Origin of the sequence: Janthinobacterium sp. NKUCC06_STL, assembly GCF_019345455.1 — a bacterium.
Taxonomy (GTDB): domain Bacteria; phylum Pseudomonadota; class Gammaproteobacteria; order Burkholderiales; family Burkholderiaceae_D; genus Janthinobacterium; species Janthinobacterium rivuli.
This window is the reverse complement of record NZ_JAHKQY010000005.1, coordinates 1-57671: the sequence shown is the minus strand read 5'-3', so window position 1 is coordinate 57671 and position 57671 is coordinate 1. Positions and strand designations below refer to the sequence as shown.

Here is a 57671-nt window from a genome sequence, read left to right as displayed (position 1 = left end):
TGTCCGCCGCGCAAGCCGCATCTCCGCTGGTGCTGATGACGGACTTCGGCACGGCCGATGGCGCCGTGTCGGCCATGCATGGCGTGGCCTATGGCGTCGATCCCCAGCTGACCATCTCGGACCTGACGCACCAGATTCCCGACTACGACATCTGGCTGGGCGCCTACCGTTTATACCAGACGGCCAATTACTGGCCGCAAGGCACGGTGTTTGTGTCCGTTATCGACCCGGGCGTGGGGACCAATCGCAAGTCGGTGGTGCTGAAAACCAAGGGAGGGCGCTACTTCGTGGGACCGGACAATGGCCTGTTCACCCTGATCGCCGAACGCGACGGCGTAGCCGAACTGCGCGAAATCGATGAAAAGGTCAACCGCCTGGCCGGCTCCGCCGAGTCGTACACCTTCCATGGCCGCGACGTGTACGCGTATGTCGGTGCGCGCCTGGCGTCGGGCGCCATCACGTATGAACAGGTGGGCCCGCAATTGCCGAGCGAATCAGTGGTCAAGATTGCGTATCAAAAGCCTGTGCGCGACGGCAATACCATCCGCGGCATCGTGCCCGTACTCGACGTCAAGTATGGCAATGTGTGGACGAATATCCCGAAATCCCTGCTCGACGAATTGCAAGTAAAACTGCACGATCCGCTGCAAGTACGCATCTTGCACAAGGGTAAGCAAGTGGCCAAGGTGACGGCGCCATTCGAGCACACGTTTGGCGGCGTCGCCAAAGGCAAGCCGCTGGTCTACCTGAACAGCCTGCTCGACATGGCCGTCGCCATCAGCCAGGGTGACTTTGCTGCCAAGCATCACATCGAATCGGGCGTGGATTGGGAAGTGGAAGTGAGCAAGGCCCCTGCCGCCAAATAAACCACCCGAAAACGGCCAGGGCATCCTGCCCTGGCCGTTTTCGTATCCCATTCGGGTTTGCGCTACATCAAACGCAGCGCTCTCCCCGCCGCCACCAGCACCAAGCACGGGCAACTCCGGTGAACCTGTGCCATCCCACCTACTCTAATTCTTGCAAGCGATGCCAGCCTTGTTCCAGATACGCAATCTGGCGAGGCATGCGTTTCCACGACAGTCTTTCACTGAAAAGGAATCATCATGACGGCTACACTCCTGACCACCAGCAAGCTCGTCCTCGGCAGCGCCATCGTCTGTGCGCTGCTGGGCGGTTGCAACAAACGCAACGACACCAACACCACCGCTACGCCCGCCGCCACCGCGCCGGCGACACCGCCCGCCACCAGCGGCACATCCGGCACCACGGGCACGACCAATCCGGACACCACCACGCCGGCCACACCAGGCACCACGCCGGGCATGACACCGGGCACCACCACCAATCCCGATGGCACGACCACGCCCAATAACGGCACAGGAACTGGCACCGGCACAGGAACGACCCCCGGCACGGGAACTGGGACTGGTACGGGAACTGGCACGGGGACCGGAACCGGGACCGGAACCGCGCCGCCACCGCGCAACAGCTAGCGCGTCCTGGCCGGCCAGTCAGGCAAAAAAAAGAGCCTTCCGAGGAAGGCTCTTGAAATACCACGGCACAGCGCAAGCTGCACCTTGGCCCGGTATTACTTTTGCAGGCTGACCGCTGTCGCCTTCGGCGTGCGGCGTCCCATCAGGAACAGCACGGCCTTTTTCAGCATGCGGTAGACGAAGCGCACCAGCAGCAAGGTCAGCACGCATTCGAGCAAGGTCAATATCATGGCCACGGCGACCGGCATGCGCGCGGCGCGGCGGTGGAACTTGGCCACGGCGCCATCGCGGGCGATCTCGATGCTGTCGTAAAAGGTCGGCACGACCAGCAAGGTCAGAATCGTCGACGTGATGGTGCCGCCGATGATGGCGATCGCCAATGGACGATAGAACTCGCCGCCCTCGCCCAGGCCCAGCGCCACGGGGAACATGCCGGCGATCAGCGCAAACGTCGTCATCAGGATGGGGCGCAGACGCATGCGGCCCGCATACATCAGCGCGTCTTCGCGGCCATGGCCCTCTTCCTCGCGCTTGCGCGCCGCGTCCAGCAGCAAGATGGCGTTCTTGGCGACCAGGCCCATCAGCATGATGATGCCGATAAAGCTCATCAGGTTAAGGGTGTTGTTCGTGATCACCAGCGCCACTACCACGCCGATCAGACTGAGCGGCAAGGACATCATCACGGCCACCGGCGCCGTGAAGGAACCGAACTGCATCACCAGGATCAAATACATCAGGCCGATACCCATCACCAGCGCGATCAGCATTTCCGTGAACAGCTCTTGCTGGTCCTGGCCGGCGCCGCCCAGCGCCAGGCCGTAGCCAGGCGGGAAGTCGATGGAGTTGGCCAGCTTCATGGCGTCGCTCGTCACTTCGCCATTCGAGCGGCCTTGCGCATTGGCCGATACGGTAATCGTGCGCTTGCCATTCTTGTGCTCGATGCCGGACGGCCCCTTGCCCATGGTGATGGTGGCGATCTGGTCGAGCGGCACCATTTGCGACGTGCCCGTCACACTGATCGGCAGGCGCTCGATGTTTTCCGACGCCACGCGGTCATCGGGATGCAGGCGCACGGCCACGTCGCGCGTCTCGCCCGTCGGATCGACCCAGTCGCCCACTTCCACGCCAGCAAACGCCACGCGCAACGATTGCGCCGCGTCATTGACGGAAATGCCCATCGAGTTGGCCAGGCCACGGTTCAGTTCAATCTGCAGCTCGTTTTTCGGATCCTGCTCGGACAAGCCCACATCGACGGCGCCAGGAATGGCGCGCAGCTTGTCCATGTAGGCATTCGTAATTTCCATGAGCTTACGCGAATCCGGGCCCGTGAATTCCACCTGGATCGGCTTTTGCGAACCATTGCTCAAGTCATCCTGCACCACGTATTCGGCGCCCACCAGGCGCGACATCTTCTCGCGCAGCTCGACCGCGATTTCCTTGGCCGAACGCTTGCGGGTGTTGCGCTTGCCGATGTCGACATACACGCGTCCGCCGCCCGCATTGATGGAGCTGTTGGTATCCTTGGTTTCAGGCAAAGTGCGCGCCAGTACAGCCGCCGCTTCCAGTTTCAGACGCGAATACTCGATGCTGCTTGACGATGGCGTGCGCACATTAATCATCAAGTTGCCCGAATCGGATGCCGGCAAGAAACTCGTGCCGCCATGCGTGGAGTGCAGGACGATGGCGCCCACCAGGCTGCCGAAGGCGATGACGGCCATCCAGCGGCGGTGATGCAGGGCCCAGGCGATCACGCGGCCATAGCGGTCGGCTTGATGGTCGAACCAGTGGTTGAATTTTTCCAGCACGCGGCCAATACCCTTTTTCGGCGCCGAGTGTTCCTCGACCGGGTCGCCCCAGTAGGCCGACAGCATCGGGTCGAGCGTAAACGAGATGCCCAGGCTGACGAGCACCGAGCACGTCACCGTCAAGGCAAACGGACGGAACCATTCGCCGGAGATACCAGGCATGAAGGCCACGGGAATGAAGACGGCGATGATGGAAAACGTCGTGGCGGCCACGGCCATGCCGATCTCGGCCGTGCCTTCCAGCGCGGCCGTGCGGCGATCCTTGCCCATCTGCATGTGGCGCACGATGTTTTCGCGCACCACGATGGCGTCATCGATCAGCACGCCAATGGCCAGCGACAGGCCCAGCAGAGTCATGAAGTTCAGGGTGAAGCCGCACAGCCACACGGCAATGAAGGCGGCAATCACGGAAGTCGGCAGGCTCAGCGCCGTGATCAGGGTCGAACGCCACGAGTTCAGGAAGGCGTAGACGACGAAAATCGTCAGCACGGCGCCCAGCACCAGCGATTCGATCACGTTGTTCAAGCTATGCTGGGCGTTTTCGCCGCCGTCGCGCGTCACTTGCAGGATCGTGCCTTTCGGCAAGGTCTTGTTGATTTCCGCCACCATGTCGCGAATCTTGTTGGCCACGCTGACGGTGGACGCGTCGCGCACGCGGGTGATGGAAATGCCCACGTTCGGCTTGCCGCTGCGCATGCTCAGGCTGTTGACTTCGGCAAAGCCATCTTCGATGGTGGCCACTTGCGCCAGGCGCACGATTTCCTCGCCGCGCCGCTTGATCACTACTTTCTCGAAGTCGCTTGGCGATTCGATGCGGCCCACCAGACGGATGCTTTTCTCGTCCAGGATGCCGCGCACCTTGCCCACGGGCGCATTCGTGTTCTGGTTACGCAAGGCGGTGACGACATCGCTGACGGACACATTGTATTCACGCAATTTCTCCGCCCGCAGCAGCACGGACAGTTCGCGCTTGAGCGAACCGCCCACGTTGACCAGCGCCACGCCATCGACGGTGCGGAAGCGGTCCGACAGCACGTCTTCGGCCAGGCGCGAAATTTCCGCATGGCTTTGCGTATTCGACGACAGCGCCAGTTGCATGATCGGTTCGGCAGCCGGGTCAATGCGTTGCAAGATAGGCTCGCGCATTTCCGTCGGCAACTTGTAGCGCACGGCGGCAATCGCATTGCGGATATTGTCGGACGCTTCGATCAGGTTGGTATTGAAGGAAAACTTCAGGAAGATGCTGGCCGAACCTTCATTCGAATCGCTATTGACTTCGGTCACGCCGGAAATGCTTTGCAAGGACTTTTCCAGGCGGTTCACCACTTCGCGCTCGACCGTGTCGGGCGACGCGCCAGGGTAAGGGATGCTGACGACGATGAAGGGCACTTCGACGTCCGGATTCTGGTTGACGCGCAGTTTCTTGAGCGCCAGCAAGCCGACGCACATCATGGCCAGGATCAGGACGATGGTGGCGGTGGGCCGCTTGATACTGAAATCGGAAAGGAACATGGCTTAGTTTCCTTTACCGGCAACGGCGGTGCTGCTGCTGGCCACGGCGGCCGCTGGCACGGCTTTGGCGGCCGTCAATTCCACTTTCTGTCCATCCTTGAAGGTCGAGCCCGGCGTGCGCAGCACGGTGTCGCCGCTGGCCAGACCGCTTTGCACTTCCCACTGGCCCGTGCGTACATCGCGCGCACCGATGCGCAAGTTGACTTTATGCAAAGCCTTGTCCTTGACTTTCCACGTGTACGTGACGTCGCCCGCCTTCACCAGGGCCGAGTCGGGTATCATCAGCGCGCTGACGGTTTCCGTCTCGATGCGCCCTTCCGCATACAGGCCCGCCACTCTCGGCTGTTCCTTGTCATTGAAATCGACCAGCACGGCCACCTGGCGCGTGACGGTATTGGCGGCAGGATCGACTCGGCGCACCTTGCCCGCGAAATCCTGGCCTGGATAACCATTGATGCGGAACAGCACGGGCTGGCCCACCTTGACGACGCCGATCTTGTCGGCCGACACCAGGCCTTCGAGGCGCATGCTGGTCGGATCGATGACCTTGATCAATTCCTTGCCGATTTGCGCCGTATCGCCATTCGATACCTTGCGCTCGCTCACGATGCCGTCGAACGGCGCGCGCACAAGGGTGCGCTGCAGCTGCTGACGGGCTTGCACGGCGCGGCTTTTCGCGGCGGACAGATCGCTTTGCGCATTATTGCGGCGAATTTCCGCGTCTTCCAGCGCCTGCGTCGACGTCATGCCCGAGGCGCGCAGGGTTTTCATGCGCTGGAACATGCGTTCGGACTGCTCCAGCACCTGGCTGGCGGCGCGGCTGGCTTCCTCGGCCGAGTTGAGGCTGTCGCGGATCGACGTTTCATCCAGGCGCACCAGCACGTCGCCCCGTTTGACGACTTCACCGTTTTCCTTCAGGACCTGGAGCACCACGGCCGACACTTCAGCGCGCAAGTCCGCGTTGCGCTCAGGCTGCACGGAACCGGTGATGACGGGGCCCGACGCCAGCGCATTGCTCTGGATGGTCAGCAAGTCTTCCGGGGATACCAGCAAATTGACGGCAACGCTCGCCTGTTCCTTGGCATTCTTGCCGCCCTTGCCGGGGTCTTTGGACTCTTTGCCGCAGGCGGCCAGGGCAGAAGCGATTGCCAGAACAAACAGGGTTTTGCGCAACATGGGTAATTCTCCGGATAGATAGCACCACTACCGTCCGCGCGGCCCGGATAGGGCTGCAAGCGATAGCAAGCATAATATTTTTATTAAAACCACAAGCGCCAAAGTATCCATGAGCGTGTCCGGGCATGTCAATCGGCGGCTTCCTGTAATGCTTTAATGAATGGATGAAACGTAGTTTTTACGCCCTGAAACGCAAAACCCCGCCTTCAGGCGGGGTTTTGCGTTTCAGGGAAAGCGAACTTAGCGGGCAAAAACGGTATTGATCAGGAAACCGATCGCCACGCCCGTGCACAGGCCGCCGGCGATTTCCACCAGAGTATGCCCCATGCGCTCGCGCAACCAGGTGTGCGCCGGGCTGGCCGCTTCCTTGGCCAGGCGGTTGATGGCCGCCGCCTGCTTGCCCACGTGCTGGCGCAGGCTGTTGGCGTCGATGATGACGATGAAGGCCAAGGTCACTGCCACGCCGAAGGCGGGATGGGCTATGCCTTCGCGCAAGGCGATCAGGGTGGCCATGCTGGAAACAACGGCGCTATGGTTGCTGGGAAAGCCGCCATTGCCGACCAGACCGAACGCCCATTGCCGCGTGCGGACACTGTTGATCAGGAATTTGATCGGTCCGACCAGGATCCAGGTGATCAGGGGCGTGACGAGGTAAGCGATATCCACGGGGTATTCCTTCTTATATATGTCTGTCAAGTGTGCGAGGGGCTGCGGCAGCCCGACGGGCGCGCCGCAATTATCGCAGATCATCCGCGCCAGCAGAACTGTCCATCGTCAGCCTATAAAACGCCGCCCCCGGCGGCAACTAATATAAAATCATGGCATATACAACAATTGACGTATATCAACACTGAGTGCGGCGCGCACAGCGGCGCGGATAATCAAACGTCTTTCATACTTGCAACGGGGTCCTCATGCGGCATTTCAGAATTTCCTTTTTAGTCACTTTTATCCTGATGGCGGTCTCGGGCTGGTGGGGTTACAGCCATGGCGGCATGGCCGGCATGATCCAGGCGCTGTGGATCACGGGCGTACTGGGCATCATGGAAGTGTCGCTGTCGTTCGACAATGCCGTGGTGAATGCCTCGGTCTTGCGCCACTGGAATGAATTCTGGCAAAAACTGTTCCTGACGGTCGGTATCCTCGTGGCCGTCTTCGGCATGCGGCTGCTGTTCCCGCTGGTCATCGTTTCCGTCGCCACGGGCCTGGGCCTGGTCGATGTGTGGACCATGGCCACCACGACGCCGGATGTGTATGCCAAGCACCTGACGGACAACCATGCGCAAGTGGCGGCCTTCGGCGGCGCCTTTTTGCTGCTGGTGTTCCTGAACTTCCTGTTTGACGACGAGAAGGAATTGCACTGGCTGGGCTGGGCCGAGGAAAAAGTCAACGCGCTGGGCACCGAAAGCCTGGCCGTGCTGATCACCATGGGCGCCGTGGCCGCCTGCGTGGCGATGGGCCCTGCGGATGAAAAATACAGCGTGCTCGCTTCGGGCATCGTCGGCATCGCCGTCTACATCGGCGTGAACTGGATCAGCGGCTTGCTGGAAGAAGGCGAACCGGACTTGCAGGATGAGGCGGAAGAAGGCGCCGCGCCAGCCAGAAACGGCAATGGCGACCTCGTGAAAACGGTGGCGCGTGGCAGTATCGGCGGCTTCCTGTACCTGGAAGTACTGGACGCCTCGTTCAGCTTTGACGGCGTGATCGGCGCGTTCGCCATCACCAACGACGTCGTCATCATCATGCTGGGCCTGGCCATCGGCGCCATGTTCGTGCGCTCGATGACGGTGTTCCTGGTGCACAAGGGCACCCTCGACGAATTCGTCTACCTGGAACACGGCGCCCACTATGCGATCGGCATCCTTGCCTTGATCATGCTGGCATCCGTCAAGTACCATATTCCGGAGTGGTTCACGGGCCTGTCGGGCGTGGCCTTCATCCTGGTCTCGCTGTGGTCGTCCCTGCGTTATCGCAAACGGCACGCGGCACAAGCTTGAAATCGGGGGTTCCGCCCCCAATTGAAAGAGTAATGGCACGAGCGCCTGGCGCTCATCCCATGAAGGAATGTTTGCACTTAATTACTAAAGGAGCACCACATGGCAATCAGTTTGCAAAAAGGCGGCAACGTCAACCTGAGCAAGGAAGCACCGAACCTGAAGAAGATCATCGTCGGCCTCGGCTGGGATCCTCGTTCGACGGACGGCGCCACCTTCGACCTTGACGGTAGTGCTTTCCTCCTGAAAAGCGACGGCAAAGTCCGTGGCGACTCTGACTTCATCTTCTACAACAACCTGAAGTCGACCGACGGTTCCGTCGTCCACACGGGCGACAACACCACGGGCGAAGGCGAAGGCGACGATGAGCGCATCGAAATCGACCTGTCGCGCGTGCCGGCAGACATCGACCGCATCAGCATCACCGTCACCATTCACGACGCCGACGCGCGCCGCCAGAACTTCGGCATGGTCTCGAAAGCCTTCATCCGCTGCCTGAACGCGGAAGGCGAAAAAGAAATCGCCCGCTACGACCTGTCCGAAGACAGCTCGACGGAAACGGCGATGATCTTTGGCGAAATCTACCGCTACAACGGCGAATGGAAGTTCAAGGCGATTGGCCAGGGCTTCAACGGTGGCCTGGGCCCTCTGGCCCGCTCGTTCGGCGTGAACGCTTAAATTCACGCGCAGGAAGCCCGCCTGGCTTTCTGCGGTGAATTGCACTTTTGTCATATCATTGCTGCCGCCTGCACAGATCAGGCGGCTTTTTTTTGGAGATTTATCATGCCAGTATTTAGTGTCACGGGCGACGTCGATCCTTTCCTCCACGTCAGCATGAAGCAGGGCGAAACCATCTATTGCGAATCCGATGCGATGGTGATGATGGAAACGGCGCTGGACTTGAAAGGCAAGATGACGGGCGGCCTGGGTAGCGCCATCATGCGCCGCTTCGCCAATGGCGAATCGTTCTTCCAGCAGCACATCGAAGCGGTGCGCGGCAGCGGCGACTGCCTGCTCTCGCCCACCCTGCCGGGCGCCATCGAAGTGGTCGACGTGGGCGCGCGCCAGTACCTGCTCAACGACGGCGCCTTTGTCGCCGCCACCTCGGGCACGGAAATGAAGGTGCGCACGCAAAGCATCGGCAACGCCTTGTTCGCCCAGTCGGGCGGCTTCTTCGTCATGGAGACGGCCGGCACGGGACAAGTGGTGGTGTCGGGCTTCGGCTCCATGTTCCAGCTCGACGTCGAGCCGGGCAAGGATGTCGTGATCGACAATTCCCACGTGGTCTGCTGGGACAATAGCCTGAAATACGAGATTTCCGTGACCACGGGCGGCGGCGCCAGCGGCGGCGGCATCGGCGGCTTCCTCGGCAATATCGTCAATAGCGTCACCAGCGGCGAAGGCATCGTGCTGCGCTTTTCCGGCTCGGGCAAAGTGTTCATCTGCTCGCGCAACCGCGACGCGTTCCTGAAGTGGACGGCGTCGGGCAAAGCCGGCTGATTTCCTCCTTCTAAGGCCAGGTTAAGTCTGGTCGCTTAGACTCCCCGCGCGCGCACCTGCGCGCGGCTTCCCCTATTTCCACCCGGTCCCCGTACATGCAAAGAGTCTGGTTCAACAAAACATTTTCCTCGGTCGGCACGGCCATGCGTTTGATCCGCGAGGCCGATAGCGCCGCCACCGGCGGCAAGCCGCGCTACCACATCGTGTGCAGCAATACGAACGCGCACGCGGCCGCCTTCCTGTCGGCGCACGAATACGCGGTCGAACCGTCGGGCCTCACGGGCCTCAATTATGTCGAGTGGTGCCTGGAATTTTGCCGCGAGCGCAACATCACGATTTTCTGGCCCGGCAAGGAAGCGGGCCTGATCGGCAGCGCCAGCGCGCGCTTCGCCGCCATCGGCACGCGCGTGCTCAGCGTGGCCAGCGAAGAGACCCTGAATTTGATGCACGACAAGGCGCGCTTCTGTGCCGGCCTCGATCTGCCCATGGCACGCCCGGCCGACTACCGCGCCGTGACCACCATCGAAGAATACGACGCCGCCTACGCCGAGCTGCGGCCGCTGCATCGCAAACTGTGCATCAAGCCGTCCGAATCCGTGTATGCTTTGGGCTTTGCCATTCTCGATGAAGAGCGCAGCAGCGCGCAGCTGCTGCTGGCCGGCGCCGCCTACCAGATCAATGCGCAGGAACTGCGCACGGGCCTGGCGCAAATGGCATCGTTCAAGACCCTGCTGCTGATGGAATACCTCGATGGCCACGAATACAGCGCCGACTGCGTGGCCGATCAAGGCACGCTCATTTGCGCCGTGCCGCGCAAGAAGCTAAACGGGGGCGGCAGCGGCCAGCTGATCGAGCTGCGCGCCGACTTGCTGGCGGCCTGCGACAAACTGGCGCGCGACTACCGCCTGAATGGCGTCTTCAACATCCAGTTCCGTGTAGGCGCGCATGGCCTGGCGCTGCTGGAGATCAATCCGCGCATGTCGGGTGGCATCGGCATGGCGTGCGCGGCCGGCCCCAACCTGCCCTACCTGGCGCTGGCCGGTTTCGACCAGGGCTTTGACAAGCTCACCGTACCCGCCATCCACGAAGGCATGCGCGTGGGCGAAGCCGCCTACGCCGTGGAGCTGCCATGAACATCGTCAAGCAGCAGATGCCCACGGGCGAGCTGACCCTCAAAGTGGACGAGGCGCGCTTTCCGCTGGACTGGCTGATCGGCTTTGCCGCGCGCGCCAACGCCAAACGGGGCTTCCTGTTCCTGTCCAAGGTGCTGGGCAAGCACTGGCCCGTCACGCCGCGCGCCATGCAAACCATCCACGACGACCTGGCCGCGCAGATCCCCCCCAGCCTGCCCGGCCCCGTCGTCTTCATCGCCATGGCGGAAACGGCCGTCGGCCTGGGCCAGGGCGTGTTCGAAGCGTGGCTGCGCGCCAATCCCAGCTCTTCCTGCAAAGCGCTGTTTTTGCACAGCTCGCGCTACCGCGTGGGCACGGTGCCTTTCTTCGAATTCGAGGAATCGCACAGCCACGCGCCGCGCCAGTTTCTGCATTTATCCGACGCTGCCAGCGCGCTGTTTTCCACGGCCCGCAGCCTGGTGCTGATCGACGATGAAGCGTCGACCGGCAACACCTTCGCCAACCTGGTGCAAGTGTGCCGCGCGCGCTATCCGCAGCTGGAAAAGCTGCACCTGGGCGTGATCACCAATTTCATGGGCCAGGCCGCCAACGCGGGCTTGAGTGAGCGTTTCGGCCTGCCCACCAGCATCGGCGCAGCCTTGTCCGGCCAATACGCCTTCCAGGCCGGCGCTGCGCCAGCTCCCGTGGCGGCCAGCGCGCAGCGCTTCGAGGCGAATGCGGAACGGGGCGCCAGCCCGGCGTTCGGCCGCATCGGCGTGGGCCGCGCCTTGACGCCGCCGCAAGGCCTGGCCGTGCAACTGGCGCAGGAAATCGGCGCCGGCGACTCCGTACTGGTATTGGGCACGGGCGAATTCATGCACCCATCGTTCCTGCTCGCGCGCGAACTTGAAGCGCTGGGCAAGAACGTCGTGGTGCAGTCGACCACGCGCTCGCCGATCCTGTCATGGGGCTCCGTCGGCCATATCGTCCACTGCGACGACAATTACGGCGAAGGCATCGCCAATTACCTGTACAACGTGGCGCCTGGCCAGTACCAGCACGTTTTCATCTGCCATGAAACTCCGGCCAGCCCGGCCCTCATGCAACTCGCCGGCCAGTTGAATGGCCGCCTGTTCCACTTTCAGTCAGAGACCAAAATTGAAGAAATTCCTGTTTGTTGACCTGGACGACACACTGTTCCAGACCCCGAAAAAATGCCCCGGCGAGACCGATTTGCAGCCGGCCGCCTATTTGAAAAATGGCGACGCCTGTTCGTTTACGACGGCGCGCCAGCGTGCCTTCTTTGAATTCGCGCAAAGCGGCATGACCCTGATCCCCGCCACGGCGAGAAATGGCGATGCCTTCCGCAGAGTCGACCTGCCGTTTACCAGCTACAGCGTGCTCGATTACGGCGGCATCGTGCTGCAGCCGGGCGGCGCGCTCGACTCTGGCTGGCTGTCCCTGATGCAGAACGACATGCAGACGGCGCTGCCCGGCCTGCAGGACGCCATGCGCATCATCGACGATTTCCAGGTCAAGGCGGGCATGCCCTCGCGCGCGCGCCTGATCGAAGACTACAACACGCCGTTCTACATCGTCGTCAAGGACCATGAAGCGCGCGGCGAACGCCTGGCCGACATCGAAGAGCAAGTGCTGCAGCAGTGGATCGCCACCGAAGGCGCCGACTACTTCATCCACCGCAACGGCAACAACCTTGCCGTGCTGCCGAAGACCTTGAACAAGGCGCGCGCCGTCGCCTACCTGCGCGCGGAACTGGAAGCAGAACACGGCCCCATCGTCAGCTTCGGCATGGGCGACAGCCGTTCGGACGCGCGCTTCATGGCCGCCTGCGACTACGCCATCATCCCCAACGGCACCCAGCTGGCGGCACTCACGGTGGCGGCGCTATGACCGACGGCAAGCAGCATTTCAGCGGCAGCTACCGCCAGGAAGACGTGGAGTTTCTGCTCACGCCCATGGCGCTGGAACCCATCCTCGACCTGGCCGAAAAAGAGCGTTTGATCCAGTCGGGCCAGCGCCACTACAGCGAAATGCTGTCGCCAGAGTCCCTGCCTTCGCCCGCCTACCTGGCCCTGTTCCAGAGCGCATTTGCGGCCAACCGGCTGCAGATGGCGCGCGACTGTCTGCGCCTGGCAGCCCTGATCGCGGCGCGCCGCACTGGCGCCATCACGCTGGTGTCGCTGGCGCGCGCGGGCACGCCCGTGGGCGTCATCCTGGGGCACTTGCTGCGCCAGGTATTCCAGCGCGAGTGCAGCCATTATTCCGTCTCCATCATCCGCGACCGCGGCATCGATGCCAATGCCCTCAAGTACATCCTGGCGCAGGGCCACAGTGACGCCTCCATCGTCTTCGTCGATGGCTGGACGGGCAAGGGCGTGATTTCACGCGAATTGCACCAGACCGTCAATGATTTCAATGCCGCCAATGGCACGGCGATCGACGGCGGCCTGTTCGTGCTGTCCGACCTGGCCGGCACGGCCGCCTGCGCCGCCTCGGCCAGCGACTATCTGATCCCGTCGAGCATTCTGAACGCCACCGTCTCGGGGCTGGTGAGCCGCTCCGTGTTGAATGATGCCATCGGCCCGGACGACTTCCATGGCTGCGTGTACTACGCGCAGTTCGAAGCGCACGATCAGTCGCGCGCTTTCGCCGACGGCCTGGTGGCCGACGCCGTGGCGATTGCCGCCAGCAGCGGCATCCCGCTGGCCGAAGCGAGCGATGCGCCAGCCATGGCGGCCCGCTCGCAAGCCTACATGGCCGCCGCGCAGCAGGAATACGGCATCAGCGACATCAATCTGATCAAGCCAGGCATCGGAGAAGCGACGCGCGTGCTGCTGCGCCGCGTGCCCGAGCGCCTGATCGTGCGCGACACGAATGCGCCGGACGTGGCACATTTGCTGCTTCTGGCGCAGGAAAAAGCCATACCCGTCACAGTAGAACCGGCGCTGCCTTACCAGGCGGTCGCCCTTATCAGGAGCGCAGTCGATGGATAACAACTCCCTACACCCACAAAGTGAGCATAAAGCGGCGCTGGGCGCCTCCATGTATGTGCCGACCACGCACAAGGACTTGCTGGCGATCGCCAATGGCGACAAATTCAGCCATTTGCGTTCGGTGATCCTTTGCACCGAAGACGCCATCGCGGAACGCGACCTCAGTTACGCGCTGTTCAATTTATCGCTGGCGCTGCAAAACATGTGCGACGAATCGGATACCTTGCGCTTCGTGCGCGTGCGCAATCTCGACGTGCTGGCGCGCGTGCTGGCCATGCCCGGCGCCGACAAATTGAGCGGCTTCGTGCTGCCGAAATCCACGCGCCACAACTTCAGCGCGTATTTCGAGCTGGTGCGCCACACGCACCACTTGCTGATGCCGACGCTGGAAACGGCGGAAGTGTTCGACGACGAGGAAATGAAGCAGTTCCGCATCATTTTGTCGGCGCCGGAAGTGCGGCGCCGCATCCTGGCCCTGCGCATTGGCGGCAACGATCTGTTGGCCCTGCTGGGACTGCGCCGCCCTACCAGCGGCACCATCTATCAAACGCCGCTGGGCCAGGTCATCGGCCGCCTGGTGACGATCTTCAAGCCGCACGGCTTCCAGCTGACGGCGCCCGTCTTCGAGCACCTGTCGCAGGGCAGCTGGCTCGATGCCGAAGTGGCGCAGGACATGGCGCACGGCATGATCGCCAAGACAGCCATCCACCCGGACCAGGTGCCGCAGATCGAGCGCCACTACCAAGTGGCGCAGTCGGACATCGAACTGGCGCTGCGCATCATCGACCCGGACAGCCCGGCCGTGTTCCGCATGCAGGAATCGATGTGCGAAGTGGCGACCCATTCCAGCTGGGCGCAGCGCATCATCGAGCAGGCGCGCCTGTTCGGCATCCGCCATGCGACCGACACGGCTCCGGCGCACGTACCGACTACCTCATTGACTCAACTCTCAAGCGACGAAGGGATTGCACGACCATGACCAATTTCACACGCGGACAAAAAGGCAAACTGGCGGACCTGGGCTTGAATGGCCCGTTTGCCGTCACGCTCGATATCGTTTCGGGTTCGATGGAAGTGGATGTCAGTTGCTTCGGCGTCGATGCGGCCGGCAAGCTGTCGGACGACCGCTACATGGTCTTCTTCAACCAGAAAAGCTCGCCGGACAACACCATCACGGTGGACTTGAACGGTCCCCGCTCCACCTTCCAGGTCGACCTGGCCCGCCTGCCCGCCTCGATCGACAAGCTGGTGTTCACGGCGGCGACGGAACAGGGCAGCATGCGCGCACTGGGCAACTCCAGCATGGCGCTGGGCCAGGCAGCCACGTTCGCCTTCACGGGCAACGACTTCCAGGACGAAAAAGCCGTCATCATCGGCGAACTGTATCGCCGCGACGGCAGCTGGCGCTTCGGCGCCGTGGGCCAGGGCTTCGCCGGCGGCCTGGCGGCGCTGCTGAAGCACTTCGGCGGCAGCGAGGCGCCGCAATCGGCTCCTGCCCCTGCACCGATTCCCGTCCCCACGCCAGCGGCCCCGCCACCGGCGAATAAAATCTCGCTGTCGAAAATCCGCCTGGAAAAGCGCGGCGACAAGATTTCGCTCGACAAGCGCGACAGCGGCGGCTATGGCCGCATCCGGGTCAACCTGAACTGGAACCAGAACGCGTCGCAAGGCCAGGCGCCCGCCTCGAAACTGGACACGGGCTTCCTCGGCAAGCTGTTCAACAAACCGGCCGGCCGATCGGGCGGCATCGACCTCGATATCGGCTGCCTGTTCGAAATGAGCGGCGGCGCCAAGAGCGCCGTGCAGGCGCTGGGCAACAGCTGGGGCGCCTACGACCGTCCCCCGTACATCCACCTGGAAGGCGACGACCGCACGGGCAGCATCAGCAGCGGCGAAAACATCTTCATCAACGGCACCCATTTCGACCAGATCAAGCGCGTGCTCGTCTACGCTTTCATCTACGAAGGCGTGCCGAACTGGGCCGCCACGGACGGCGTCGTGACGATCGAAATTCCCGGCCAGCCGACCGTCGAAGTGCGCCTCGACAGCGACAGCCAGCACGCCATGTGCGCCATCGCCATGCTGGAAAACCACGGCGGCAACCTGCAGGTGACAAAATTGGTGGAATACTTCGGCGGCCAAGGTAAAATCACGGCGCACCAGGCCATGGACGAAAGATATAACTTTGGTCTGAACTGGAAAGCCGGCCGCAAGGACTGATCCTTTTACCTAAACAACCCTACCATGACCCCTACGACCAAAAAAGTCACCTTCGCCTTCGCCATCTTCCTCGTGGCCGGCTTCCTGCTGCTGGCAGCCTACACGTGGATGGCCCTCAGCTTCTCGTACTCGGAAGGCGAACGGGCGGGCTACCTGCAAAAGTTCTCCAAGCGGGGCTGGATCTGCAAGACATGGGAAGGTGAATTGCTGCTGACGGCGCTGCCGGGCACCATCCCGGAAAAATTCCAGTTCAGCGTGCGCGATGAAGAGGTGGCCAAGCAATTGTCGGCCGCCGCCGGCAAGCGCATTCTCGTCACCTACAGCCAGCACAAGGGCGTGCCCACGCAATGCTTCGGCGAGACGGAATATTTTGCCGATAAAGTCGTATTGAGCCAGTAATACCGCAAGTCCAGCCATTCAAGCAGTGCTGCGCCGGCCAGCCTTTCCAGGCCGGCGCCTCCCCTCCCGCCTCATCATTGGCGCGCCTCACACATTCTCACTTTCTTATACACTTATGCTGAGTTCTGGCCAATACAGTCCATAAATGTAGCCAATGTGCAAGATTCTTGCGCAATCGCATGATGCACCGCCAGACGACCTTTAGCGTGTATTCACCTCTGTCACTGGAAACGTCATGCGCCTGCCATACACCGTCCTGGCCCTGCTGTCCGCCGCCCTTCCCCTGTCCGCCCAGGCACAGGACTTGTCCGGCATGGCCGGCGCCCTGAAAGTCAATTCGACCAATGAGCGCACCTTTGTGGCCGCCGTCAGCTACACGCAGCCGGTGGGCAACTACAGCGCCGTCAGCCTATCGTATATCAACGAAGGGCACCCGGAAGACCATCATCGCGACGGCATGGCGGGCCAGGTCTGGCTGCGCACGAAAAACGTGGAGCAGGGACTGATGCTGGGCGCCGGCGTGGGCCGCTACTTCTTCTTCGACACGGCCAGGACGGACGACGGCCTCCACAACTTCGACAATGACCACGGCTGGGGTTCCATCGTCAGCCTGCAGGCGCGCTGGCAGTTCGACAACCGCTGGTATGCGCAAGCGCAGCTCAACCGTATCAAGCCCGATGGCAAGGACAACACCACGCACCTGCTGATCGGCGCCGGCTACCGCTATGATGGGGTGCCGGGCGCCAAGCTGCACTTGCAGAACTGGGCCTACGACGACACCTTGACCTTATCGACCGGCCACACCATCGTCAACAGCTTGCGCTCCGAGTCCTCGCGCCCGTTCACCCTCGAATACCGGCGCGCCGCGGGAAAATACGTGGACTGGAGCGCCACCCTCATCGACGAAGGCGGCACGGCGCTGGCGCACCGGCGCGGCATGGCCGCCCAGCTGTGGCTGATCCGCTCGCTCAATGAAAAGGTGGAATTCGGCATGGGCGCCGGCCCGTACGTGGCCTGGGACGGCCGCGACACCCAGGGCCACGACACGCGCCTGACAGGCTTGCTGTCCGCCGTGGCCCGCTACCACGTCAACCGCCACTGGCTGGCGCAAGTGGCGTGGAACCGGGTGGTAACGGATTACCACCGCGATGCGGATGTGTTGCTGGTGGGCGTGGGCAGGAAGTTTTGAGGAAGATACAGACGTAAGCCAAACCCAGGACTGGGGTCGGACCCTCAGGGTCCGACCCCGGCTGTTATCGGGTTCTCAGACTCTCAGCGCGAACGCCATACGGCGCCGGCTGACTCATTCGGCTGCGTCAATCTCTCGATCACTTCGCGCGTCAAACTGGCCGAACTGACTTGTTCGGCTTTCGCGCGGGCGGCGGTCAGGGAGTTGGAAAAGACGGTTTGCGGTTGCTCCAGGCTGGCGCGCAGGGCGGCCAGTTCACGCTCTTGCTGCTGCGCGCGCGCCGTTTCCATCTCCAGCAATTGCTGCTTGGCCTCGGCCATCGCGCGCGTCGTCTCGGCTGCCTTGCGCTGCAGGGCGGCATGGGCCTGGGCGCTGGCCAGCAAGGCTTGCTGCGCGTCGAGCTTTTCGCTGGCGGCCCGCTGCGCGGCCAGCTCCAGCTGCTCGCGCTGGCGCATGGCGTCGAGTGCCTGCTGTTCCATGGCGGCGCGCGTTTCTGCTGCCGCCGTCGCCTGCTTTTCCGCTTCCAGGCGGCCGGCGATGGCTTGCGAGGCGCGTTCTTCGGCGCTGCTGGTCTGGCGCTGCTGCACCAGCTTTTGCGCAATCAGGGCCAGCGACTCGCGTTCGGCCGCGACGAAATCGCGCTCGGACGCCAGCAGCGCATCGGCCGCTTGCGCCTTGTCTTCTTCCACGCGGGCGCGCTCGCTATGCACTTGTCCCAGTTCCACGGCCAGGCGCGCCTGCGCCTGCACGGCTTGCGCGGCAGCGGCCTTTTTTTCACCTTCGACCAGGGCCTGGTCCATCAGGATGCGGATGGCGTCCGCTTCCTTTTGCGCCGCTTCCCGCAAAGCCTGTTCGGCCGCGTGCTGGCCGCGCAGCAGTTCCGCTTGCGCGCCTTCGGCGGCGATGCGTTCCTGCGCCGCGTTGCACGCCAGCGCTTCCGCTTCCAGTTTTTCTTTCAGGGCGGCGATGGCGGCTTGTTCGGCGACCAGGCGCTCCTGCTCCGCCTGCAGCAGCTGCTCTGCCTGACGGGCTTTTTCCTGCGCCAGTTGCGATGCCTGTTCTTGCGCGGCCAAGGTCGCCTTGTCGGCATCGACTTCGGCCTGCTCGGCTGCGTTCTGGCTGGCGGCCAGTTCCGCCGCCTGGCGCGCCAGCTCGGCGCGCTCGTGCGCCAGGCTGGCGGCGCGCTGCTGCTCTTCCAGTTCGCGGGCTGCCGCCACGGCGGCTGCCTGTTCGGCCGCTTCGCGTGCCTTGGTCTGTTCGAGTGCGGCCGTTTCCGCTTCCAGCTTGGCGTGGCCGGCGATTTCCGCATCCTGTTCGGCCGTCACGCGGGCCAGCGCTACGGCGCGCAGCTGGCGGTCTACCTCGATGCGCGCTTCGGTGGCGGCAAGGATGCGCACGTCGGCATCGCGGCGCGCTTGCGCACTGGCTACGGCGACCATTTCCAGGCGCTCGCGGTGGATGGCCGCATCGCGCAATTCCTTTTCCGTCTGCAGGCGCAAACGCAGCGATTGCGCCGCATGGCGTTCCGATTCCGCCTGCGCCAGCGCGATGGCTTCGCGTTCCTGTTCCAGATGCGCCAGCGCGCGCGCTTCTTCCAGGGCGCGCACTTCGGCGGCGGCGCGATTAAACGCCGATTCCAGCGCGATCTGGTCGGCGCGCTCGCGCTGCACCGTCAAGTCCAGCGCTTCGCTTTCCGCTTCGGCCAGCATCTGCGCCGTCTGGCGCGCACCGTGGGCATGGCGCTCGCGTTCGCGCGCCAGCACGGCGACTCTGGCGTCGGCCGAGGCGATGCCCACCATTTCTTCCTTGGCCGCCTGCACGGCGGCGACGCGCTCGACGGCTTGCAGGCGCGCCTGCTCCGTCTGCACCTGCAATTCCTCGGCGGCGCGGGCGGCTTGTTCGGCCAGTTCCGACTGCACGGCCACTTGCTCGCTGGCGCGCAAGCGGCTTTCCTGCTCGGCGCGCGAACGCTGTTCGGCGGCCAGGCGGATTTCATTGTCGGATTCCACGCGTGCGCGCAGTTCGGCCGTCTCCTGCTTGACTGCTTCCAGGCGGGCCACGCTGGCTTGCGCGGCGGCGCGCATGGTGTCGAGTCGTTCGCGGTTGGCGGCAATCGCTTCTTCGGCGGCCTGCGCATTTTGCTGTGCGGCGGCGGCGGCGGCCGCGTCGATGGCGGCGCGGTCCTCGGCCAGCGAGCGCACGCGCGCTTCGGCCAGCGCGCGGCTTTCGGCGGCGCAGGTGGCCTTCGCTTCCGCTTCCACGCGGGCAATCGCTTCGTGGATGGCTTTCAATTCCATTTTCTGGCGTTCCGCGGCGGGCGCCTTGGCATCGGCTTCGGCTGCCGGCTCGGCTTGCGGCTGGGGTGTGGCGATGGCGACCGGGGCCGGCGCTTCCGCCTTGCTTTCCAGGTCTTTGAAATCATGCAGCGAGACCATGCTGTCCTGGTCGAACTCGTCGTCGGCGCAATACGCGACGGTAAGGGAGGCGGCCTGGCGCTGATTTTGCTGTGCTTGCATGATTTCTCGCTTGTTCGGGTGAATTCCGTTGCTTCTAGGAATTTATTACCACCATTATCGAACAAGCATGCACAAATCAGCGCGGCAAGAAGAGCACCTTTTACCGCCCTTTTCGGGCGTTTAGATCAAATAGGCCAGAGCGGCGCTTCATCCATCAACGCCACCTGCTCGCGCAATTCCAGGATGCGGTCCTGCCAGTAGCGCTGCGTGTTGAACCACGGGAAGGCGACGGGGAAGGCGGGATCGTCCCAGCGGCGCGCCAGCCAGGCCGAATAATGGATCAGGCGCAGGGTGCGCAGCGCTTCGACCAGGTAGAGCTGGCGCGGGTCGAAATCGCAAAAGTCCTCGTAGCCGGCCAGGATGTCGCTCATCTGGCGAACCTGGTCGCTGCGCTCGCCCGACAGCATCATCCACAGGTCCTGGATGGCCGGTCCCATGCGGCTATCGTCGAAATCGACGAAATGGGGGCCGGCGTCCGTCCACAGCACGTTGCCGCCATGGCAATCGCCGTGCGTGCGCAACATGGCCACGTCGCCCGCGCGGTCATAGCAGCGCTTGACGCCGTCGAGCGCCTGCTGCGCCACGCTGGAATACGCGGCCAGCAGTTCAGGCGGCAGGAAATTGCCTTCCAATAGAAACTCGCGCGGCTCGACGCCGAACGTCTGATGGTCGAGCGCCGGCCGCTCCTTGTAGGTCGACAGCGCGCCGACGGCGTGGATGCGGCCGATGAAGCGCCCTATCCATTCCAGCGTGGCCGGGTCGTCCAGCTCGGGCGCGCGGCCGCCGTGGCGGGGGAAGACGGCAAAGCGGAAGCCCTGGTACTGGTGCAGGGTGCTGCCGTTGATGGACAGCGCCGGCACCACCTGGATTTCGCGCTCGACCAGCTCGGACACGAACGCGTGCTCTTCCAGGATGGCCGTATCGGTCCAGCGCGCGGGGCGGTAAAACTTGGCCACCAGCGGCGCGCTGTCTTCAATGCCGACCTGGTAGACGCGGTTTTCATAGCTGTTCAGGGCCAGCAGACGGCCATCGCCGCGCAGCCCCACGCTGTCGAGGGCGTCGAGCACGCAATCTGGGCTCAGGGCGGAAAAGGGGTGGACGGGCCGGTCGTCCTCGTGCGGCTGGTTTTCATTGTGCATAAGCGACATTGTAAGGCGCGCGCGGGCCGCCGGTGCAAACACTTCGGCGGCAAGCCGCAGCAAGGCGTATACTGGCGCCTTACATTCAATCAAAGAGCAAGCCATGCAACTCGAACAGCCATTATCAGAAAAAGAATTCGACGAATTAGACCAATTCCTGTTGTCGGAGCGCTGCTCCGAGGACGCGATGACCATGGATATGCTGCACGGCTATCTGACGGCCGTCGCCATCGGCCCGGAACCGATCATGCCGGCCGAATGGTTGCCGCGCGTGTGGGGCGAAAACGCCGAAGATGCGCCAAAATTCAAGAACAGCAAGGAAGAAGAGCGCATCGTCAACCTGATCATGCGCTTCATGAACGAAGTGCTGGTGACGTTTGAAGTGGCGCCGAAAGAGTTCGAAGCGCTGTTCGTCGAGCACGACTATGAAGGCCAGACCCTGATCGACGCCGAAGCGTGGTGCTGGGGCTTCTGGGACGGCATGGAACTGCGTCCTGGCTCGTGGAACGAGATCTGGGATTCCGAAGTGGCCGAACTGATGCAGCCGATCTACCTGCTGGGTGCCGACGAAATCAAGGAAGAAGAACTGAAACTGGTGGAAGACCCGGTCAAGGCGCACAAGCTGGCGCAGGAACTGGAAGCGAACCTGCCGGCCATCCACCGTTTCTGGGTACCGCGCCGCAAGGCACCGGTGCAAACCATGAAACGCGAAGAGCCGAAAGTGGGCCGCAACGACGACTGCCCTTGCGGCAGCGGCAAGAAGTTCAAGAAATGCTGCGGCGCCGAGCCGGCAGCAGAGTAATCACACAGTAGCATCCCTGTTGCGCCGGCGTCCTGCCGGCGCAGCGCTGACGCTGGCCTCCGGGCTATAATCGGCGCATGAAACTCCCCGACCTGAACCTGCTCGTCGCCCTCGACATCCTGCTCGAGGAAGGCAGCGCCGTGGCCGCCGCGCGGCGCATGAATTTGAGTGCGCCGGCCATGAGCCGCACCCTGGCGCGCATCCGCGACGCCATCGGCGACCCCGTCTTCGTGCGCTCCGGGCGCGGCCTGGCGCCCACCCCGCGCGCGCTGGAATTGCGCGAGCAGGTGCGCGGCGTGGTGGAGCAGGCGCACGCCATCTTCACGTCGGGCCGTGAAATCGACTTGCGCACCTTGGAACGCACCTTCAGCCTGTGCGCCAACGACGTGTTTGTCGGCGCCTACGGCGGCAAGCTGCGCGACCTGCTGGCCGTGCACGCGCCGCACACGGTGCTGCGCTTCGTGCCCGAAGGCGACGGCGCCACGGAAAACGACGCCCTGCACGCGGGCCGCGTCGACCTGTACATCAGCGCGCGGCGCGCCTTTGCGCCAGACATCAAGCTGCAGCAGCTGTTTAGCAGCGGCTTTGTCGGCATCGCCCGCAGCGATCATCCGATCTTCGACGGCCCCATCAACCTGGACAGCTTTACCGAGTACGAACATATCAGCGTCTCGCGGCGCGGCCTGGCGCGCGGCCCGTTCGACACTGCCCTGGCCGAGCGTGGCTACACGCGCAGGGTTTCGCTGATCAGCCCCAACTTCCAGTCCGCCATCTTCGCCGTGGCCGATTCGCGCCTGCTGCTGCCGCTGATGCCCACGCCGCTGCTGGCTATCGTCGAGCGCCTGGGCCTGAAGCTGCGCACCTTCGAACTGCCGATTCCCGTCGACAGCGTGGAAGTGTTCCAGGCCTGGCACCCGCGCCTCGACCACGACCATGCGCACCGCTGGCTGCGCCGCATGATCAAGGGCTTGTGCATGGGGTCAGACCCTTGCGGGTCTGACCCCGGCATTTGATTGGGGTTGATCTGAACTCACACGCCAGACGCCAAACCCAACGATAAAGACCGGGGTCAGGCCCACAGGGTCCGACCCCACCCATCATTGCGCCAGACGCAATTCAAACTTCCTTAATTATCAATTTTCACAAGATTAACGGCTACCTATACTGCGTGGACTGATCCTCATCCACGGAGTTCCCTGTGTCTGCTGTACCGCTTCCTGGCGCCGCCCCTGCGGCCGCGCCTCCCGTCCCACCTGCTTTCGGCCTGCGCCTGGCCACGGGCCTGGCCGGCGTGCTGCTGGCCGTGCTGGTGTCCGGCCTGAATGAAAACATCACCAAGATCGCGCTGGCCGACATCCGCGGCGCCATGGGCATCGCGCGCGACGACGCCAGCTGGCTCGTGGCCCTGTATGCGGCCGCCTCGGTGTCGGCCATGGCGTTCGCGCCGTGGTGCTCCGTCACCTTTTCGCTGCGCCGCCTGACGGCCGCCGCCATCATCGTCTGCATGGCCGCCGGCCTGCTATGCCCGTTCGCGCCGAACCTGTCCGTGCTGATGATCCTGCGCGTGGTGCAGGGCGCGGCCGGCGGCGCCCTGCCGCCCATGCTGATGACGGTGGCGCTGCGCTTCCTGCCGCCGAACATCAAGCTGTATGGCCTGGGCGGCTATGCGCTGAGCGCCACTTTCGGCCCCAGCCTGGGCACGCCGCTGGCCGCCTTCTGGACCGAATACCTGGGCTGGCAATGGGCCTTCTGGCAAGTCGTCCCGGGCAGCATCGTCGCCTTGCTGATGGTGTCCTGGGGCTTGCCGCAAGACCCGCTGCGCCTCGAACGCTTCCGCCAGTTCGACTGGCGCGGCCTGCTGCTTGGCCTGCCCGCCATCAGCATGCTGGTGGTGGGCATGCTGCAGGGCGAGCGCCTGAACTGGTTCCATTCGCCCCTGATCTGCGTGCTGCTGGGCGGCGGCGCCGTGCTGCTGGTGCTGTTCTTTATCAACGAGTGGTCGCATCCGCTGCCATTCTTCAAGCTGCAGCTGCTGTCGCGGCGTAACCTCAGCCACGCCCTGCTGACCCTGGGCGGCGTGCTGTTCGTGCTGCTGGCCGTGATCCTGATTCCCTCATCCTACCTGGCGCAGGTGCACGCCTACCGCCCGCTGCAAACGGCGCCCGTGATGCTGATGGTGGCGCTGCCGCAGCTGATCGCGCTGCCGCTGGTGGCCGCCCTGTGCAATCTGCGCGCTGTCGACTGCCGCTGGGTGCTGGCCATCGGCCTGGGCATGCTGGCCCTGTCGTGCGTGCTCGGCGCGCGCATGTCGCCGGACTGGATCCGCACGCACTTCTACCTGCTGCAAGCGGTGCAGATCTTTGCGCAACCGATGGCCGTGATTCCCTTGCTGCTGCTGGCCACCACGGGCCTGGCGCCGCAGGATGGCCCGTTCGCCTCGGCCTGGTTCAACACCATCAAGGGCATGTCGGCCGTCGTCGCCACCGGCGTGCTCGATGCGCTGATCACGCGCCGCAACCATTTTCATTCGACGGTGCTCAGCGAACGCCTGGGCAACCTGCCGGGCGCCATGGACATGCCAGGGCTGGGGGCTGGCCTGAGTGCGCGCATGCATGCGCAAGTCGTCACCCTGACCTCGTCCGACCTGTACCTCACCGTGGCCGCCATCGCGCTGGCCATGATGGTGATCATTCCCATCCTGCCGACGCGCGTCTATCCACCGCGCGCCGCCTGATTTCTATTGTTACGAAAGAGCTTCACCATGCAAAAACCCATACTGCGCTCGCGCGCATTTCTTCTCGGCCTGGCCCTGCTGGCCTGCGCCCTCGCCTTTTCCGCCTGGCAACTGCTGTTTTCCCGTGCCGACGAACAGAGCACCGACGACGCCTTCGTCAGCGCCGACTACACCGTGCTTTCCCCCGAGGTGGGCGGCATCGTGCGGGAAGTGCTGGTGGAAGACAACCAGGCTGTCAAGGCGGGTCAGCTGCTGGCGCGCATCGACGACCGCGACTACCAGGCCGCCGCCGCCTCTGCCCGCGCCGAAGTGGCCGGCGCCGAGGCGCAGCTGGCCACTGCCCGCGCCACGGTGCAGCGCCAGCAATCGGTGATCGAGCAAGCCAGCACCCTGGTCGACGCCAACCAGGCGGAAGACAAACTGGCGCAGCAGGAACTGGCCCGCTCAACGCACCTGGCCGGCCAGGGCGCGGGCAGCGTGCAGAATGCGCAGCAGGCGCAATCGCGCTTCGACGTGAGCCGCGCGCGCCTGGCGCAAAACCGCGCCGCCCTCGTTTCCACGCGCAAGCAGACGGAAATTTTGCAAGCGCAGCAAGGCGCGGCCGAAGCGGCCTTGCTGCGCGCCAGCGCCAGCCTGCAACGGGCCGAACTGGATCTGTCGCATACACAGCTGCGCGCCCCCATCGACGGCATCGTCGGACGCCGCATCGTGCGCGTCGGCGCCCTGGTGGCTCCCGGCGCCGGCCTGATGGCCGTGGTGCCCCTGAACCGCAGCTTTGTCGTCGCCAACCTGCAGGAAACCCAGCTGACCCACGTGCGCCAGGGCCAGCGCGCCAGCATCGCCGTCGACGCCTATCCGGGCGTGCTCCTGCACGGCACCGTGCACAGTATCGCGCCCGCCACGGGCGTGACGTTTGCCGCCATCGCGCCGGAAAACGCCACCGGCAACTTCACCAAGGTGGTGCAGCGCATCCCTGTGCGGATCGCGCTCGATCCGGGCCAGGATGGCGAACGTCGCCTGCGCGTGGGCATGTCGGCCGAAGTGCGCATCGATACGGCCGCGCGCCGTCAACAGCTGCAACAGGTGAGCGTGCGATGAAAGCACTGATACTCTTTACGGCCGTGGGCCTGGCCGGCTGCGGCAGCGTCGGCAGCGACTTCCAGCGCCCGCACCATGATCTGGGACAGCAATGGCGCCAGGCGCAGGATGCCCGGTTCGCCGCAAGCCAGGAAGGCGTCATCGAGCAGCGCTGGTGGGACAGCTTTGGCGACGCGACTTTGTCGTCCCTGCTGCAGCGCGCCGCCGGCGCCAACCTCGACGTGCTGGCGGCCGCCAGCCGGCTGGAACAGAGCCGTGCCGCACGGGGCGTGGCCGGCGCCGCGCAAAGCCCGTCGCTGGGCGCGAATGGCAGCTATGGCCGCGCGCGCAACAGCGAGCAGGGCTTGAGCGACCCGTCGCGCAACAACGGCCAGGCCGCCTACAGCCTGTGGCAAGGCAATCTCGATGCGGCCTGGGAGCTGGATCTGTGGGGCCGCGTACGGCGCGAAGTGGAGGCGGCTGACGCGCGCGTCGACGCGGCCCAGGAAACGCAGCGCGGCGTGCTGCTGGCCGTGCTGGCCGAGACGGCGCGCGACTACATCGAGCTGCGTGGCGCGCAGCAGACCCTGGCCATCACGCAGCAGTTGCTCGATATCGCCCGCCATACCTTGAACCTGACCCGCATCCGCCTGCGCGAAGGCGCGGCGACACAGCTCGACGAAGCCGAGGCGGCAGCCCACGTGGCCACCATCGAAGCGCGTTTGCCGCCGCTGCAGCAGCGCGAAGCGCGCCTCGGCAATGCCCTCGCCCTGTTGCTGGCGCTGCCGCCGCAGTCGCTGCGGGCGGAACTGGCGGCCAGCAAGGAGATCCCTGTTGTGGCCATGCAGGTGCAGCTGGGCGTACCCAGCAGCCTGGCCGAGCGGCGGCCCGACATCCGCCGTGCCGAAGCGCAGCTGCACGCGGCCACGGCCGCCATCGGCGTGGCGCAAGGCGATTTTTATCCGCGCATCACGCTCTCGGGCAGCATCGGCCTGCAAGCGATGCAGCTGTCCGACATCGGCTGGGACGCCAAACGCTTTGCCTTCGGTCCCGGCTTCAGCGTGCCCCTGTTCGATGGCGGCCGCCTGCGCGGCAATCTGCAATTGCGCGAGGCGCAGCAACAGGAAGCGGCCATCGCCTACCGCCAGACCGTGCTGGCCGCCTGGCACGAAGTGGAAGACGCGCTGTCTGGCTACCAGGCCAACGCCCGCCGCCAGGCCAGCCTCGATGAAGCCGTCAAGCAGGGACGGCGCGCGCTGGGCAGCGCGGAGCTGCAATACCGCCAGGGCGGCACGGACCTGATCAATGTGCTGCACGTGCAAAACACTTTATTGAACAACGAAGCGGCGCTGGTCGACAGCCGCGCCACCGCGTCGCTGTCGCTGGTCCAGGTCTACAAGGCGCTGGGCGGCGGCTGGCAAGCCTTTTCAAGCACCTCGCAAGAAAGCACGCCATGAAACCGAATCCAGCACATTTTTCCATCCACGACGTCAGCGACTTTCCCATCGTGCGCTTTCGCCCTGAAACGGCCGTCACCGGCTATGCCCCGCTATGGGAAAACGACATGGACGCCTTGCTGCGTCATGGCGAACCGTTCGTCATGCTGTTCGAAGAGGAGCGTGGCGACGAAGCGCACGTCGACCGCAAGCGGCGCGGCCTGTGGCTCAAGCATAACAAGGTGGCGCTGGCCACCCTTTGCCGGGGCCTCGTGTCCATCGAGGCGGATGCGGAACGGCGCGCGCGCCTGCAGGCGATGGCGGCCGGCGCCATGAAAGCCTTCGGCATCCTGCAGGAAGTGGCGGCCACGCGCGAACAGGCCGAGGCCCTGATGGTGTGGCTGCTGGCCAGCGGCCAGATGGCGCGGCCGCGCGCGGTGGACGTCTGGTGAGCGAGGGAACAAGCGAGTCAGGCGGCCCTGCGCACAGCGCTCCTGGCAGGGATGACGCACACGTGGCCATCGCTGCTGGTGGCCGTCGTCAGGGCGATGCCGTACAGCGCGGCCAGCACCGGTACGGCGTCGGCGTTGGCGGGAATGTCAGCCGTCAGCTGGCCCGAACGCACCAGCAGCAGGCGCTCGAAGCCCAGCAAGGCGTGATTGATGTCGTGCAGGATGGCGATGACGGCGTGGCCGCGCGCGGCGCAGAACTGCTGCAGGCTGTCGAGCAGATCGAACTGCAGGCCGGGATCGAGCGCCGCCAGCGGTTCGTCGACGAGTATCAAGCCATCGCGCACATCCCACATCTGCGCGAAGATACGCGCCAGCTGCACCCTGGCCTGCTCGCCGCCGGACAGGGTGTCCAGGCGCCGGCCCAGCAAATGGGCGGCGTGCGCCAGGGCGGCGGCGTCCTGCACGATGCGCTCCAGCTGAGGGTCGACCAGGCGCGCCACTCTTCCCAGGCCGATCACCAGTTCGCACTGCAGTCCGAAGGCCACGTGCGAACCTTGCGGCAGCACGGCGCGGCACCGCGCCAGGTCGGCCAGCGGCCACTGCGCCAGGGGACGGCCGGCGAACGCCACCTGGCCCGCCTGCGGCTGCAGTTCGCGCGCCATCAGTTTCATCAGGGTCGACTTGCCGGCACCGCTGGGGCCGAGGATGGCGATACGCTCGCCGGGCGCCACCCGCACATTGAAGGGGCCGAAATACTGCTGGCCCAGTTGGGTGGTGGCGAAGGAGAGTTCCAGCAGGGGCGTCATGTTCACCTCTAGGCGGTGCCGTGGCGGAAGCGCCGCAACAGCATCAGGAAAAATGGCCCGCCCAGCAAGGCCGTGAAAATACCGACGGGGACTTCCGCGGGAATGGCGACCGTGCGCGCCAGGGTGTCGGCCAACAGCAGCAACAAGCCGCCGGCCAGCATGGACAGCGGTAGCACACGGCGCTGGTCGGCGCCCAGCCAGGTGCGCACCAGGTGCGGCGCGATCAGGCCAATAAAACCGATGCCGCCGCACCAGGCGACGGCAAAGCCCGTCAGCACGGCCACCAGCACGATGACCTGCGTGCGCAGCCGGCCCACGTCGATACCCACGTGCAGGGCCTGCGCCTCGCCCAGCGCCAGCGCGTTCAATGAGCGCATCAGGAAGCGCGTGGCCCACAGCGCGCCGGCCGGCACCAGCAGCAAAGCCGCCACCTGGCGCCAGCTGCCGGCCGACAGCGAACCGAGGGTCCAGAAAGTCAGGGTGCGCAGCTGGTCGTCGCTGGCCAGGTAGATGCACAGGCCCATGACGGCCACCGTGATGGCGTTCAGCGCCACGCCCGTCAACAGCAGGCCGACGATGGAACCGGGGGTGGCCCAACGGGCGACCCGGTCGAGCAGCACGCAAATGAGCATGGCGCCGCCAAACGCGGCCCCCGGCAGCAGCCACACGCGCAGCTCGGGCGCCACGTGCAGGCTGGCGGCGAAGACGATGGTGGCCGCGCCCGCGCAGGCGGCGCCGCTGCTCACGCCCAGCAGCCCCGGATCGGCCAGCGGATTGCGAAACAGCCCTTGCGTCAGGCCGCCGGCCAGCGCCAGCGCGGCGCCGATCAGGATGGCGAACAGGGCGCGCGGCAAACGGATATGCCACAGCACATACGCGCCGCCGGACAATGCCTCGTCGCCCGCTTGAAACGGCGCCAGCCAGTCGGCCAGGGTCACGGGCACGGCGCCCGCCTGCACGGCGATGAGCAGACCGGCAAACAACGCCACAGCCAGCATCCCGCCAGCACCCCAGCGTGGCCAGGATACTGCCGGCGTCATCGCGCGCACGTTCATGCAGCCATGGCTTTCGCGAAGGCGGCGTCGAGCTCCATCAGCGCCTGCGGCATGCGCGGACCAAAGCCCAACAGCAGCATGGCTTCCAGCGACACGATGCGGTGCTTGCGCCCGGCCGGCGTCTGCGCCAGCCCTGGCAGTTTCAAGATGCCGTCCACGCCGCCCGAGGCCTTCAAGCCCTGGTCCGTGACCAGTACGATGTCGGGCCGCGCGGCGATCACGGCTTCGGGCGTGAGCGGCTTGTAGCCGGCGAATCCACCCTGCCCGCCCATCACGTTGACGGCGCCCGCATACGCCAGCATGGCGTCCGCGCCCGTCTCGCGCCCGCCCACCATCACCTGGTTGGGCGCATGGGCGAGGATGAACAGCACGCGCACGGGTGCATGCTGGCGCTGGCGCACCTTGCCCAAGGCGCCGTCCCACTGCTGCTGCAAGGCTTGCGCCAGGCGCGCGGCGGGGTCGGCACGGCCCGTGATCTGGCCCACCTGTTTGACCCGTTCAATCAAACCTTCGAACTGGTTATTTGCGTTCAGCACCGCCACCGGCACGCCCGCGTCGCGTACCTGGCGCAGCACCGCTTGCGGCCCCGCTTCCTCGGTGGCGATCAGCTGCGTGGGCGCCAGCGACAGCACGCCCTCGGCCGACAGGGTGCGCGCATAACCGACCTGCGGCAGCTGTTGCGCCACGGCCGGATACAGCGAGGTCGTATCGACGCCCACCAGTTCGCCCTGCGCTTCAAGCGCATAGACGATTTCCGTCAGGGCGCCGCCGACGCTGACGATGCGCCGCGCCTTGATCACCGGCTTGGCCGCGTCGGACACGGCCGCCAGCACCTGCATCGGCGCGGCCAGCGCCAGCGCACCCGCCCCCATTTTTTTCAGCGCGATGCGGCGCGCCACGCTGGCGGCGATCATGCGGCGCATAGTTCGCCCTCCTGCAGCACGCGCTCGACGACGTTGCGCCATTCGCACAGTTCATGCACGCCCGGCTTGCGTTCGCCGAAGAACATGACGATGGTGTCGCCCTTGGCGTCGAACAGTTCCACCGACGTCACCAGGCCATCGACGGTCGGCTTTTTCACCACCCAGGCGCTGGCGATATGGTCTTCGCGCAAATGCAGGTTGAAGCGCGTGTCGAGGACATTGATCCACGGCCCCATCACGGCGATCTTGTGCACGGGTCCCGAATGGATCTGGATCATGCCGGCATTGCCGACGAAGGCCATGATGGCCACCTTTTCGAGGGCGGCGTTATTGAGCAGGTCGAGCACGCAGGATTTGTCGATCTGCTGCACGAAGCGCGGCTCGGCCAGGCGCAGGCCCTGCAGGCGCGAGACCGAATATTTTTTCAGCAAAGTGAAAAATTCATGCGTGTCGCGCAAGTCGGCCCAGGCGGCGCGAAAGCCGGCCACGTCGATCTGCGCGTCGGGCAATTCGGCCGGCGGCGTCGCCGGCGCCGTCACGGCGATGCCGGCCGCCTGGTCCGCGTCAGCGAAGCGCGTTACCAGCGCGTCATAGGCGGCCACGTCGCTTTGCGGCTTGAGAAAAATCTTGTGCACGGCGTGGCCGGCCGCGTCGAAAAATTGCAGGCTGCGCTGCACTTCCTTTTCTCCCATCTCGCGCACGGCAAAGCCATGCGCCCACTGGCGGTAAAACACGCGCAAGTCGATGTCGCCGCCGAGCACCAGGCCCACGTGGTTGGTGTGACTAGCTTTTCGATAGACACCCGTCTTTTCATGCACGCACGAAGCGTTGCGCGTCAGCGCCATGACTTCGCCCAGCGGCTCCAGCGCCTGGACGATGGCGGGCCAGTCGGCCTGCAGGCGCTCAGCGCCCAGCAAGGCGCCATCGGCCAGCGACAAGCCCGCATGCGCGGCGATCAGCTCGCCTTCGGAAATGGCCAGTTCCTCGGCGATGTCGCGGTGGCGGGCTTTCTTTTCGCGGCGCAGGCGGGCAAATTCGCTGGCGACCAGCTCGGTGTTACAAATAGGGGGCATGCTCGTCACGGTGTCTCCTTTCAAGGCGAACACTGGCTGGCATGGGCTGGCTGGTGGTAGGGAATCTTGAAATCAATTATAAATGAGAATCATTCGCAATCAAGAGTTATTTGTGCGCGGCCCAAAAAAAGCGCCGCGACAGGAAACCCGTCGCGGCGCAAAGGAGACCGATCAATACAACCGATCAGTTCGGGAAAAAAAGTTCAGGCGCTCGCTTGCACAGCCGGCATGGAGACCGGCTTGGCAGTGGGACGCTGCGCCAGCAAGACGACGGCGGCCAGCACCATGGCGCCGCCCAGCAATTGCGTGCCGCTCACGGATTCCTTCAGCAAGGTCACGCCGAACGCCATCGTGATGACGGGTTCAAACGTGGAAATGATGGACGCCTTCGCCGCGCCAATTTGCGCCACGCCGGCAAAGAAGGCGGCTATCGCGATGGCCGTCGAGAACAGGGCGATGGCGCTGACGGCCAGCCAGCCCGTTGCCGTGCCCGGCAAGGACACGCCTTGCCACAAGGCAATCGCGCTGTTCGACAGGCCGGCCGTGCCCAGGATCACCACGCAAGCGGCCAATGGGTGAATATTCTCGCGGCTTTTCGACAGGCTGTTGCCAAACAGGATGTACACGGCATACACCCCGGCGGCCATCAATGCCAGCGCGATGCCGATGGGCTGGCCCTGCAGCTTGCCGCCCAGGGTGATGGCCATGCCGGCAATGGCCAGCGCCATCAGCACGAGCATGCGGCGGTCCAGCTTTTCCCAGCCCAAGGCAAGCGCGAGGATGGTGACCAGCACGGGATACACATACAGCAACATGCCGCACAGGCCGCTGCTGGCATACATCAGGGCATTGAAATAGCCTTGCGACTGGGCCGTGTACATCAGGCCCATCAGCATGTAGCCGGCCAGCAGGCGGCCGCGCGGCAAGCGCCAGCCACCCAGCCACACGAGCGGCAGCAAGAGCATGGCGGCGATGACGAAACGCAAGGCCAGCATGGTCGACGGGTTGACCCCGGACGCATATGCCGCCTTGGCAAACACTGCGGAACTGCCGAAACCGGCGGCCGACAGCAACACCAGCGCAACAGCGCGGCGATCAGACATGACTAAACCTCTTTGAGTACGCCAGGGTAAACCTGCTGCGCGTCGCGCTTTGCGGCCGGCGATGCTCACCGTACTGAAGTACGGTTGCGCTTCTCGGCCACAAATCACTGCCGCTCGCGACGGTTTTCCCAGGCGTTGTAAATATTAATGCCAAGCAAGGCTGGAAGGTGATGCGTACGTGAAATACATGCGTGAATCCTATTGCGGGTCACTTCACGCAGTGACGGCATCATATTCGCTTGCGCAAAATGAAACAAACCAATATTCTTCACGGATAGGCCGAATATTACTGAGGCTCAATTCTCTTGAGAGTGCCATGTCACGTCCCTTGCCCCCACTCGCCGCCCTGCACGCCTTCGAGGCGGCCGCCCGCCATGAAGGCTTCCAGCGCGCGGGCGAAGAATTGCACGTGTCGGCCGGCGCCATCGGCCACCATGTAAAGCAGCTGGAAGCGTGGCTCGGCATCGTGCTGTTCCAGCGCCTGCCGCGCGGCGTGGTGCTCACCAATGCAGGGCAGCGCTATGCGGCCTCGCTGGGGCCGATCCTCAACCAGCTGGCCGACGTGTCCGAGCAGGCACGGCGCCAGGGCGACGACAAGGTGGTGACGGTGACGGCCACCAGCTCGCTCGTCTCGCGCTGGCTGATGCCGCGCCTGGGCCGCCTGCGCGACCGCTATCCGCAGATCGAACTGCGTGTGCTGGCCTCGATGCATCCGGTCGACCTGGCGCGCGACGGCGTCGACGTGGCCATTCGCCTGGGACCGGGCCGCTATCCGGGCCTGAAAGTGGATTTATTGATGGAAGAATGGTTTTCCGCCGTCTGCAGCCCAGGCTTTCGCGCCAACGCGGCCAGCCTGCGCCAGCCCGCCGATCTGCTGCGCTATCCGCTGCTGCACGACGAGCCGGAAGTGCACCTGCCCGGCGAAATCGACTGGACGCGCTGGCTGCACAGCTGCGGCGTGCATTACAGCGGCAATAGCGGCAACAGCGGCGCGCGCTTTTCACACACCTATCTGTGCCTGGACGCGGCCGCCAGCGGCCAGGGCGTGGCCATTGCCGCCAGCCCCCTGATCGGCGACGATTTACGCTCGGGCCGCCTGGTGCGCGTGTTCGAACATGCCGTGCGCGGCCCCCACTGCTATTATCTGCTGCGCTCGCCCCAGGCGGAAACGCGGCCCCTCGTTCACGCATTCTGCGAATGGCTGATCGCCGAGGCGCGCGCCGACCAGGAAACCGTCTGGCCAACAGTGGAGACCGCATGACTCAGCAGGAATTGGCGCGCAGCGCCGAATATAGTGTCCAACATGAATATGAACAGGCCATGGTGACGGCGGCCGATGGCCGGCAAGCCAGCGTGGGCGAGTTCTATGGCGATCCTGCCGTGGCCTTGATCGATGCCAACGAGCAATGGTGCGCCGTGGCGGGCGAGGGATTGGTGCTGTGCCGGCTGGGCCAGCATTTCGGGCAGTGCCTGACGTATTTCCGCCAGCCTGACGACGTGCGCTGGATCACGGACTTGCGGCAAACGGGACCGTTTGCGCTGGAATGGCGGGATGAAGAAGGCGTATGGTCCGCCCTTGATGTCGAGCCGGTGGATGCGTCGGCTTACGCCAGCGGAGGTAATGCCCCGTAGGTCGGGTTAGCGCGCAGCGTGTAACCCGACAACACCACCAAACCAGCCGGAGCAACAGATCAGAGAACGTAGGTCGGCTTAGCGCGCAGCGCGTAAGCCGACAACATCATCACAACTTGATGAAATGCTCGCGGTAGTATTTCAGCTCTTCGACCGATTCCAGAATATCGGCCAGCGCCGTGTGCTTCTGATGCTTCTTGAAGCCGGTGGCGATTTCCGGCTTCCAGCGCTTGCACAGCTCTTTCAGCGTCGACACGTCAACATTGCGATAGTGGAAGAACGCTTCCAGCTTCGGCATGCCGCGCACCATGAAGCGGCGGTCCTGGCCGATGGTGTTGCCGCACATGGGCGACTTGCCTGCCGGTACGTATTTCTTCAGGAACGCGATCAGTTCCGCTTCCGCCTGCGCTTCCGTCACGGTCGACGCTTTCACCTTGTCGATCAGGCCCGAGCGGCCGTGCGTGCCCTTGTTCCAGGCATCCATCTTGTTCAGGGTTTCATCCGACTGGTGAATCACGAACACGGGGCCTTCGGCCAGCAGGTTCAGGTGCATGTCCGTCACCACGACCGCCACCTCGATGATGCGGTCGGTATCGGGCTCCAGGCCCGTCATTTCCATGTCGACCCAGACCAGGTTCATCTCGTTTGGACGTGCCGGCACCGTGGGTGCGGGAGTGGATGCAGAGGTGGGTGCAGATAAGTCGGTCGCTTGTGACATAATTCTCTCTTGGCCTAATCAAACTAAATAATCAGCCATTTTCTCACAGGCACAGAATGTATTCACTCGCGTTTTCGATTTTGTTTGTATCCGTCCTCGTTTTGACCCTCGCCGTGCGCTTCTGGCTCGCTTCGCGGCAGATTCGCCACGTGCTGGCGCACCGCGCCGTTGTCCCGCCCGAATTCGCGGAAAAAATTCCGCTGGCCGCGCACCAGAAGGCGGCCGACTACACGGTGGCGAAGACCAAATTCGGCCTGCTGACCCTGCTGGTCAACTATGCCGTGCTGATCGGTTTTACCTTGCTGGGCGGCCTGCAATGGCTGGCGCTGCACCTGAATGAATGGATGGGGCCGGGCTCGCCCATGCTGTACCAGATCGGCCTGATCGCCGCCTTTGCCGCCATTTCCGGCCTGATTGACCTGCCCTTCGATTACTACCGCCAGTTCGTGCTGGAGCAGCGCTTCGGTTTCAACACCATGGCGCGCAAGCTGTTCTTCACGGACATGCTCAAGGGCGTGGGCCTGGGCGCCGTCATCGGCCTGCCGCTGATCTGGGTCGTGCTGACCCTGATGGCCAAGTCGGGCGACCTGTGGTGGCTGTACGCCTGGTTCGTCTGGAGCGGCTTCCAGCTGCTGATGATGGTGCTGTTTCCCACCGTCATCGCCCCGCTGTTCAACAAATTCACGCCGCTGGCCGACGAAGCGCTGAAAAGCCGCATCGAAGGCTTGATGCAGCGCGTGGGCTTTGCCTCGAAAGGCCTGTTCGTCATGGATGGCTCGAAGCGCAGCGCCCACGGCAATGCGTATTTCTCGGGCTTTGGCGCCAACAAGCGCATCGTTTTCTTCGACACCCTGCTGTCGCGCCTGGCGCCGCAGGAAATCGAAGCCGTGCTGGCGCATGAACTGGGCCACTTCAAGCTCAAGCACATCGTCAAGCGCATCGCCATGATGTTCGTCATCTCGCTCGGTTTCCTCGCGCTGCTGGGCTTCCTGAAGACGCAGCCATGGTTTTACGCGGGCCTCGGCGTCGACCCTGTTGCCCTGGCGCTCACTGGCCAGCCGACGGACGCGCTGGCCCTGCTGCTGTTCATGCTGGCCTTGCCCGTCTTCACTTTCCTGCTGGGACCGTTGACCTCGCTCAGCTCGCGCAAGCACGAATTTGAGGCCGACGCCTTTGCCGCCACGCACACGCAATCGGACGACCTGGTCTCAGCGCTCGTCAAAATGTATGAAGACAATGCGTCGACCCTGACGCCCGACCCGCTGCACTCGGCCTTTTACGATAGCCACCCGCCGGCCAGCGTGCGCATCCGCCACCTGAAAGGGGCTACGACATGAATACGAATACGCCATCGACTTCGCAAGACCTGGCCCAACTGTCCTGCACGCCGCGCCAGCAGGCGCTGGGCGACTCGGACATCGCCACCTTGCACACCCTGCTGCCGCAGTGGAGCTTGCAAAACGGCAAGCTGTGCCGCGACTTCGGCTTCAAGAATTACTACCAGACCCTGGCGTTCGTGAACGCCCTGGCCTATATGACCCATACGCAAGACCACCATCCGGAGCTCATCATTACTTACAAAACCTGCGCCGTGCGCTACGACACGCACTCGGTCAATCAGGGCGCCGGCGGCCTGTCCGAAAACGACTTCATCTGCGCCGCCAAGGCCGACCTCATCTACCAGAGCAGCCAGGTGGCCCCATGAGCGAAGGCAAGTTGACAGGCGTCATCATCGCCGCCCACGGCCGCCATTACCTGGCCGACGTGGACGGCGCCAAGCTGCAATGCGTGACGCGCGGCAAGAAAACCAATGTGGCCGTGGGCGACATCGTGCACCTGACGCGCACCTCGAACGACCAGGCCGTCATCGACCGCATCGAGGAACGCAAGACCTTGCTGTACCGCTCGGACCAGTACAAATCGAAATTGCTGGCCGCCAACCTGACGCAGCTGTTCATCGTCGTGGCGACGGAACCGGGCTTTGCCGACGACCTGATCTCGCGCTCGCTGGTGGCGGCCGACGCGGCCGGCATCGCGGCGCGCATCATCCTCAACAAAACGGACGTAACCGCTTCGCTGGAGCGCGCCCGCGAACGCCTGCTGCCGTATTCCTCGATGGGCTATCCCGTCGATGAAGTGTCGGCGCGCGCCGAACCCGAGCACGCCGTGGCCACCCTGGCGCCGTTGCTGGCGGGCCAGTCGTCCATTCTCATCGGCCAGTCGGGCATGGGCAAGTCGTCCTTGATCAACCTGCTGGTGCCGGACGCCGACATCGCCGTGCGCGAAATCTCGGCCGCGCTCGACACGGGCAAGCACACGACGACCTTTACGCGCCTGTACAAGCTCGATGAACTGGGCGCGAACAGCTCCATCATCGATTCGCCGGGTTTCCAGGAATTCGGCCTGTACCACCTGTCCGAAGGCATGCTGGAGCGGGCCTTCCGCGAGTTCCAGCCTTACTTGGGCGGCTGCAAGTTCTATAACTGCCGCCACCTGATCGAGCCGCAATGCGCCATCCTGCAAGCCTTGTCTGAAGGCAAGATCGCCAAGATGCGCCATACCCTGTACGGCCAGTTGCTGCACGAGTCGGCGCAAACGCTGTATTGAACGCGCCTGGCGCCCGCCATCGGCGCGGGCGCCAAACCGACAAAAACACCAATATTACGAGCTAAACAGAATTAAATTCTGCTGAACAGCTCGCTTTCCCCCATTCATTCCAAAACCATCCATCGCCCGATTTCGCGTTTCAGCGCCGGATTCCGGCGTTTCATCGCTTTGCGCTGGCATGGCGCAGGTCCACTTGCTACCTTGGCATTGTCCCCGCCAGCGAACCTGCTGGAGACAACATTGGTCTAACTCCAACCAGCATTTGATCACAAGGTGAAATCATGAAAGCATCGTTCTCGCGTACCCTCGCCCTCGGTAGCGCCGCCCTCGTCCTCGGCCTGTCTTGCCTCAGCGCCAGCGCGCTGGAAATCGGCGAACAGGACAAGGTCCAGATCTCCGGCAAGGTCTACAAACTGGCCCCGCAGGAATTCAGTCAGTATGGCAATCGCTACCAGCTCGACACGGGCGATACCTTGCTGCTGCGTCAGCAAGTCAACCGCTATTTCACGCAAATCAAGGGACAGCCCGAAGTAGAACTGTTCGGCCGCGCACCTGGGGTCTTTGAAACGGCCAGCGGCACCCGCATGGAATTTCGCAACGATGGCGACGTCATCGCCATCACCGGACTGAACAATATTCCGGGCGCCATCGCCAAGGCGGGCGAAACGGCCGGCAGCGTGCACTTCGCCGGCCGCTAAGCAGGCACATGGCGACCGGCTGGCACGCCATCGCCAGCCTGTCCACGGGGCGTGCATCAGCCGGCAGGGGCTGGTGCACGCCCCGCCTGCTTTGCGCAGTCCGAACGGGTATGCGCAAAAAATACTGTCGAGTCAGCCAAACAACTGCATCCGAATGCAGCTTACAATGCGATCCAATAAGGTGTCACTGGCCGCGGGCCAACACCATCGCCTTGCGGGAGATTTCGGATGGAAATGTTCGCACTCGAACATGACATTGCACAGTGGGAAGACACACTGCGGCCATTGCGCGCCCTGGAGCGCTTGCCTTTGCTGATGCTGCTGGCATGGCATTTGCGCCAGCGCAACTGCGCGCAGGCGCTGCACCATGTGGCCGAAGCGGCGGCCTTGCTGCTCCAGGCCCAACTGCCGGACCGCGCCCTGGCCATCGCGCAGGCGCGTCTGCAACTGGTGCAGGCGGAAGTATCCTGGCTGCAAGGGGAGCTCGATGCGGCCGAAAGCATGGCCATGGCGGCGCACGCCATCCTGTGCGCGCACGGCGACGGCGCCGCTTGCGCCGATGCGCACTGGCTGCTGTCCTCGATTGCCGTCGACCGGGGCGACCATGCCCACTGCGATGCCGAACTGCTGGCCGCGGCCGAGCAGGCGCGCAACGCCGGCGATGCGATGCGCGCCAGTCTGGCCGACGCCGCCACGGCGCGCTGGGCCGTGTTGCGCGATGCGCCGGCCGCCCAAGCCCGCTGGGGTGCCGCCTTCCAGGTCGATGGCGCCAGCGGCAAGCTGCCCGCGCCGCTCGCTGCCTGGGTGCATGACTTCCGCGGCTTGCTGGCGCACACCTCGCGCGACCTGGGCACTGCCGCCGGCCACTACATGCAAAGCTATGAAGCGGCGCTGGAAAGCGGCCAGTTGCGCGGCGCCATCACGGCCGCCATCAATATCGGTGATTGTTTTTCCAGCCTTAACGACAACGAATCGGCCCTCGAATGGATGCAGTGCGCGCTGGACCTGGCCCGCCCCACCGGCTGGCCGCGCAGCATCGGCGCCTGCCAGACGCATACGGCCGAAACCATGCGCAAGCTGGGGCGCCTGGCCGCGGCCGAAGACTTGCTGCGCCAGGCGCTGCTCATCCTGGCCCCCATGGCGGGCGCGCGCACCTATGCCAACGCCCTGTTCCACCTGGGTGAACTGAGCCTGGACAAGGGCGACTACGACACGGCGCTCGACGCCTTCAGCCGGCTGGCGCAGCGGGCCGAAGCGCTGGGCCAGGCCGATTTCCGCAGCATGGCGCAGCGCGGCAGCGCCCATGCGCTGTCCTACCTGGACCGCCCGGACGAGGCGCTGCAGGCGGCCGAGCGGGCTTGCCAGCTGGCCACCGCGCAAGGCGATGCCATGCACCAGGTGGCGGCGCTGCGCGTCTTGTCGATGCTGCATGCGCGCCATGAGCTGCCGCCGCCCGCGGACATGCTGGAACGCAATCCCGCCCTGCATTTCCTGCACCAGGCGCTGCAGGTGGCCGCCTCCATCGACGGCTATTCGCCGCCCGGCGAACTGCTCGATGCGCTGGCGCGCGAATACGCGCATGCGGGCGACTATGCGCGCGCCTACGATATCGCCCTCGATGCGGGCATGGCGCGCGAAAAAAGCCACACCCAGCAGGCGAGCAACCGCGCCACCGCCATGCAGGTCTACCACCAGACGGAACATGCGCGCTCGGAAGGCTATCACCACCGCGAACTGGCCGCCTCCGAAGCGCGCCGCGCCGAAGTGCTGCAGCAGACCAGCGACACACTGGAACGGCTGTCGGCCATCGGCCAGGAAATCACCACCCACCTCGATGCCAGCGCCGTGTTCCAGGTGCTTGACCGCCATGTGCATGCCTTGCTGCCCGTCAACACTTTCGCTGTCTACATGCTCGACGCGGCAGGCACGGCGCTGCGCCGCGCGCATGGCATGGAAGCGGGCCGGCCCCTGTCCGACAACGCCATTCCACTGAACAATCCACGCGCCTACTCCGTGCGCTGCCTGCTGGGCCGGCGCGAAGTGTATATAGACCAGGTGCCGCCGCGCCGCCACGCCTACACGGTACCCGGCACCCTGCATAACCAGAGCGTGCTGTACGTGCCTTTGACGGTGGGCGAACGCGTGCTGGGCGTGATGACGGTGCAAGCCTGCCATGCCAACGCGTATGGCGAACGCGAGCGGCTGATCTTCCGCACCCTGTGCGCGTATGGCGCCATCGCGCTCGACAACGCCAGCGCCTACCGGCAATTGCAAGATGCCCAGGCGCAACTGGTATCGCAGGAAAAACTGGCCGCCCTCGGCTCCTTGATGGCCGGCGTGGCGCATGAACTCAATACCCCGATCGGCAACAGTTTATTAATCGCCAGCACCATGCAGCAAAAGACGGAAGACGTGGAACGCCTGATGAACGGTCCCGGCCTGCGCCGCTCGGACCTGGCCGCCTTCATCGACGATGCGGGCAAGGCGTCGGCGCTGGTGATGCGCGGCCTGCGCAGCGCGGCCGACCTGGTCAACAGTTTCAAGCAGGTAGCCGTCGACCGCACCACCGAGCAGCGGCGCCGGTTTGACTTGCAACAAGTGAGCAATGAAATCATCGCCACCGTCATGAACCGCATCCGCAGTTCGGGCCACCGCATCGAGATGGACATCGATTTCGGCATCGCCATGGACAGCTATCCTGGCCCGTTTGGCCAGGTGATCACCAATCTGATCAACAATGCCCTGCTGCACGCCTTCGCCCCCGCGCCCAACGATGGCGGCGCCGGCACGGGCTGCATGCGTTTGTCCGCCACGATGGAGGCGGCGCGCGTGCACATCGTCTTCGAGGACAATGGCGGCGGCATCGCGGAACAGCATTTGTCGCGCATCTTCGACCCCTTTTTTACCACCAAGCTGGGCCAGGGTGGCAGCGGCCTGGGTTTGTCGATCAGCTACAACATCGTCACGGCCCTGCTGGGCGGCACCATCCAGGTGGCCAGCAGCCCCGCCGGCACGCGCTTCACCCTCGACTTGCCGCTGGAAGCGCCGCAGCTGGACGGGGCCGCGCCCGCCAGCATCTATTAACCACCACCGTTTGCCCGGGCGCAGGCTTGCCTATACAAGTACGCGTCCGGCCAGTCTTTCCAATCTAAAAGCAAAACCCTTATAATTGAACGGCTGAAGTACTTGCCATTGCATTATTTTCAACTTGGCAAACCGTATCGACCCGCGCGACAAACAGGCACGGGCACCGATCAACACAGCAGCGCGCCGGGCGAGGCAGTCATCAGACGAGATGTTGTACGCTGATGCAACCCGGCGGGAAAGGCACGCCGCCGGCGGCCTGCGCATCTTCAAGTGGTCATTATGTCGACAAAAAAACCGATCAAGCACTACCTCCAGTTCTCCGATTTCACGTTGGAAGAGTATGAATATGTGATCGAACGCGCCCATCTGATCAAGCGCAAGTTCAAGAACTATGAAATCTACCATCCATTGATCGACCGCACCCTGGTGATGGTCTTTGAAAAGAACTCGACCCGCACGCGATTGTCGTTCGAAGCCGGCATGCACCAGCTGGGCGGCGCCGCCATCTACCTGAACACGCGCGACTCCCAATTGGGCCGCGGCGAGCCGGTGGAAGACGCGGGCCAGGTCATGTCGCGCATGTGCGACATCATCATGGTGCGTACCTTCGGCCAGGAAATCATCGAGCGTTTCGCCGCCAATTCGCGCGTGCCGGTGATCAATGGCCTGACCAATGAACACCACCCTTGCCAGGTCTTTGCCGACATCTTCACCTATATCGAACACCGCGGCTCGATCGCCGGCAAGGTCGTCGCCTGGATCGGCGATGCCAACAACATGCTGTACTCGTGGCTGCAGGCGGCCGAAGTGTTCGGCTTCCACGTCAACGTGTCGACGCCAAAGGGCTACGACATCGACCTGTCGCAAGTCAAGACCGAGCGCTACACCTTCTTCGCCAACCCGTCGGACGCCTGCGAAGGCGCGCACCTGGTCAACACGGACGTGTGGACCAGCATGGGTTACGAAGCGGAAAACGCGGCCCGCATCGCCGCCTTCGACGGCTGGATCGTCGATGGCGCGAAGATGTCCCGCGCCGCGCCCGACGCCCTGTTCATGCACTGCCTGCCCGCCCACCGCGGCGAGGAAGTGGCCGCCGAAGTCATCGACGGCCCCCAATCGGTGGTGTGGGACGAGGCGGAAAACCGCTTGCACGTGCAAAAAGCGCTGATTGAATACCTGTTACTCGGTAAAATCCAATAATTCGCCTGGAACTGCAGAACTCCCGGCAGCATCGCAACACATACATCGACAACGACAACTGGAAGCAATATGAGCGACATTAAAAAAGTAGTCCTGGCCTATTCCGGCGGACTCGACACCTCCGTCATCCTGAAGTGGCTGCAAGATAACTACCAGTGCGAAATCGTCACCTTCACGGCCGACCTGGGCCAGGGCGAAGAACTGGAACCGGCGCGCGCCAAGGCAATCAAGTTCGGCATCAAGCCGGAAAACATCCATATCGAAGACGTCCGCGAAGAATTCGTGCGCGATTTCGTCTTCCCGATGTTCCGCGCCAACACCGTGTATGAAGGCGAGTACCTGCTGGGTACCTCGATCGCCCGTCCTTTGATCGCCAAGCGCCTGATCGAAATCGCCAACGCCACGGGCGCCGACGCCATCTCGCACGGCGCGACCGGCAAGGGCAACGACCAGGTGCGTTTCGAACTGGGCGCCTACGCGCTCAAGCCAGGCGTGAAAATCATCGCGCCATGGCGCGAGTGGGATCTGCTGTCGCGCGAAAAACTGCTGAAGTACGCGGAAGACGCCGGCATCGAAATCGACATGAAGCACAAGAACGGCGGCGCGCCGTACTCGATGGATGCCAACTTGCTGCACATCAGCTTTGAAGGCCGCCACCTGGAAAACCCGAGCGCCGAAGCGGAAGAAACCATGTGGCGCTGGACCGTCAGCCCGGAAAACGCCCCGGACGAAGCGGAATACCTGGACATCGAATACGAAAAAGGCGATATCGTCGCCATCAACGGCGTACGCATGTCGCCTGCCACCGTATTGGCCGAACTGAACAAAGTGGGCGGCAAGCATGGCGTGGGACGCCTGGACCTGGTGGAAAACCGCTATGTCGGCATGAAGTCGCGCGGCTGCTATGAAACCCCGGGCGGCACCATCATGCTGAAAGCCCACCGCGCCATCGAATCGATCACCCTGGACCGCGAAGTGGCCCACCTGAAAGATGACCTGATGCCGCGCTACGCGTCGATGATCTACAACGGCTACTGGTGGGCGCCTGAGCGCGTCGCCCTGCAAACCCTGATCGACCACACGCAGGAAACCGTGAACGGCTGGGTACGCATCAAGCTGTACAAGGGCAATGTCATCGTCGTTTCGCGCGATTCGAAGACGGATTCGCTGTTCGACATGAACATCGCCACCTTCGACGAAGACGGCGGCGCCTACAACCAGGCCGATGCCGGCGGCTTCATCAAGCTGAACGCCTTGCGCATGCGCATCGCCGCCATCGCCCGCGAAAAGCGTGGCCAGAAGTAATTAGTTGCAGGGAGGTACTATCTCCCGCATCCACCGAAGCCGCCCACGGGCGGCTTTTTTCGTTTGCAGCGCACTCTGCCGCGATTTACACCCCGGCACGCCCCCCATTTTGCTGTCCGCATGGCAAAATGCTACAGTGCAATTGTGCTGACCTTCCCGCTTCCGGAGCCCTCCCATGTTCAAAGACCTGAGTATCAAGAATAAACTGTACCTGGGCTTCGGCTCCATCGTGGCCATCATCCTGATACTGCTGGGTGTGGCCTACAACAGCTTTTCGCGCCTGTCGGAAGCCAATGCATGGGACCGCCACACGATGGAAGTGCTGGTCGAGATCGACAGGATTCACAATTCCATCCTGCAAATCCAGGTGGAAGCGCGCGGTTTCATCCTCACAGGCAGTGAAACGTCGCTGACACCGGAGACCGATGAAATGGCGGTGCTGAGCCAGCACACGCAAAAAGCCATCGCCATGACGGTCGACAACAAGGTGCAGTCGGAGCGCTTCCGCAAGATCGATGCGCTGACCACCACCTGGGTCAAGGAGTGGATCGCGCCCCTGATCGAGAAGCGCCGCGCGCTGGGCAATGCGCCGGGCGCCACGGAAGCGGTGGCGCGCACCATGCCGCCCGGCGGCTACCCTGCCGTCAAGCAGGCCAACAAGCTGCTCGACGAAGTCGCCGCCGAAGAATCGCGCTTGCTGGCAGAACGCACGGCCACCACGGCAAAGTTGCAGGAAACCATGATGCTGACCCTGGCGCTGGGCGGCCTGCTGTGCGTGGCGCTGGCGCTGGGTATTGCCTACCTGCTCGGCCGTTCCATTCTCGGTCCGCTGAACAATCTGACGGACGCCGTCGGGCGCATCGCCGGCGGCGAGCAAAGCGCACGCGCCGCCATCCTCTCGCGCGACGAGTTGGGCAAAGTGACGGAAGAATTCAACCGCATGGCGCAAACCATTCAGGACAACCAGGCCAACGAACTGGCCGCCACCAACACCTTGCGGGCCAAGGTCGACTCGCTGCTGGAAGTGGTGTCGAAAGCCGCCTCGGGCGACCTGACGGGCAAGGTCGGCATCACGGGCAGCGACGCCATCGGCCAGCTGGGCAACGGACTGGCGAAGATGTTCGAGAACCTGCGCAGCCTGCTCAACAACGTGCAAAAGGCCGGCATCCAGGTGACGACGTCGGCCACGGAAATCGCCGCCTCGGCACGCCAGCAGGAAGCCACGGGCATCGAGCAGGCGCAAACCAGCGTGGAAATTCTCAGCACCACCAAGGAAATCTCGGCCAACACGAGCCAGTTGCTCAAAACAATGGAAGACGCCACCGCCGTGGCCGACTACACGACGAATGCCACGGCCGAAGCGCAAAACAACCTCAAGCGTATGGACTCGACCATGCAGCACATGGTCTCGGCCACCGATTCCATCAACGCCAAGCTGGCGGCCCTGTCGGAAAAAGCCAGCAATATCAATAGCGTGCTGATCACCATCACCAAGGTGGCCGACCAGACCAACATCCTGTCGCTGAACGCCGCCATCGAGGCGGAAAAAGCGGGCGAGGCGGGCCGCGGCTTTTCCGTGGTGGCGACGGAAATCCGCCGCCTGGCCGACCAGACGTCCGTTTCCACCTGGGATATCGAGCAAATGCTCAAGGAAATGCAGTCGGCCGTCTCGGCCAGCGTGATGGGCATGGATAAATTCTCGGAAGAAATTCGCCGCAGCGTGGGCGAGGTGCGGCAAGTGGCGGAACAATTGTCGTCCGTGATGGACCAGGTGCAAAAACTCACGCCGCAATTCGATGCCGTGCTGCAAGGCATGCAGTCGCAAGCCATCGGCGCCTCGCAGATTTCCGACACCATGATGCAGCTCAACGATGCCACCCAGCAGACGGTGGAATCGCTGAAAGCCACCAGCGAAGCGGTGCACCAGCTGCAATATGCGGCGGGTGACCTGCAGTCGAGCGTGTCGACCTTCGCCGTCACCATCTGATTCCATGAAAGTACTGCTCTTTCACATCGGACGCGACCGCTATGGCCTGCCCCTGGCCGGCATCGTGCGCGTCCTGCCGCTGCTGGAGCTGAAACAGTTGCCGCTCACGCCAGACTACGTGGCCGGCCTGATGGACTTGCACGGCACGCCCGTGCCCGTGATCGACCTGTCGCGCCTGGCCGGGCTGCCGGCCGCCGCCGCGCAATTCGACACGCGCATCGTCATCGTTGACTACCGCGCGCCCGGCGGCGTCACGCATGCGCTGGGCTTGATGGCCACGCAGGTGCGCGGCATCGCCGACATCGCTGCGGAAAAGCTTGAGGATAGCGGCGTGGCCACGGCGCCCTTCCTGGGCCAGGTGGCCAGCGACGCCGACGGCATCGTGCAACTGGTCGAACTCGAGCACCTGCTGCCGCCGGACGTGCGCGCGCTGCTGTTTCAAGACGCGGGCGCGGCATGACGGCGCAAGCCATGCTGCGCCGCGCGACCGGCCTGTCCGTCTCCAAGTCCGTGGCCGAACGGGCCGTCGGCCAGCGCATGGAGCAAACGGGCTTTAGCGATAGCGAGGCCTATCTGCAGGCGCTCACGCCGGCCGAAATGACGCAATTGATCGAACTGGTGGTGGTGCCGGAATCATGGCTGTTCCGCGACCCGCAGGCGTTCTACGCCACCGTCGAACTGGTGCAGGAGCGCTGGGCCAGGGGGCGCGCCACGCGCATCCTGTCGATCCCGTGCGCGGGCGGCGAGGAACCGTATTCGATGGCCATGGCGCTGCGCGACGGCGGCGTGCCGAAGCAGGCGTTCAGCATCGACGCGTATGACCTCAGTCCCGGCTGCATCGAGCGCGCGCAAGCCGGCGTGTATGGCCGCAACGCCTTCCGCGCGCAGGACGTCGCCTTCCGCGAACGCTATTTCACGCACGTGGCCGACGACGCCTACCGCATCATCGACTCCTTGCGCGAACAGGTGACCTTCAGGCAGGGCAACCTGCTGCAGTTCGACACGGTCACCTACAGCCGCCACTACGACGTCATCTTCTGCCGCAACCTGCTGATCTATTTTGACAAGCCGACCACGCGCGCCGCCATCCACAACCTGTCCGCCCTGCTGGCCGACGACGGCATGCTGCTGGCCGGCTATGCGGAAGTGCCATCGTTCTGCCAGAACGGCTTTGCGACGCTGCAGTTTCGCCAGGCCTTCGCCCTGAAGAAGGAAACGGCGGCGCCGGCCAGCCCCATGCAGGTGGCGCCGCTGCCGGCCATGCGCACCTTGCGCAGCGTGCCGCCCGCCCCAAGGCGCACTGCCGCTCCCGTCGCACAAGCTGCGCCGCGCACGCGCCCCGTGTCCGTGCCGGCGCCGGCCACGCAAGCAGCGCAGGCCGATTTGCTGGCCGAGGCGCGCCTGCTGGCCGACCGTGGCCAATTGCGCGAGGCAGGCGAAAAATGCCACGCCCATCTGGCGCGAGTGCCCGAGGCGGCGGAAGCGTATTTCATGCTGGGCATCATCAATGAACTGGCCGGCAAGATGGACCTGGCCGACGATTACTGGCGCCGCTGCATCTACCTGCAGCCCGACCACTACGAGGCGCTGTGCCACCTGTCCCTGCTGGCCGAACGCAATGGCAACCACACGGCCGCCGCCACCCTGAAGGCGCGCGCGGCGCGCATCTACCAGCGCCGCCAGGCATCCAACTAAGGGGCAAGCATGACAAACCTCATCGCCACCGAGTCCCCCGCCACCATCGACGACTGCTGGAACCATATCGGCGTGGTCGGCGACCAGAGCTGCCCCAGGCTGCCGGCCAACGTACATTGCCGCAATTGCGACGTGTATGCGGGCGCCGCCCAGCGCAACCTGCAGCGGCCCGTGGATGAACACTACCGGCGCGACTGGGCCAGCCACTTCCGCCAGATCGATGCGGGCGGCGAAGTGCGCGACAGCTCGGCGCTGGTGTTTCGCATCGGCCGCGAATGGCTGGCGCTGCCCACCCGCGTGTTCGACGCCGTGGCGCCGCAAGCCAAGCCGCACGTGCTGCCGCACCGTAGCGGGCGCGGCCTGGCGGGCATCGTCAATATCGGCGGCAAGCTGTATCCGTGCATGTCGCTGGCCAGTTTGCTGGGCATCGACGAACAGGGCGCGCCGCCGGCCAAGGGCCGCCACACGTTCGCGCGCCTGCTGCTGATGCGCTGGGAAGATCAAGCCTACGCCCTGCCCGTGGCCGACCTGCACGGCATCGTGCGCTACGCGTCGGGCGCCGTGCAAACGCCGGCGGCCACCATCAACAAGGGCCTGTCGCGCTATCTGTCGGGCGTGATCACCGAGGGCGACCTGCGCATCGGCTGCCTCGACACGGCGCTGATCGGCTTTCAACTTGCGAGACTATTACGATGAGCCAGGACCAGCACGGCGACCTGAGTGCCTTTTCCATGCTGGACCTGTTCCGCATGGAGGCGGACAGCCAGACCCAGATTCTCACCGACGGCTTGCTGGCCATGGAGCGCCATGCGGGCGACGCGGCGGCCGTCGAAGCAATGATGCGCGCGGCGCACTCGATCAAGGGTGCCGCCGCCATCGTCGGCCTGCAAGTGGTGGTGCAACTGGCGCACGGCATGGAAGACAGCTTCGTCGCCGCCCAGCATGGCCGCTTGAAACTCACGCCGGAGCGGGTCGACGTGCTGCTCTCGGGCGTCGACCTGATCGTGCAGCTGTCGCGCCTGGACGACGCGGGCGCCGAAGCGTGGCTGGCCGCGAATGCGGCGCAGATCGACCAGACCCTGAACGCCATCGCCGGCATCGCGGAATTGCCCGAATTGCCGGCCCTGCCCTCGGCGCCTGTTCCGGCACCGGCGCCGCCGGAAGCGGACGAAGCGCAGGCTCCCGTGGCCAGCGGCCTGGCCGGCGAAGAACCGGCTGCCGCTGCCGCGCCGCGCGCGGGGGCTGGCACTGCCAAGGCGCCGGCGCAAAACTTCGACAAACTGCTGTCGCTGGCGAGCGAATCGCGCATCAATGCGCACCAGATGCACCCGTTCATCGGCGCGCTGCAGCGCTTCAAGCGCAACCAGAGCAGCCTGTTTTCCGCCATCGAGCACCTGCACGAAGCCATTGCCCGCTCGGGCGACGCGGGCCTGATGGAAAAGTCGCTGCTGGCGCTGCAAAAGACGCAGCCCCTGAAGCAGTTCATGCTCGAACACATCGCCGACATCGAAACCTATGAACGGCGCTTGCTGGCCGTCTCGCAAGGCATGGTCGACGAAGTGCTGGCCCTGCGCATGCGCCCTTTCCGCGACGGCATCCACGCGTTCCCGCGCATGGTGCGCGACCTGGCGCGCAGCCTGGGCAAGGAAGTGCAGCTGGAGATCGAAGGCGAAGACACCCTGGTCGACCGCGACATCCTGGCGAAGATCGAAAGCCCGCTGAACCACATGCTGCGCAATGCCATCGACCATGGCATGGAAGGCCCGTACGAGCGCATCGACGCGGGCAAGGAAGCGCTGGGCACGATACGCATGGAAGCGCGCCACCGCGCCGGCATGCTGAGCATCGAGATCAGCGACGACGGGCGCGGCGTCGACCTGGAGAAAATCCGCCAGTCCGTCATCGAGCGCAAGATGGCCAGCCCCGCCATGGCCGCCGCGCTGTCGCCGGGCGAGCTGCTGGAATTCCTGTTCCTGCCCGCCTTCAGCCTGAAGGAAAAGGCGAATCAATTGTCCGGGCGCGGCGTGGGCCTCGACATCGTGCACGAAACGATACGCCAGCAAAACGGCACGGTGCGCCTGGAATCGGAGCCGGGGCGGGGTTTCCGCGCCCTGATCACCCTGCCGCTGACGCAATCGATCGTGCGCGCGCTGGTGATCGACATCCAGGGCGAAGCCTACGCCATCCCCATCGTCAAGGTGGAAAGCGTGGTGCGCGTGCCGCAAACGGCCATCCATACCCTGGAAAACAAGCAGTTCTTCGAACTCAAGGGCGAGCATCTGGGCCTGGTGTCGGCGGCGCAGGTACTGGAGCTGGGCGAAGCGGCCAGCCAGGCCGACGACTTGCCGGTGGTGGTGATCGGGCGCGGCAAGCAAAGCTATGCGCTGGTGGTCGACGCCATCCGCGGCGAACAAAGCCTGGCGGTGCAGGCGATCGATCCGATCTTCGGCAAGATGCGCGACATTTCCGCCGCCGCCCTGCTCGACGACGGCGAACCGGTGCTGATCCTCGACGTGCCCGATTTGCTGCTGTCGATCGACAAGCTGCTGCACGAGGGCGGCCTGCACCAGCTGGCGCAGGCGGGCCACGCGCAGCAGCGCCGCGCCAAGCGCATCCTCGTCGTCGACGATTCGCTGACGGTGCGCGAGATGGAGCGCAAGCTGCTGCTGGCGCGCGGCTTCGACGTCGACGTGGCCATCGACGGCATCGACGGCTGGAACGTGGTGCGCAGCGGAGAATACGACCTGGTGATCACCGACGTGGACATGCCGCGCATGGATGGCATCGAACTCGTTTCGCTGATCAAGAAGGACCTGCACCTGCACAAGCTGCCGGTGATGATCGTGTCGTACAAGGACCGTCCGGAAGACCGCGCGCGCGGCCTGTCCGCCGGCGCCGACTATTATCTGACCAAAGGCAGCTTCCACGACGAGACCTTGCTCGACGCGGTGGCCGACCTGATAGGAGATGCCCGCTTATGAGTTGTACTTCATGAAAATTGCCATTGCCAATGATGTCCCCATGGCCGCCGAAGCCCTGCGCCGCGTAGTGGCCAGCACGCAGGAACACCAGGTGCTGTGGATTGCCCGCACGGGGCTCGAAGCCGTGCGCATGTGCGAGGGCAACCGCCCCGACCTGATCCTGATGGACCTGAACATGCCGGAGATGGACGGCGTCGAGGCGACGCGCCTGATCATGGAGCAAAGCCCGTGCGCCATCCTGGTGGTCACGGGCCGCCCGCAAGACAATGTCAACCAGGTCTTCCGCGCGCTGGGCGCCGGTGCGCTCGACGTCACGGCCACACCCGTGCTGCAGGGACAAGTGGGCGGCGACAGCGAACTGCTGGCCAAGATCAAGACCATCGGCAAGCTGATACGCCACAGCGCCGAAGCACCGCCGCCGCGCCAGACGAACGGCAATGGCGGCGAACGTGGCGAAGGCCAGGTATCGACCCTGGTGGCCATCGGCGCCTCGACGGGCGGGCCGTCGGCCGTGGCCAAGGTGCTGTCCGGCTGGACGGCGCCGCCCGGCTGCGCCATCGTGGTGGTGCAGCACATCGATGAGACCTTCGCCTCGCACTTCGCCAAATGGCTCGATGACCAGCTCAGCATGCCCGTGCGCGTGATCGCCGAAGGCGACGAACTGGTGTCCGGCACGGTACTGATCGCCAAGACCAATGATCACCTGCTGCTAGATCAAAATTATCGTTTGGGTTACGATGCAGCACCACGCGACTATGTTTACCGCCCGTCCGTCGATGTCTTCTTCAACTGCGTGGCGCAGCACTGGCGCGGCGACGCCATCGGGGTATTGCTTACAGGCATGGGGCGCGACGGCGGCGACGGCTTGCTGGCCATGCGCCGCGCCGGCAAGACGACGATCGCGCAAGACCAGGCCAGCAGCGCCGTGTACGGCATGCCGCGCGCGGCGGCCGAACTCGATGCGGCGCAGCAAATCCTGCCTCTGGATAGAATAGGCGCCAGCCTGCGCAGCCGCCTGGGTGCCAAACTCAACAATGGGTGGGAGCCCTCCCCTAACATCTGAAAAGAATGCAATGCCAGAATTCTCCTCCAGCTTCACCCAGCCTGAGCCCGCATTGACCGAATTCAAGGTCAGCGTGCTGCTGGTGGACGACCAGTTGATCATTGCCGAGGCAGTCCGCCGCATGCTCAGCGACCAGCAGGATATCGAATTTCATTACGCGACCGACGCCACCCTGGCGCTGGACACGGCGCTGCGCTTGCAACCGACCGTCATCCTGCAAGACCTGGTGATGCCGGGCATCGACGGCTTCGCCCTGATCCAGCTGTACCGCGAAAACGCGGCGCTGGCGCATGTGCCCGTGATCGTGATGTCGGCCAAGGATGACCCGAAACTGAAGGCGCACAGCTTTGCCGTCGGCGCCAACGATTATGTGGTGAAACTGCCGGATCGCCTGGAGTTGCTGGCGCGCATACGCTACCATTCCAACGCACACATCAGCCGCTTGCAGCGCGACCAGGCTTTTCGTTTCCTGCGAGAAAGTCAAAAGAATCTGGCCGACGCGAATATTGAATTACAAAAACTGGCCGCCCTCGATGGCTTGACGGGCATCGCCAACCGCCGCCGCTTCGATGAAACCCTGGAATTCGAATGGCAGCGGGGCCAGCGCGACAAGACGCCGTTGAGCCTGCTGTTTTGCGATATCGACCATTTCAAGAGCTATAACGATCGTTTCGGCCACCTGGCGGGCGACCTGGGCCTGAAAAAAGTCGCCGCCGTGCTGACGGAACATTTGAAACGCCCGGCCGACCTGGCCGCCCGTTACGGCGGCGAAGAGTTCGCCCTGATCCTGCCGGAAACGGAAGCGGCCGGCGCACTGCTGATCGCCGAAGCGTGCCGGCGCCACCTGGAAGGCTTGCAGATCGAGAATCCGGCGGCAGATGCAGGCATCGTCACCATCTCGATCGGCGTGGCCACCATCGTGCCGTCGCCGGACTCGACGGTGGAACAACTGATCAACCGCGCCGACCAGGCCCTGTACGCGGCCAAGCGCGGCGGACGCAACAGCGTGCTGAGCGCCGATGACGTCCAGGACTGATTTTTAACAGCAAGGAAAGTGAAGCATGAGCACACAACTGGACAATGTCAGCGTCGTCAAGAAGTCGAATATTTACTTTGACGGCAAATGCGTCTCGCACAACGTCATCCTGGCCGATGGCACGAAGAAAAGCGTGGGCGTGATTTTCGCGTCCTCGTTGCGCTTCAACACGGGCGCGCCGGAAATCATGGAAATCGTCGGCGGCCTGTGCAAGGTACGCCTGGCCGATGCAAGCGAGTGGAACAGCTATGGCGCGGGCACGCAATTCAGTATCCCGGGCAATAGCTATTTCGATATTGAAACCGTCGAAACCGTCGACTACGTCTGCCACTTCGGTTAATCAGACAAACACAGGCTCGGGCGACAGGCGCACGCCATATTTCGCCTCTACATCATCCTGTATCGCTGTCGCCAGCCGGGTAATGTCCGCGCCACGAGCGCCGCCATTATTCACCAGAACCAGCGCCTGCTTGGGATACACTCCCGCGGGCCCCAGGTTTTTCCCCTTCCAGCCGCATTGATCGATCAGCCAGCCGGCCGCCAGCTTTTCCGTGCCATCGGGCTGCGCATGGTGCACGAGCGCAGGGAAACGTTCCAGCAAAGAAAGACATTGCTCCTTCGACACCACCGGATTCTTGAAGAAGCTGCCCGCATTGCCGATCACGGCCGGGTCCGGCAATTTTCGCCGGCGGATCGCCATCACCGTGTCGGCCACCTGTTGCGACGTCGGCTCGGCAAGATTGCGCTCGGCCACGGCCTGCGCCAGTTCCGCATAGCGCAAGTTCGGCTGCCATTCGGCCGGCAAGGCAAACGTGACTTCCAGCACGATCAGCTCGCGTCCATCCGCCTGCTTGAAGATGCTGTCGCGGTAAGCGAAGCGGCAAGCGTCGCGGTCCATGTCGAAGACGATGCCGCTGGCGCTGTGCATGACGCTCACGCTATGCAGATAATCCTTGATTTCAACGCCATACGCGCCAATATTCTGGATAGGCGCCGCGCCCACCGTGCCGGGGATCAAGGACAGGTTTTCCAGGCCGCCGACGCCTTGCGCCAGGGTCCACTGCACGAAATCGTGCCAGTTTTCGCCGGCCGCGGCCGTGACGAGTATGGTCTCGAAATCCGCCTGCGCCAGGCGCATGCCGCGCGTGGCCATGTGCAGCACGGCGCCGGGAAAGTCGCCCGTGAGCACGATATTGCTGCCGCCGCCCAGAATCAGGCGCGGCATGGCGGTCAGGGCCGGATCTTGCAGCGCGGCCTGCAATTCGGCTTGCGAAGTGATGCGTACGTAGGCGGCCGCGTTGGCCGTGATGCCGAAGGTATTCAGGCGCTGGAGGGAGTAATTGTGTTCGATGGTGAGCTCTGCAGACATGGGATAGCGATTATTTTGTTCGATTATAGAGTGAAACCGACAAAAAACCAGCGCAAGACAAGGGCAGGCCGTCCGTTGTCCGTTAAAATGTCGCATCTTTAACAGGGCCGTCCCATGGCGCGGAATCAGCCGCCAAGGCCCAGCGCACCGAGCGTGCGCTCGCTTTAACAAGAAAAGGAACAGACCATGCCGTCATTTGATGTAGTCTCCGAAGCCGATATGATCGAAGTCAAGAATGCAGTCGAGCAATCCAACAAGGAAATCACGACCCGTTTCGACTTCAAGGGCAGCGACGCCCGCGTCGAGCACAAGGAAAACGAATTGACCGCGTTTGCGGACTCGGAATTCCAGCTCAGCCAGGTACGCGACGTGCTGACCAATAAATTGACCAAACGCAAGGTCGATGTGCGCTTCCTCGACGAAGGCGACATCAAGAAGATCGGCGGCGACAAGGTCAAGCAGATCATCAAGATCAAGAATGGCATCGAATCGGATGATGCCAAGAAAATCGTGCGCGTCATCAAGGACAGCAAGATGAAAGTGCAAGCGAGCATCCAGGGCGAAGCCGTGCGCGTCACGGGCGCCAAGCGCGACGACCTGCAGGCGGCCATGGCCATGCTGCGCAAGGACGTGCCCGACATGCCGCTGGAATTTAACAATTTCCGCGATTAATTTCGATGCTGTGCACGCTCCGGCCTGCGCTTGCGCCGGCATGGCGGCAAGCTGCCTCGGAGCGCCTGCCCGCTTGGGGTAGAATTGAAGCTGCGCACAGCTACATGCGCCCGCGCGCCCGACCGGCAGCGGGCTTGACCGTACATCTGGCTCAGTGATAACCACGGTAGTCTAAGGATAGCAATGAAACGTGTTGATGATTTCCGCCTGCGATTTGGCAAAAAAGAATATGTGCCCATCATGATAGGCGGAATGGGTGTGGATATTTCCACGTCGGAGCTGGCCCTGGAAGCGGCCCGGCTGAACGGTATCGGCCATATCTCCGATGCCATGGTGGAAGACGTGTCGGACCGCCGTTTCGACACCACCTTCGTCAAAGACAAGACGAAACTGTACAAGTTCAACATCAATAACAGCGACAAGGCCGTGGTGCAGTTCGACCTGGGCCGTCTGGCGGAAGCGCAGCGCCTGCATATCGGCCGCACCATGGAAGCAAAAAAAGGCGATGGCTTGATCTTCGTCAATTGCATGGAAAAGCTGACCATGAACGGCCCCCGTGAAACCTTGCGCGTGCGCCTGAATGCGGCGCTGGACGCCGGCATCGACGGCATCACCCTGTCCGCCGGCTTGCACTTCGGCTCGTTCGCCCTGATGGCCGACCATCCGCGTTTCCGTGATGCCAAGCTGGGCATCATCGTCTCGTCCGTGCGCGCCTTGCAGATTTTCCTGCGCAAGAATGCCAAGCTGGACCGCTTGCCCGACTTTATCATCGTCGAGGGACCATTGGCCGGCGGCCACCTGGGTTTCGGCATGGACTGGGCCAATTACGACCTGCACACGATCACGGCGGAACTGCTGGCCTACCTGAAGGCCGAGCAGCTGGACATCCCGCTGATCGCCGCTGGCGGCATCTTCACGGGCAGCGATGCCGTCTCCTTCCTGGAAGCGGGCGCGGCCGGCGTGCAAGTGGCGACGCGCTTTACCGTCACGAATGAATGCGGCTTGCCAAACAAGGTCAAGCAGGAATACTACAAGGCATCGGAAGAAGACATCATCGTCAATGGCGTCTCGCCGACCGGCTACCCGATGCGCATGCTGAAGAACACGCCCGCCATCGGCGCCGGCATCCGTCCAGGCTGCGAATCGTATGGCTACCTGCTCGACGCGACGGGCAACTGCGCCTACATCAACTCGTATAACCGCGAAGTGGCGGCCCATCCCGAGCAAAAAACCGTCGTCGTGATGGACAAGACGTGCCTGTGCACGCACATGCGCAACTTCAACTGCTGGACCTGCGGCCATTACACGTATCGCCTGAAGGACACCACGCACAAGCTGGAGAATGGGGAATACCAGATCCTGACGGCCGAACACGTCTTCAAGGATTACCAGTTCAGCGTCGACAACCAGATTGCGCTGCCGGAAAAAGAAATCCTGGCAGCAAGCTAAATCTTGCCAGCCTGAAATAAAAATGGCGCAGCCTGCGAAGGCTGCGCCATTTTTTTATGCGGGGAGCATGTCCTGCAAGGCCCGTTTGATCGCGTCGAACCTGGGCCGTCGCAATATCTCTTCCTGCAGGCAAGCTTCCAGCATGGCCTGCAAGGCGGGCACGGGCGTCGCACCATGCGCGATCAACTCGCCCAGCAGCACGCCAAAGGCGCGCGCCTCTATGCCCTGCAGCACCTCCCCTTGCGGCGAGCCTGGCGCAAACATCGACGCCGCGCCAAAGTCGCCCAGCAGGCAGGCGCCATTGTCCGCATGCAGGATATTGTGCGCATATAAGTCGCCGTGCACGATGCCGTGCGCATGCAGCTGACACACGGCCGAGGCGATGCCATGGGCAATGGCCAACGCTTGCGCAGGATCAAAGCGCGCGCCATCGGCATACACGTCGCGCGTGCATGACGCCAGGCTCGGCGGACCTGCCAGATTGCAAAAGGCTGCGTCGATGAGCGGCATGACGAGCCCCAGCGCCCCTTGCGGGTGCGCATCGAGCGTTCCCAGGATGGGAATCAGGCCCATGTGTGCGCCGGCGCCGACACAGGCGGCCATTTCGCTGCGCGGCAAGCCGTCGCTGGTCATGGCTCCCTTGAACACTTTGACGGCGACATCATCGACGCCATCGAGGCGGGCACGGTAAATCACGCCAGATGCACCCTCGCCCAGCTGCTGCGCCAGTTCCAGGCGCTGCCATGCCACGCCCGCAGCCCCCGTACCGGCCAGGGCCGCCAGCTCACGCGCCTCCGTAAAGGGATTGCCCGCATACGCGAGCCAGCTCAGGCGTGGCAAGGACAGCAGACAGTCGGGCAGCGCCGTGAAACGGTTGGCGGCGATGCGCACCAGTTCCAGCCGATGGCAAGCCGCCAGGGTAGCGGGCAAGTGGCTCAGGCAGTTTCCAGCCAGCATGAGTTTCTGCAATTGACTGCACTTGCCCAGTTCATCCGGCATGGACTCGATGGCATTGTCGGTCAGGGTCAGCCAGCGCAGCCTCGGCGGCAAGGCTGCGGCCGGTACGTGGCGGATCCTGTTCGCCTTGAAACCGATCATTTCCAGGGCTAGACATGAACCAAGCACGGCCGGCAAGGTGGTGAACAGGTTATCCGAGCAAAAAATGATGCGCAGCTTGTGCAGGCGCGGCAAATCATCGGGCAATGTGGACAGCGCGTTGCCGGACAGGTCGAGGATTTCCAGGCTGTCAGCCAGGGCGAAGATTTCGCGGGGGAATGTCGTCAAGCCGCAGGACAGTTTCAGGCGGCGCAAGCCGGCCAGTTGGCCAGCACGTAATTGTTCCAGTGTATGCAAAGCAGACAAGATATCCCTTTCAAGCGTAAAGAACAGCCGGGGTCAGCCGTCAGCCCCCCCTCGGTCGTTTAACCCAACGGCAAAATACCGGGGTCAGACCCTCAGGGTCTGACCCCGGCCTTCACTTGGGGTTAACGTTAAAACCACCAGACGAAAAAAAACCCGCCAATTGCTTGACGGGTTTTTCTCTACTGCGAATAACAAGCCTGACGATAACCTACTTTCACACTGGTTGCAGCACTATCATCGGCGCAAAGTTGTTTCACGGTCCTGTTCGGGATGGGAAGGG

Annotated in this window: 51 protein-coding genes (1 of these 51 running past the window's edge); 38 read left to right on the top strand and 13 right to left on the bottom strand. The window is 63.7% G+C overall.

The annotated features are described in order from the left end of the window. Together KO539_RS17435 and KO539_RS17430 are read left to right on the top strand one after the other, a co-directional pair. A protein-coding gene (locus KO539_RS17435) for an S-adenosyl-l-methionine hydroxide adenosyltransferase family protein (protein WP_219310734.1) crosses the window boundary here: on the top strand, nucleotides 1-866 show its 3' portion. The gene continues 58 nt to the left of window position 1, outside the view; the window shows 866 of its 924 coding nt (coding positions 59-924); the start codon falls outside the window, past its left edge; its stop codon occupies nucleotides 864-866. Between the two features lie 237 nt (nucleotides 867-1103). Further along, nucleotides 1104-1493: a hypothetical protein gene (locus KO539_RS17430; RefSeq protein ID WP_219310733.1), complete on the top strand. Its 390-nt coding sequence runs from the start codon at nucleotides 1104-1106 to the stop codon at nucleotides 1491-1493. Between the two features lie 95 nt (nucleotides 1494-1588). Here the strand turns inward: KO539_RS17430 and KO539_RS17425 are convergent, their stop codons facing one another. The 3 genes from KO539_RS17425 to KO539_RS17415 all read right to left on the bottom strand — a co-directional run bounded on the left by KO539_RS17425 (nucleotide 1589) and on the right by KO539_RS17415 (nucleotide 6652). Further along, the gene (locus KO539_RS17425) at nucleotides 1589-4810 is read right to left on the bottom strand and encodes an efflux RND transporter permease subunit (RefSeq protein ID WP_219310732.1); all 3222 of its coding nucleotides are present in this window, start codon (nucleotides 4808-4810) and stop codon (nucleotides 1589-1591) included. A gap of 3 nt (nucleotides 4811-4813) precedes the next feature. Continuing rightward, complete coding sequence (locus KO539_RS17420; RefSeq protein ID WP_219310731.1) at nucleotides 4814-5986, bottom strand: efflux RND transporter periplasmic adaptor subunit; 1173 nt, start codon at nucleotides 5984-5986, stop codon at nucleotides 4814-4816. A 240-nt stretch (nucleotides 5987-6226) separates the two neighbouring features. Next, nucleotides 6227-6652, bottom strand: a complete 426-nt coding sequence (locus tag KO539_RS17415; RefSeq protein ID WP_034785408.1) for a divergent PAP2 family protein — start codon at nucleotides 6650-6652, stop codon at nucleotides 6227-6229. Between the two features lie 248 nt (nucleotides 6653-6900). On the opposite strand from KO539_RS17415, the gene KO539_RS17410 reads away from it, so the two are divergent. From KO539_RS17410 to KO539_RS17360, 11 genes are all read left to right on the top strand, one after another. Next, on the top strand, nucleotides 6901-7983 hold the full coding sequence (locus KO539_RS17410) for a DUF475 domain-containing protein (RefSeq protein WP_219310730.1): 1083 nt from the start codon (nucleotides 6901-6903) through the stop codon (nucleotides 7981-7983). A gap of 99 nt (nucleotides 7984-8082) precedes the next feature. Next, on the top strand, nucleotides 8083-8658 hold the full coding sequence (locus KO539_RS17405; protein WP_034785104.1) for a TerD family protein: 576 nt from the start codon (nucleotides 8083-8085) through the stop codon (nucleotides 8656-8658). A 105-nt stretch (nucleotides 8659-8763) separates the two neighbouring features. Next, nucleotides 8764-9480 carry a TIGR00266 family protein gene (locus KO539_RS17400; RefSeq protein ID WP_035826041.1) on the top strand — a complete coding sequence of 239 codons (717 nt, stop codon included), beginning with the start codon at nucleotides 8764-8766 and terminating at the stop codon, nucleotides 9478-9480. Between the two features lie 95 nt (nucleotides 9481-9575). Continuing rightward, the gene (locus KO539_RS17395; protein ID WP_219310729.1) at nucleotides 9576-10613 is read left to right on the top strand and encodes an ATP-grasp domain-containing protein; all 1038 of its coding nucleotides are present in this window, start codon (nucleotides 9576-9578) and stop codon (nucleotides 10611-10613) included. Beyond that, nucleotides 10610-11773 carry a phosphoribosyltransferase domain-containing protein gene (locus KO539_RS17390; RefSeq protein WP_219310728.1) on the top strand — a complete coding sequence of 388 codons (1164 nt, stop codon included), beginning with the start codon at nucleotides 10610-10612 and terminating at the stop codon, nucleotides 11771-11773. The genes KO539_RS17395 and KO539_RS17390 overlap by 4 nt, the downstream gene beginning before the upstream one ends. After that, entirely contained in the window at nucleotides 11751-12503 is a 753-nt protein-coding gene (locus KO539_RS17385; RefSeq protein WP_219310727.1) for an HAD family hydrolase, read from the top strand. Before KO539_RS17390 ends, KO539_RS17385 begins: the two co-directional genes overlap by 23 nt. Beyond that, nucleotides 12500-13606 carry a cysteine protease StiP family protein gene (locus KO539_RS17380; RefSeq protein ID WP_219310726.1) on the top strand — a complete coding sequence of 369 codons (1107 nt, stop codon included), beginning with the start codon at nucleotides 12500-12502 and terminating at the stop codon, nucleotides 13604-13606. The genes KO539_RS17385 and KO539_RS17380 overlap by 4 nt, the downstream gene beginning before the upstream one ends. Continuing rightward, nucleotides 13599-14585 carry an HpcH/HpaI aldolase/citrate lyase family protein gene (locus tag KO539_RS17375; RefSeq protein ID WP_219310725.1) on the top strand — a complete coding sequence of 329 codons (987 nt, stop codon included), beginning with the start codon at nucleotides 13599-13601 and terminating at the stop codon, nucleotides 14583-14585. The genes KO539_RS17380 and KO539_RS17375 overlap by 8 nt, the downstream gene beginning before the upstream one ends. Further along, nucleotides 14582-15826, top strand: coding sequence for a TerD family protein (locus KO539_RS17370; RefSeq protein ID WP_219310724.1), 1245 nt, complete (start codon nucleotides 14582-14584; stop codon nucleotides 15824-15826). The genes KO539_RS17375 and KO539_RS17370 overlap by 4 nt, the downstream gene beginning before the upstream one ends. A gap of 24 nt (nucleotides 15827-15850) precedes the next feature. Next, a complete protein-coding gene (locus tag KO539_RS17365) occupies nucleotides 15851-16225 on the top strand; it encodes a hypothetical protein (protein WP_070224711.1) in 375 nt (124 codons plus the stop codon). Nucleotides 16226-16460: 235 nt separating this feature from the next. Next, the gene (locus tag KO539_RS17360; RefSeq protein ID WP_219310723.1) at nucleotides 16461-17414 is read left to right on the top strand and encodes a hypothetical protein; all 954 of its coding nucleotides are present in this window, start codon (nucleotides 16461-16463) and stop codon (nucleotides 17412-17414) included. A gap of 83 nt (nucleotides 17415-17497) precedes the next feature. Here the strand turns inward: KO539_RS17360 and KO539_RS17355 are convergent, their stop codons facing one another. Continuing rightward, nucleotides 17498-19930, bottom strand: coding sequence for a hypothetical protein (locus KO539_RS17355; protein ID WP_219310722.1), 2433 nt, complete (start codon nucleotides 19928-19930; stop codon nucleotides 17498-17500). Nucleotides 19931-20055: 125 nt separating this feature from the next. Continuing rightward, nucleotides 20056-21069, bottom strand: a complete 1014-nt coding sequence (locus KO539_RS17350) for a serine/threonine protein kinase (RefSeq protein ID WP_219310721.1) — start codon at nucleotides 21067-21069, stop codon at nucleotides 20056-20058. Between the two features lie 103 nt (nucleotides 21070-21172). Here KO539_RS17350 and KO539_RS17345 point away from each other — a divergent pair, with 103 nt between their 5' ends. The 6 genes from KO539_RS17345 (at nucleotide 21173) to KO539_RS17320 (ending at nucleotide 27570) form a co-directional block, all read left to right on the top strand. Then, nucleotides 21173-21871, top strand: coding sequence for a UPF0149 family protein (locus tag KO539_RS17345; RefSeq protein ID WP_035825997.1), 699 nt, complete (start codon nucleotides 21173-21175; stop codon nucleotides 21869-21871). Between the two features lie 77 nt (nucleotides 21872-21948). Then, complete coding sequence (locus KO539_RS17340; protein ID WP_219310720.1) at nucleotides 21949-22884, top strand: LysR family transcriptional regulator; 936 nt, start codon at nucleotides 21949-21951, stop codon at nucleotides 22882-22884. 185 nt (nucleotides 22885-23069) lie between these two features. Further along, nucleotides 23070-24605: an MFS transporter gene (locus KO539_RS17335; RefSeq protein ID WP_374106433.1), complete on the top strand. Its 1536-nt coding sequence runs from the start codon at nucleotides 23070-23072 to the stop codon at nucleotides 24603-24605. A gap of 27 nt (nucleotides 24606-24632) precedes the next feature. After that, nucleotides 24633-25703, top strand: a complete 1071-nt coding sequence (locus KO539_RS17330) for an HlyD family secretion protein (RefSeq protein WP_219310719.1) — start codon at nucleotides 24633-24635, stop codon at nucleotides 25701-25703. Next, the gene (locus KO539_RS17325) at nucleotides 25700-27139 is read left to right on the top strand and encodes an efflux transporter outer membrane subunit (protein WP_219310718.1); all 1440 of its coding nucleotides are present in this window, start codon (nucleotides 25700-25702) and stop codon (nucleotides 27137-27139) included. Before KO539_RS17330 ends, KO539_RS17325 begins: the two co-directional genes overlap by 4 nt. After that, on the top strand, nucleotides 27136-27570 hold the full coding sequence (locus KO539_RS17320) for a hypothetical protein (RefSeq protein ID WP_219310717.1): 435 nt from the start codon (nucleotides 27136-27138) through the stop codon (nucleotides 27568-27570). The genes KO539_RS17325 and KO539_RS17320 overlap by 4 nt, the downstream gene beginning before the upstream one ends. 17 nt (nucleotides 27571-27587) lie before the next feature. Here KO539_RS17320 and KO539_RS17315 read toward each other — a convergent pair whose 3' ends face one another. The 5 genes from KO539_RS17315 to KO539_RS17295 form a co-directional block, all read right to left on the bottom strand. Continuing rightward, on the bottom strand, nucleotides 27588-28376 hold the full coding sequence (locus KO539_RS17315) for an ATP-binding cassette domain-containing protein (RefSeq protein WP_219310716.1): 789 nt from the start codon (nucleotides 28374-28376) through the stop codon (nucleotides 27588-27590). Nucleotides 28377-28384: 8 nt separating this feature from the next. Continuing rightward, nucleotides 28385-29431 (bottom strand): iron ABC transporter permease, encoded by a 1047-nt coding sequence (locus tag KO539_RS17310; RefSeq protein ID WP_219310715.1) that lies wholly within the window; start codon nucleotides 29429-29431, stop codon nucleotides 28385-28387. Next, the gene (locus KO539_RS17305; RefSeq protein ID WP_219310714.1) at nucleotides 29428-30354 is read right to left on the bottom strand and encodes a hemin ABC transporter substrate-binding protein; all 927 of its coding nucleotides are present in this window, start codon (nucleotides 30352-30354) and stop codon (nucleotides 29428-29430) included. The genes KO539_RS17310 and KO539_RS17305 overlap by 4 nt, the downstream gene beginning before the upstream one ends. Continuing rightward, on the bottom strand, nucleotides 30342-31427 hold the full coding sequence (locus KO539_RS17300; protein ID WP_219310892.1) for a hemin-degrading factor: 1086 nt from the start codon (nucleotides 31425-31427) through the stop codon (nucleotides 30342-30344). The genes KO539_RS17305 and KO539_RS17300 overlap by 13 nt, the downstream gene beginning before the upstream one ends. A gap of 203 nt (nucleotides 31428-31630) precedes the next feature. Beyond that, nucleotides 31631-32530 (bottom strand): DMT family transporter, encoded by a 900-nt coding sequence (locus KO539_RS17295; RefSeq protein WP_058051029.1) that lies wholly within the window; start codon nucleotides 32528-32530, stop codon nucleotides 31631-31633. Between the two features lie 316 nt (nucleotides 32531-32846). On the opposite strand from KO539_RS17295, the gene gcvA reads away from it, so the two are divergent. Together gcvA and KO539_RS17285 are read left to right on the top strand one after the other, a co-directional pair. Next, the gene (gene gcvA / locus KO539_RS17290; RefSeq protein WP_092717770.1) at nucleotides 32847-33791 is read left to right on the top strand and encodes a transcriptional regulator GcvA; all 945 of its coding nucleotides are present in this window, start codon (nucleotides 32847-32849) and stop codon (nucleotides 33789-33791) included. Beyond that, nucleotides 33788-34162 (top strand): hypothetical protein, encoded by a 375-nt coding sequence (locus KO539_RS17285; protein ID WP_219310713.1) that lies wholly within the window; start codon nucleotides 33788-33790, stop codon nucleotides 34160-34162. Before gcvA ends, KO539_RS17285 begins: the two co-directional genes overlap by 4 nt. A 109-nt stretch (nucleotides 34163-34271) precedes the next feature. On the opposite strand, the gene orn is transcribed toward KO539_RS17285, so the two are convergent. Next, nucleotides 34272-34880 carry an oligoribonuclease gene (gene orn / locus KO539_RS17280; RefSeq protein ID WP_200880321.1) on the bottom strand — a complete coding sequence of 203 codons (609 nt, stop codon included), beginning with the start codon at nucleotides 34878-34880 and terminating at the stop codon, nucleotides 34272-34274. A gap of 56 nt (nucleotides 34881-34936) precedes the next feature. On the opposite strand from orn, the gene KO539_RS17275 reads away from it, so the two are divergent. The 15 genes from KO539_RS17275 (at nucleotide 34937) to KO539_RS17205 (ending at nucleotide 52879) form a co-directional block, all read left to right on the top strand. Further along, a complete protein-coding gene (locus KO539_RS17275) occupies nucleotides 34937-36217 on the top strand; it encodes a M48 family metallopeptidase (protein ID WP_219310712.1) in 1281 nt (426 codons plus the stop codon). Beyond that, nucleotides 36214-36585: a 4a-hydroxytetrahydrobiopterin dehydratase gene (locus tag KO539_RS17270; protein WP_219310711.1), complete on the top strand. Its 372-nt coding sequence runs from the start codon at nucleotides 36214-36216 to the stop codon at nucleotides 36583-36585. Before KO539_RS17275 ends, KO539_RS17270 begins: the two co-directional genes overlap by 4 nt. After that, complete coding sequence (gene rsgA, locus KO539_RS17265; protein WP_035825976.1) at nucleotides 36582-37487, top strand: ribosome small subunit-dependent GTPase A; 906 nt, start codon at nucleotides 36582-36584, stop codon at nucleotides 37485-37487. Before KO539_RS17270 ends, rsgA begins: the two co-directional genes overlap by 4 nt. Nucleotides 37488-37768: 281 nt before the next feature. Beyond that, complete coding sequence (locus tag KO539_RS17260) at nucleotides 37769-38185, top strand: hypothetical protein (RefSeq protein ID WP_035825968.1); 417 nt, start codon at nucleotides 37769-37771, stop codon at nucleotides 38183-38185. Nucleotides 38186-38419: 234 nt separating this feature from the next. After that, nucleotides 38420-41269, top strand: coding sequence for an ATP-binding protein (locus KO539_RS17255; protein WP_257626341.1), 2850 nt, complete (start codon nucleotides 38420-38422; stop codon nucleotides 41267-41269). Between the two features lie 282 nt (nucleotides 41270-41551). Continuing rightward, nucleotides 41552-42472: an ornithine carbamoyltransferase gene (argF, locus tag KO539_RS17250; RefSeq protein ID WP_099404090.1), complete on the top strand. Its 921-nt coding sequence runs from the start codon at nucleotides 41552-41554 to the stop codon at nucleotides 42470-42472. A 69-nt stretch (nucleotides 42473-42541) separates the two neighbouring features. Then, nucleotides 42542-43777, top strand: a complete 1236-nt coding sequence (locus KO539_RS17245) for an argininosuccinate synthase (RefSeq protein WP_035825961.1) — start codon at nucleotides 42542-42544, stop codon at nucleotides 43775-43777. Nucleotides 43778-43952: 175 nt separating this feature from the next. Continuing rightward, on the top strand, nucleotides 43953-45764 hold the full coding sequence (locus KO539_RS17240; RefSeq protein WP_219310709.1) for a methyl-accepting chemotaxis protein: 1812 nt from the start codon (nucleotides 43953-43955) through the stop codon (nucleotides 45762-45764). A gap of 4 nt (nucleotides 45765-45768) precedes the next feature. Beyond that, the gene (locus tag KO539_RS17235; protein ID WP_219310708.1) at nucleotides 45769-46224 is read left to right on the top strand and encodes a chemotaxis protein CheW; all 456 of its coding nucleotides are present in this window, start codon (nucleotides 45769-45771) and stop codon (nucleotides 46222-46224) included. Beyond that, entirely contained in the window at nucleotides 46221-47459 is a 1239-nt protein-coding gene (locus KO539_RS17230) for a protein-glutamate O-methyltransferase CheR (RefSeq protein WP_219310707.1), read from the top strand. The genes KO539_RS17235 and KO539_RS17230 overlap by 4 nt, the downstream gene beginning before the upstream one ends. A gap of 9 nt (nucleotides 47460-47468) precedes the next feature. Further along, nucleotides 47469-48155, top strand: coding sequence for a chemotaxis protein CheW (locus tag KO539_RS17225; RefSeq protein ID WP_219310706.1), 687 nt, complete (start codon nucleotides 47469-47471; stop codon nucleotides 48153-48155). Beyond that, on the top strand, nucleotides 48152-50440 hold the full coding sequence (locus KO539_RS17220) for a hybrid sensor histidine kinase/response regulator (RefSeq protein ID WP_219310705.1): 2289 nt from the start codon (nucleotides 48152-48154) through the stop codon (nucleotides 50438-50440). Before KO539_RS17225 ends, KO539_RS17220 begins: the two co-directional genes overlap by 4 nt. Nucleotides 50441-50450: 10 nt before the next feature. Beyond that, nucleotides 50451-51503 carry a chemotaxis-specific protein-glutamate methyltransferase CheB gene (gene cheB / locus KO539_RS17215; RefSeq protein ID WP_035828838.1) on the top strand — a complete coding sequence of 351 codons (1053 nt, stop codon included), beginning with the start codon at nucleotides 50451-50453 and terminating at the stop codon, nucleotides 51501-51503. A 10-nt stretch (nucleotides 51504-51513) separates the two neighbouring features. Continuing rightward, the gene (locus tag KO539_RS17210; RefSeq protein ID WP_219310704.1) at nucleotides 51514-52539 is read left to right on the top strand and encodes a diguanylate cyclase; all 1026 of its coding nucleotides are present in this window, start codon (nucleotides 51514-51516) and stop codon (nucleotides 52537-52539) included. A gap of 25 nt (nucleotides 52540-52564) precedes the next feature. Then, nucleotides 52565-52879, top strand: coding sequence for a pyrimidine/purine nucleoside phosphorylase (locus KO539_RS17205; protein ID WP_035825949.1), 315 nt, complete (start codon nucleotides 52565-52567; stop codon nucleotides 52877-52879). Here the strand turns inward: KO539_RS17205 and murB are convergent, their stop codons facing one another. Then, the gene (gene murB, locus KO539_RS17200; protein WP_219310703.1) at nucleotides 52880-53908 is read right to left on the bottom strand and encodes a UDP-N-acetylmuramate dehydrogenase; all 1029 of its coding nucleotides are present in this window, start codon (nucleotides 53906-53908) and stop codon (nucleotides 52880-52882) included. Nucleotides 53909-54094: 186 nt separating this feature from the next. On the opposite strand from murB, the gene KO539_RS17195 reads away from it, so the two are divergent. Both KO539_RS17195 and KO539_RS17190 read left to right on the top strand, forming a co-directional pair. Next, nucleotides 54095-54580: a YajQ family cyclic di-GMP-binding protein gene (locus KO539_RS17195; RefSeq protein WP_034759416.1), complete on the top strand. Its 486-nt coding sequence runs from the start codon at nucleotides 54095-54097 to the stop codon at nucleotides 54578-54580. A gap of 183 nt (nucleotides 54581-54763) precedes the next feature. Beyond that, nucleotides 54764-56029, top strand: a complete 1266-nt coding sequence (locus tag KO539_RS17190) for a nitronate monooxygenase (protein ID WP_035825945.1) — start codon at nucleotides 54764-54766, stop codon at nucleotides 56027-56029. 54 nt (nucleotides 56030-56083) lie between these two features. Here KO539_RS17190 and KO539_RS17185 read toward each other — a convergent pair whose 3' ends face one another. Further along, nucleotides 56084-57382, bottom strand: a complete 1299-nt coding sequence (locus KO539_RS17185; RefSeq protein ID WP_219310891.1) for a leucine-rich repeat-containing protein kinase family protein — start codon at nucleotides 57380-57382, stop codon at nucleotides 56084-56086. Between the last annotated feature and the right edge of the window lie 289 nt (nucleotides 57383-57671).

Coding starts and splice junctions, on each gene's coding strand:
- KO539_RS17245 (WP_035825961.1), top strand. CDS start 42,542: ATGAGCGACATTAAAAAAGTAGTCCTGGCCTATTCCGGCGGACTCGAC.
- KO539_RS17210 (WP_219310704.1), top strand. CDS start 51,514: ATGCCAGAATTCTCCTCCAGCTTCACCCAGCCTGAGCCCGCATTGACC.
- KO539_RS17225 (WP_219310706.1), top strand. CDS start 47,469: ATGACAAACCTCATCGCCACCGAGTCCCCCGCCACCATCGACGACTGC.
- cheB (WP_035828838.1), top strand. CDS start 50,451: ATGAAAATTGCCATTGCCAATGATGTCCCCATGGCCGCCGAAGCCCTG.
- KO539_RS17190 (WP_035825945.1), top strand. CDS start 54,764: ATGAAACGTGTTGATGATTTCCGCCTGCGATTTGGCAAAAAAGAATAT.
- KO539_RS17310 (WP_219310715.1), bottom strand. CDS start 29,431: ATGAACGTGCGCGCGATGACGCCGGCAGTATCCTGGCCACGCTGGGGT.
- KO539_RS17420 (WP_219310731.1), bottom strand. CDS start 5,986: ATGTTGCGCAAAACCCTGTTTGTTCTGGCAATCGCTTCTGCCCTGGCC.
- KO539_RS17405 (WP_034785104.1), top strand. CDS start 8,083: ATGGCAATCAGTTTGCAAAAAGGCGGCAACGTCAACCTGAGCAAGGAA.
- KO539_RS17330 (WP_219310719.1), top strand. CDS start 24,633: ATGCAAAAACCCATACTGCGCTCGCGCGCATTTCTTCTCGGCCTGGCC.
- KO539_RS17270 (WP_219310711.1), top strand. CDS start 36,214: ATGAATACGAATACGCCATCGACTTCGCAAGACCTGGCCCAACTGTCC.
- KO539_RS17380 (WP_219310726.1), top strand. CDS start 12,500: ATGACCGACGGCAAGCAGCATTTCAGCGGCAGCTACCGCCAGGAAGAC.
- KO539_RS17355 (WP_219310722.1), bottom strand. CDS start 19,930: ATGCAAGCACAGCAAAATCAGCGCCAGGCCGCCTCCCTTACCGTCGCG.
- KO539_RS17370 (WP_219310724.1), top strand. CDS start 14,582: ATGACCAATTTCACACGCGGACAAAAAGGCAAACTGGCGGACCTGGGC.
- rsgA (WP_035825976.1), top strand. CDS start 36,582: ATGAGCGAAGGCAAGTTGACAGGCGTCATCATCGCCGCCCACGGCCGC.
- KO539_RS17260 (WP_035825968.1), top strand. CDS start 37,769: ATGAAAGCATCGTTCTCGCGTACCCTCGCCCTCGGTAGCGCCGCCCTC.
- KO539_RS17325 (WP_219310718.1), top strand. CDS start 25,700: ATGAAAGCACTGATACTCTTTACGGCCGTGGGCCTGGCCGGCTGCGGC.
- KO539_RS17390 (WP_219310728.1), top strand. CDS start 10,610: ATGAACATCGTCAAGCAGCAGATGCCCACGGGCGAGCTGACCCTCAAA.
- KO539_RS17350 (WP_219310721.1), bottom strand. CDS start 21,069: ATGCACAATGAAAACCAGCCGCACGAGGACGACCGGCCCGTCCACCCC.
- KO539_RS17230 (WP_219310707.1), top strand. CDS start 46,221: ATGACGGCGCAAGCCATGCTGCGCCGCGCGACCGGCCTGTCCGTCTCC.
- KO539_RS17240 (WP_219310709.1), top strand. CDS start 43,953: ATGTTCAAAGACCTGAGTATCAAGAATAAACTGTACCTGGGCTTCGGC.
- KO539_RS17220 (WP_219310705.1), top strand. CDS start 48,152: ATGAGCCAGGACCAGCACGGCGACCTGAGTGCCTTTTCCATGCTGGAC.
- KO539_RS17375 (WP_219310725.1), top strand. CDS start 13,599: ATGGATAACAACTCCCTACACCCACAAAGTGAGCATAAAGCGGCGCTG.
- KO539_RS17365 (WP_070224711.1), top strand. CDS start 15,851: ATGACCCCTACGACCAAAAAAGTCACCTTCGCCTTCGCCATCTTCCTC.
- KO539_RS17320 (WP_219310717.1), top strand. CDS start 27,136: ATGAAACCGAATCCAGCACATTTTTCCATCCACGACGTCAGCGACTTT.
- KO539_RS17295 (WP_058051029.1), bottom strand. CDS start 32,530: ATGTCTGATCGCCGCGCTGTTGCGCTGGTGTTGCTGTCGGCCGCCGGT.
- KO539_RS17400 (WP_035826041.1), top strand. CDS start 8,764: ATGCCAGTATTTAGTGTCACGGGCGACGTCGATCCTTTCCTCCACGTC.
- gcvA (WP_092717770.1), top strand. CDS start 32,847: ATGTCACGTCCCTTGCCCCCACTCGCCGCCCTGCACGCCTTCGAGGCG.
- KO539_RS17315 (WP_219310716.1), bottom strand. CDS start 28,376: ATGACGCCCCTGCTGGAACTCTCCTTCGCCACCACCCAACTGGGCCAG.
- KO539_RS17285 (WP_219310713.1), top strand. CDS start 33,788: ATGACTCAGCAGGAATTGGCGCGCAGCGCCGAATATAGTGTCCAACAT.
- KO539_RS17195 (WP_034759416.1), top strand. CDS start 54,095: ATGCCGTCATTTGATGTAGTCTCCGAAGCCGATATGATCGAAGTCAAG.
- KO539_RS17360 (WP_219310723.1), top strand. CDS start 16,461: ATGCGCCTGCCATACACCGTCCTGGCCCTGCTGTCCGCCGCCCTTCCC.
- orn (WP_200880321.1), bottom strand. CDS start 34,880: ATGTCACAAGCGACCGACTTATCTGCACCCACCTCTGCATCCACTCCC.
- KO539_RS17255 (WP_257626341.1), top strand. CDS start 38,420: ATGTTCGCACTCGAACATGACATTGCACAGTGGGAAGACACACTGCGG.
- KO539_RS17340 (WP_219310720.1), top strand. CDS start 21,949: ATGAAACTCCCCGACCTGAACCTGCTCGTCGCCCTCGACATCCTGCTC.
- KO539_RS17345 (WP_035825997.1), top strand. CDS start 21,173: ATGCAACTCGAACAGCCATTATCAGAAAAAGAATTCGACGAATTAGAC.
- argF (WP_099404090.1), top strand. CDS start 41,552: ATGTCGACAAAAAAACCGATCAAGCACTACCTCCAGTTCTCCGATTTC.
- KO539_RS17410 (WP_219310730.1), top strand. CDS start 6,901: ATGCGGCATTTCAGAATTTCCTTTTTAGTCACTTTTATCCTGATGGCG.
- KO539_RS17300 (WP_219310892.1), bottom strand. CDS start 31,427: ATGCCCCCTATTTGTAACACCGAGCTGGTCGCCAGCGAATTTGCCCGC.
- KO539_RS17235 (WP_219310708.1), top strand. CDS start 45,769: ATGAAAGTACTGCTCTTTCACATCGGACGCGACCGCTATGGCCTGCCC.
- KO539_RS17205 (WP_035825949.1), top strand. CDS start 52,565: ATGAGCACACAACTGGACAATGTCAGCGTCGTCAAGAAGTCGAATATT.
- KO539_RS17275 (WP_219310712.1), top strand. CDS start 34,937: ATGTATTCACTCGCGTTTTCGATTTTGTTTGTATCCGTCCTCGTTTTG.
- murB (WP_219310703.1), bottom strand. CDS start 53,908: ATGTCTGCAGAGCTCACCATCGAACACAATTACTCCCTCCAGCGCCTG.
- KO539_RS17430 (WP_219310733.1), top strand. CDS start 1,104: ATGACGGCTACACTCCTGACCACCAGCAAGCTCGTCCTCGGCAGCGCC.
- KO539_RS17425 (WP_219310732.1), bottom strand. CDS start 4,810: ATGTTCCTTTCCGATTTCAGTATCAAGCGGCCCACCGCCACCATCGTC.
- KO539_RS17305 (WP_219310714.1), bottom strand. CDS start 30,354: ATGCGCCGCATGATCGCCGCCAGCGTGGCGCGCCGCATCGCGCTGAAA.
- KO539_RS17395 (WP_219310729.1), top strand. CDS start 9,576: ATGCAAAGAGTCTGGTTCAACAAAACATTTTCCTCGGTCGGCACGGCC.